The sequence below is a fragment of the Rhodoferax sp. RT4P68 genome, from assembly GCF_056521305.1.
The window spans coordinates 281083-337188 of the sequence record NZ_JBWMBB010000005.1 but is presented as its reverse complement, the minus strand read 5'-3'; the positions used below and the strand labels follow the sequence as shown (position 1 = coordinate 337188).

General features: G+C 69.1%; 53 protein-coding genes (2 of these 53 cut by a window edge). 33 read left to right on the top strand and 20 right to left on the bottom strand.

The annotated features are described in order from the left end of the window. Nucleotides 1–1340, top strand: the 3' portion of a protein-coding gene (locus AC099J_RS13525) for an ATP-binding protein (RefSeq protein ID WP_479615776.1). The gene continues 13 nt to the left of window position 1, outside the view; 1340 of the gene's 1353 nt are visible here — the last part of the coding sequence; its start codon lies off the left edge, out of view; its stop codon occupies nucleotides 1338–1340. 15 nt (nucleotides 1341–1355) lie between these two features. Here AC099J_RS13525 and AC099J_RS13520 read toward each other — a convergent pair whose 3' ends face one another. The 8 genes from AC099J_RS13520 to AC099J_RS13485 form a co-directional block, all read right to left on the bottom strand. After that, the gene (locus tag AC099J_RS13520; protein ID WP_479615775.1) at nucleotides 1356–2036 is read right to left on the bottom strand and encodes a hypothetical protein; all 681 of its coding nucleotides are present in this window, start codon (nucleotides 2034–2036) and stop codon (nucleotides 1356–1358) included. Nucleotides 2037–2059: 23 nt separating this feature from the next. Then, a complete protein-coding gene (locus AC099J_RS13515) occupies nucleotides 2060–3010 on the bottom strand; it encodes an SDR family oxidoreductase (protein WP_479615774.1) in 951 nt (316 codons plus the stop codon). Continuing rightward, nucleotides 3007–3696, bottom strand: coding sequence for a TenA family transcriptional regulator (locus tag AC099J_RS13510; RefSeq protein WP_479615773.1), 690 nt, complete (start codon nucleotides 3694–3696; stop codon nucleotides 3007–3009). The genes AC099J_RS13515 and AC099J_RS13510 overlap by 4 nt, the downstream gene beginning before the upstream one ends. An 18-nt stretch (nucleotides 3697–3714) precedes the next feature. After that, a complete protein-coding gene (locus AC099J_RS13505) occupies nucleotides 3715–5166 on the bottom strand; it encodes an AMP-binding protein (protein WP_479615772.1) in 1452 nt (483 codons plus the stop codon). Beyond that, nucleotides 5163–5801 (bottom strand): thermostable hemolysin, encoded by a 639-nt coding sequence (locus tag AC099J_RS13500; RefSeq protein WP_479615771.1) that lies wholly within the window; start codon nucleotides 5799–5801, stop codon nucleotides 5163–5165. The genes AC099J_RS13505 and AC099J_RS13500 overlap by 4 nt, the downstream gene beginning before the upstream one ends. A gap of 147 nt (nucleotides 5802–5948) precedes the next feature. Continuing rightward, a complete protein-coding gene (locus AC099J_RS13495) occupies nucleotides 5949–6725 on the bottom strand; it encodes a cytochrome b/b6 domain-containing protein (protein WP_479615770.1) in 777 nt (258 codons plus the stop codon). A gap of 18 nt (nucleotides 6726–6743) precedes the next feature. Beyond that, nucleotides 6744–7229: a diheme cytochrome c gene (locus tag AC099J_RS13490; RefSeq protein ID WP_479615920.1), complete on the bottom strand. Its 486-nt coding sequence runs from the start codon at nucleotides 7227–7229 to the stop codon at nucleotides 6744–6746. 77 nt (nucleotides 7230–7306) lie between these two features. Then, nucleotides 7307–7750 (bottom strand): DUF1924 domain-containing protein, encoded by a 444-nt coding sequence (locus AC099J_RS13485; protein ID WP_479615769.1) that lies wholly within the window; start codon nucleotides 7748–7750, stop codon nucleotides 7307–7309. Between the two features lie 34 nt (nucleotides 7751–7784). Here AC099J_RS13485 and AC099J_RS13480 point away from each other — a divergent pair, with 34 nt between their 5' ends. The 4 genes from AC099J_RS13480 to AC099J_RS13465 all read left to right on the top strand — a co-directional run bounded on the left by AC099J_RS13480 (nucleotide 7785) and on the right by AC099J_RS13465 (nucleotide 11423). Continuing rightward, on the top strand, nucleotides 7785–8300 hold the full coding sequence (locus AC099J_RS13480; protein ID WP_479615768.1) for a PepSY domain-containing protein: 516 nt from the start codon (nucleotides 7785–7787) through the stop codon (nucleotides 8298–8300). After that, nucleotides 8297–8959: a response regulator gene (locus tag AC099J_RS13475; protein WP_479615767.1), complete on the top strand. Its 663-nt coding sequence runs from the start codon at nucleotides 8297–8299 to the stop codon at nucleotides 8957–8959. Before AC099J_RS13480 ends, AC099J_RS13475 begins: the two co-directional genes overlap by 4 nt. A gap of 6 nt (nucleotides 8960–8965) precedes the next feature. Further along, a complete protein-coding gene (locus AC099J_RS13470; protein ID WP_479615766.1) occupies nucleotides 8966–10366 on the top strand; it encodes a sensor histidine kinase in 1401 nt (466 codons plus the stop codon). A gap of 499 nt (nucleotides 10367–10865) precedes the next feature. Continuing rightward, complete coding sequence (locus AC099J_RS13465) at nucleotides 10866–11423, top strand: HipA domain-containing protein (protein WP_479615765.1); 558 nt, start codon at nucleotides 10866–10868, stop codon at nucleotides 11421–11423. Between the two features lie 43 nt (nucleotides 11424–11466). Here AC099J_RS13465 and creC read toward each other — a convergent pair whose 3' ends face one another. Further along, nucleotides 11467–12924 (bottom strand): two-component system sensor histidine kinase CreC, encoded by a 1458-nt coding sequence (creC, locus tag AC099J_RS13460; protein WP_479615764.1) that lies wholly within the window; start codon nucleotides 12922–12924, stop codon nucleotides 11467–11469. Continuing rightward, complete coding sequence (gene creB / locus AC099J_RS13455) at nucleotides 12921–13697, bottom strand: two-component system response regulator CreB (protein ID WP_479615763.1); 777 nt, start codon at nucleotides 13695–13697, stop codon at nucleotides 12921–12923. Before creB ends, creC begins: the two co-directional genes overlap by 4 nt. An 86-nt stretch (nucleotides 13698–13783) precedes the next feature. Here creB and AC099J_RS13450 point away from each other — a divergent pair, with 86 nt between their 5' ends. Further along, complete coding sequence (locus AC099J_RS13450) at nucleotides 13784–14680, top strand: transglutaminase family protein (protein WP_479615762.1); 897 nt, start codon at nucleotides 13784–13786, stop codon at nucleotides 14678–14680. Between the two features lie 110 nt (nucleotides 14681–14790). Here AC099J_RS13450 and AC099J_RS13445 read toward each other — a convergent pair whose 3' ends face one another. Further along, nucleotides 14791–16488, bottom strand: a complete 1698-nt coding sequence (locus AC099J_RS13445; protein WP_479615761.1) for an FMN-binding glutamate synthase family protein — start codon at nucleotides 16486–16488, stop codon at nucleotides 14791–14793. 33 nt (nucleotides 16489–16521) lie between these two features. Here AC099J_RS13445 and AC099J_RS13440 point away from each other — a divergent pair, with 33 nt between their 5' ends. Together AC099J_RS13440 and AC099J_RS13435 are read left to right on the top strand one after the other, a co-directional pair. After that, the gene (locus AC099J_RS13440) at nucleotides 16522–16956 is read left to right on the top strand and encodes a RidA family protein (RefSeq protein WP_479615760.1); all 435 of its coding nucleotides are present in this window, start codon (nucleotides 16522–16524) and stop codon (nucleotides 16954–16956) included. A 64-nt stretch (nucleotides 16957–17020) separates the two neighbouring features. Then, nucleotides 17021–17593, top strand: coding sequence for a PDDEXK nuclease domain-containing protein (locus AC099J_RS13435; protein ID WP_479615759.1), 573 nt, complete (start codon nucleotides 17021–17023; stop codon nucleotides 17591–17593). Nucleotides 17594–17690: 97 nt separating this feature from the next. Here AC099J_RS13435 and AC099J_RS13430 read toward each other — a convergent pair whose 3' ends face one another. Then, on the bottom strand, nucleotides 17691–19028 hold the full coding sequence (locus AC099J_RS13430) for an amidase (protein WP_479615758.1): 1338 nt from the start codon (nucleotides 19026–19028) through the stop codon (nucleotides 17691–17693). 95 nt (nucleotides 19029–19123) lie between these two features. On the opposite strand from AC099J_RS13430, the gene atzF reads away from it, so the two are divergent. The 15 genes from atzF to AC099J_RS13355 all read left to right on the top strand — a co-directional run bounded on the left by atzF (nucleotide 19124) and on the right by AC099J_RS13355 (nucleotide 34515). Next, nucleotides 19124–20881: an allophanate hydrolase gene (atzF, locus tag AC099J_RS13425; RefSeq protein WP_479615757.1), complete on the top strand. Its 1758-nt coding sequence runs from the start codon at nucleotides 19124–19126 to the stop codon at nucleotides 20879–20881. A gap of 49 nt (nucleotides 20882–20930) precedes the next feature. Further along, nucleotides 20931–21935: an ABC transporter substrate-binding protein gene (locus tag AC099J_RS13420; RefSeq protein WP_479615756.1), complete on the top strand. Its 1005-nt coding sequence runs from the start codon at nucleotides 20931–20933 to the stop codon at nucleotides 21933–21935. An 83-nt stretch (nucleotides 21936–22018) separates the two neighbouring features. After that, nucleotides 22019–22768 carry an ABC transporter permease gene (locus tag AC099J_RS13415; protein ID WP_479615919.1) on the top strand — a complete coding sequence of 250 codons (750 nt, stop codon included), beginning with the start codon at nucleotides 22019–22021 and terminating at the stop codon, nucleotides 22766–22768. Continuing rightward, nucleotides 22765–23586 carry an ABC transporter ATP-binding protein gene (locus AC099J_RS13410; RefSeq protein ID WP_479615755.1) on the top strand — a complete coding sequence of 274 codons (822 nt, stop codon included), beginning with the start codon at nucleotides 22765–22767 and terminating at the stop codon, nucleotides 23584–23586. Before AC099J_RS13415 ends, AC099J_RS13410 begins: the two co-directional genes overlap by 4 nt. Further along, nucleotides 23583–23777: an AtzG-like protein gene (locus tag AC099J_RS13405; RefSeq protein ID WP_479615754.1), complete on the top strand. Its 195-nt coding sequence runs from the start codon at nucleotides 23583–23585 to the stop codon at nucleotides 23775–23777. The genes AC099J_RS13410 and AC099J_RS13405 overlap by 4 nt, the downstream gene beginning before the upstream one ends. Before the next feature lie 403 nt (nucleotides 23778–24180). Next, nucleotides 24181–25599: an AtzE family amidohydrolase gene (locus tag AC099J_RS13400; RefSeq protein ID WP_479615753.1), complete on the top strand. Its 1419-nt coding sequence runs from the start codon at nucleotides 24181–24183 to the stop codon at nucleotides 25597–25599. Between the two features lie 50 nt (nucleotides 25600–25649). Next, nucleotides 25650–26036 (top strand): oxalurate catabolism protein HpxZ, encoded by a 387-nt coding sequence (hpxZ, locus tag AC099J_RS13395; RefSeq protein ID WP_479615752.1) that lies wholly within the window; start codon nucleotides 25650–25652, stop codon nucleotides 26034–26036. Nucleotides 26037–26138: 102 nt separating this feature from the next. Then, nucleotides 26139–27257: a BMP family ABC transporter substrate-binding protein gene (locus tag AC099J_RS13390; RefSeq protein ID WP_479615751.1), complete on the top strand. Its 1119-nt coding sequence runs from the start codon at nucleotides 26139–26141 to the stop codon at nucleotides 27255–27257. Nucleotides 27258–27419: 162 nt separating this feature from the next. Next, entirely contained in the window at nucleotides 27420–28526 is a 1107-nt protein-coding gene (locus AC099J_RS13385; RefSeq protein ID WP_479615750.1) for an ABC transporter permease, read from the top strand. Beyond that, a complete protein-coding gene (locus AC099J_RS13380) occupies nucleotides 28523–29443 on the top strand; it encodes an ABC transporter permease (RefSeq protein WP_479615749.1) in 921 nt (306 codons plus the stop codon). The genes AC099J_RS13385 and AC099J_RS13380 overlap by 4 nt, the downstream gene beginning before the upstream one ends. Before the next feature lie 13 nt (nucleotides 29444–29456). Continuing rightward, on the top strand, nucleotides 29457–30503 hold the full coding sequence (locus AC099J_RS13375) for a formamidase (protein ID WP_479615748.1): 1047 nt from the start codon (nucleotides 29457–29459) through the stop codon (nucleotides 30501–30503). A gap of 1 nt (nucleotide 30504) precedes the next feature. After that, nucleotides 30505–31218 carry a biuret amidohydrolase gene (gene biuH / locus AC099J_RS13370; RefSeq protein WP_479615747.1) on the top strand — a complete coding sequence of 238 codons (714 nt, stop codon included), beginning with the start codon at nucleotides 30505–30507 and terminating at the stop codon, nucleotides 31216–31218. Between the two features lie 79 nt (nucleotides 31219–31297). Next, nucleotides 31298–32875 carry an ABC transporter ATP-binding protein gene (locus tag AC099J_RS13365; RefSeq protein ID WP_479615746.1) on the top strand — a complete coding sequence of 526 codons (1578 nt, stop codon included), beginning with the start codon at nucleotides 31298–31300 and terminating at the stop codon, nucleotides 32873–32875. 172 nt (nucleotides 32876–33047) lie between these two features. Beyond that, complete coding sequence (locus AC099J_RS13360; protein ID WP_479615745.1) at nucleotides 33048–33746, top strand: cysteine hydrolase family protein; 699 nt, start codon at nucleotides 33048–33050, stop codon at nucleotides 33744–33746. 37 nt (nucleotides 33747–33783) lie between these two features. Beyond that, the gene (locus tag AC099J_RS13355; protein ID WP_479615744.1) at nucleotides 33784–34515 is read left to right on the top strand and encodes a GntR family transcriptional regulator; all 732 of its coding nucleotides are present in this window, start codon (nucleotides 33784–33786) and stop codon (nucleotides 34513–34515) included. Nucleotides 34516–34603: 88 nt separating this feature from the next. Here AC099J_RS13355 and AC099J_RS13350 read toward each other — a convergent pair whose 3' ends face one another. Next, entirely contained in the window at nucleotides 34604–36748 is a 2145-nt protein-coding gene (locus AC099J_RS13350) for a sensor domain-containing diguanylate cyclase (RefSeq protein ID WP_479615743.1), read from the bottom strand. A gap of 59 nt (nucleotides 36749–36807) precedes the next feature. After that, nucleotides 36808–37599: an exodeoxyribonuclease III gene (locus tag AC099J_RS13345; protein WP_479615742.1), complete on the bottom strand. Its 792-nt coding sequence runs from the start codon at nucleotides 37597–37599 to the stop codon at nucleotides 36808–36810. Nucleotides 37600–37609: 10 nt separating this feature from the next. On the opposite strand from AC099J_RS13345, the gene pyrE reads away from it, so the two are divergent. Further along, nucleotides 37610–38326: an orotate phosphoribosyltransferase gene (gene pyrE, locus AC099J_RS13340; protein ID WP_479615741.1), complete on the top strand. Its 717-nt coding sequence runs from the start codon at nucleotides 37610–37612 to the stop codon at nucleotides 38324–38326. Beyond that, nucleotides 38323–38961 carry a DUF4124 domain-containing protein gene (locus AC099J_RS13335; protein WP_479615740.1) on the top strand — a complete coding sequence of 213 codons (639 nt, stop codon included), beginning with the start codon at nucleotides 38323–38325 and terminating at the stop codon, nucleotides 38959–38961. Before pyrE ends, AC099J_RS13335 begins: the two co-directional genes overlap by 4 nt. 69 nt (nucleotides 38962–39030) lie before the next feature. On the opposite strand, the gene gatB is transcribed toward AC099J_RS13335, so the two are convergent. Genes gatB through gatC form a run of 3 tightly spaced genes read right to left on the bottom strand, consistent with a single transcriptional unit; the run spans nucleotide 39031 to nucleotide 42298 of the window. Further along, nucleotides 39031–40527: an Asp-tRNA(Asn)/Glu-tRNA(Gln) amidotransferase subunit GatB gene (gene gatB / locus AC099J_RS13330; protein ID WP_479615739.1), complete on the bottom strand. Its 1497-nt coding sequence runs from the start codon at nucleotides 40525–40527 to the stop codon at nucleotides 39031–39033. Between the two features lies 1 nt (nucleotide 40528). Next, nucleotides 40529–41995, bottom strand: a complete 1467-nt coding sequence (gene gatA / locus AC099J_RS13325; RefSeq protein ID WP_479615738.1) for an Asp-tRNA(Asn)/Glu-tRNA(Gln) amidotransferase subunit GatA — start codon at nucleotides 41993–41995, stop codon at nucleotides 40529–40531. Between the two features lie 3 nt (nucleotides 41996–41998). Then, nucleotides 41999–42298, bottom strand: coding sequence for an Asp-tRNA(Asn)/Glu-tRNA(Gln) amidotransferase subunit GatC (gene gatC, locus AC099J_RS13320; protein ID WP_479615737.1), 300 nt, complete (start codon nucleotides 42296–42298; stop codon nucleotides 41999–42001). A 203-nt stretch (nucleotides 42299–42501) separates the two neighbouring features. Here gatC and AC099J_RS13315 point away from each other — a divergent pair, with 203 nt between their 5' ends. Genes AC099J_RS13315 through mrdA form a run of 4 tightly spaced genes read left to right on the top strand, consistent with a single transcriptional unit; the run spans nucleotide 42502 to nucleotide 47058 of the window. Beyond that, complete coding sequence (locus AC099J_RS13315) at nucleotides 42502–43545, top strand: rod shape-determining protein (RefSeq protein ID WP_479615736.1); 1044 nt, start codon at nucleotides 42502–42504, stop codon at nucleotides 43543–43545. Between the two features lie 15 nt (nucleotides 43546–43560). After that, complete coding sequence (gene mreC / locus AC099J_RS13310; protein ID WP_479615735.1) at nucleotides 43561–44481, top strand: rod shape-determining protein MreC; 921 nt, start codon at nucleotides 43561–43563, stop codon at nucleotides 44479–44481. Then, nucleotides 44478–45008, top strand: a complete 531-nt coding sequence (mreD, locus tag AC099J_RS13305; RefSeq protein WP_479615734.1) for a rod shape-determining protein MreD — start codon at nucleotides 44478–44480, stop codon at nucleotides 45006–45008. Before mreC ends, mreD begins: the two co-directional genes overlap by 4 nt. A 13-nt stretch (nucleotides 45009–45021) precedes the next feature. Beyond that, a complete protein-coding gene (mrdA, locus tag AC099J_RS13300) occupies nucleotides 45022–47058 on the top strand; it encodes a penicillin-binding protein 2 (protein ID WP_479615733.1) in 2037 nt (678 codons plus the stop codon). A 310-nt stretch (nucleotides 47059–47368) separates the two neighbouring features. Here mrdA and AC099J_RS13295 read toward each other — a convergent pair whose 3' ends face one another. Further along, entirely contained in the window at nucleotides 47369–47824 is a 456-nt protein-coding gene (locus AC099J_RS13295; protein WP_479615732.1) for a hypothetical protein, read from the bottom strand. A 211-nt stretch (nucleotides 47825–48035) separates the two neighbouring features. Here AC099J_RS13295 and AC099J_RS13290 point away from each other — a divergent pair, with 211 nt between their 5' ends. Then, complete coding sequence (locus AC099J_RS13290) at nucleotides 48036–48845, top strand: DODA-type extradiol aromatic ring-opening family dioxygenase (RefSeq protein WP_479615731.1); 810 nt, start codon at nucleotides 48036–48038, stop codon at nucleotides 48843–48845. A gap of 34 nt (nucleotides 48846–48879) precedes the next feature. On the opposite strand, the gene AC099J_RS13285 is transcribed toward AC099J_RS13290, so the two are convergent. After that, the gene (locus AC099J_RS13285; protein WP_479615730.1) at nucleotides 48880–49860 is read right to left on the bottom strand and encodes a tripartite tricarboxylate transporter substrate binding protein; all 981 of its coding nucleotides are present in this window, start codon (nucleotides 49858–49860) and stop codon (nucleotides 48880–48882) included. Nucleotides 49861–49924: 64 nt separating this feature from the next. Next, the gene (locus AC099J_RS13280; protein WP_479615729.1) at nucleotides 49925–50404 is read right to left on the bottom strand and encodes an Lrp/AsnC family transcriptional regulator; all 480 of its coding nucleotides are present in this window, start codon (nucleotides 50402–50404) and stop codon (nucleotides 49925–49927) included. Between the two features lie 145 nt (nucleotides 50405–50549). On the opposite strand from AC099J_RS13280, the gene AC099J_RS13275 reads away from it, so the two are divergent. From AC099J_RS13275 to secD, 3 genes are all read left to right on the top strand, one after another. Beyond that, nucleotides 50550–54155, top strand: a complete 3606-nt coding sequence (locus AC099J_RS13275; protein WP_479615728.1) for an indolepyruvate ferredoxin oxidoreductase family protein — start codon at nucleotides 50550–50552, stop codon at nucleotides 54153–54155. Nucleotides 54156–54329: 174 nt separating this feature from the next. Further along, nucleotides 54330–54665 carry a preprotein translocase subunit YajC gene (yajC, locus tag AC099J_RS13270; protein ID WP_479615727.1) on the top strand — a complete coding sequence of 112 codons (336 nt, stop codon included), beginning with the start codon at nucleotides 54330–54332 and terminating at the stop codon, nucleotides 54663–54665. Between the two features lie 38 nt (nucleotides 54666–54703). Continuing rightward, nucleotides 54704–56106 carry the 5' portion of a protein translocase subunit SecD gene (gene secD, locus AC099J_RS13265; protein ID WP_479615726.1) on the top strand. It continues 481 nt past the right edge of the window, so only the first 1403 of its 1884 coding nucleotides appear in the window; the start codon lies at nucleotides 54704–54706; its stop codon lies beyond the right edge, outside the window.

The following is a 56106-nucleotide window of genomic DNA, read 5'->3' as shown; positions in this document are numbered from 1 at the left end:
GCCGCCTCCTGCTGTATCTGCTGGTCTGCGCGCCGCTGGTCTGGGGCGTGGCACTGTACTTTTCCGTCAGCCGTGCCCGGCTGGAGGTCAATGAACTGTTCGACGCCGAGCTCATCCGCCTGGCGCGCCAGGTGCAGGCCACGTTGGGCGCCGGTCTGTCGCTGCAGACGCCGCTGCTGCCAGCCGCGCCGCTGGAAGGCGCCAGCGATGCGGGCGCAGCCGATGTGCACGACCTGGCCGTGGCGGTGTGGGAGCGCGGGGGCCAGCTGGTGCTGTTCGACCGCGAGGGCGTCGAGCTGCCCTACCGGCCCAACCGCAGCGGCTTTGTCAACGAAGACGTGCAGGGCAGCGCCTGGCGCGTGTACTACCTGCAGTCTTTCGATGGCCGCTGGCTGGTGGCGTCCGGTCAGCGTGTCTACGAGCGTGACGAGCTGGTGTATGGGCTGACCATGTCGCAGGTCGTGCCGTGGCTGCTGGTGCTGCCGGTCCTGCTGGTGGCCATGGCGTGGGCGGTGCGACGCGCGCTGGCGCCCATGGCCCAGTTCACGCAGGAGCTGCGCCAACGGCCCGCCGGCGCCCTGCAGCCACTGGACGAAGCGCGGGCGCCGGCCGAGCTCAAGCCGCTGCTGGGCGCGATGAATGGCCTGTTCGCCCGCATCGACCAGCTGCTGGTGCGCGAACGGCAGTTCACCGCCGATGCCGCCCATGAGCTGCGCACGCCGCTGGCGGTGCTGAGCGCGCAATGGGATGTGGTGCGCCGCTCCGGCAACCCGGCTGAACGCGCCCAGGCCGAGGCCAAGCTCAGCGCCGGCCTGGACCGCCTGGGCCGCCTGGTCACGCAGATGCTGGCGCTGTCGCGCGTCGAATCGGGCGCCGCGCCCGCTCTGCGCGAGGTGCAGTGGACGCCCATCGTCGAGCTGGCCATGGGCGATTGCCTGGCGCTGGCCGAGCGCCGCAACATCGAGCTGGCCTGCGAATGGCCGCCCGCCGGCCGGCACCCGCTGCCGTTGCTGGGTGACGCCCACCTGCTCACCGTGCTGCTGCGCAATCTGCTGGACAACGCGGTGCGTTATGCGCCCATGGGCACGCCGGTGTTGCTGCGCATCCTGCCCGAGCGCATCGAGGTGCAGAACCAGGGGCCGGCGCTCACGGCCGAGCAGCTGGGGCGGCTGGGCGAGCGTTTCTACCGGCCCGACGGCCAGCAGGAGATCGGCAGCGGCCTGGGTGTCTCCATCGTGCGGCGCATCGCAGAACTGCACGGCCTGGACCTGCGCTTCGGCACGCTGGCGGATGGCACCGGCGTGCAGGTGGAGCTGCGCTTCGGCACGGCGCCGCGCTGAGCGCCACCCTTTCCGTTACTTGGCCCGGGCCTTCGCCAGCAGCTCGCGCGCTTCCTCGCGCCGGCCGGTGTCGGCCACCTGGCGGCCGGGGCGTGCGGGCGCCTGCAGTGCACGTTCCAGATAGGCCACGGCCTGCTGCGCCTGCTTGGTTTCCACCAGGTATTCGCCGTAGAAGAAGTTGGGGTCGATGCCGTTGGGGTTCAGCGCCAGCGCCTTTTGCAGCAGGTCCTTGGCCTTGGCCTTGTCGCCAAAGCCCACGGGCCAGCCGGGCACCTTGTAGTAGAGAACGCCCAAGCTGTTGTAGGCCGAGCCTTCCAGCGCGTTGCCGTCGATGGCGATCGCCGCCTCGTACAGCGCCCGGGCCTGCTTGACCAGCCCCAGCGCGCCCAGGCCACCTTTCTCGCCGGCCCATGAGCTGACGATGATGCCCTCCCACACCAGTGGTTCGGCGCGCCCGGGAAAGGTTTCGCTGACCTTGTGTGCCTTGGCCGAGAGGGCCTCGAAGCCCTTCTCGCGGTCGGCGGCGGGGCTCTGGTAGCGGATGCGTTCCCAGTCGTGTTGCAGCTCGGTCACGGCATCGCCGGCGGTGGCGCCCTGGGCGTGCAGCCCGGGCATCGCCAGCACGGCGACGGCGGCGGCCAGGCCGTGCAGCAGCCAGCGGCGGTGCAGGGTCAAGAGGGGGGTTTTGGGGGTCATGGAAGGCTAGTCCTTGTCGTGGTTCAAAGCGCGCCGCGCATCAGCGTGTGGTCGGCGGCGGCGGCGGGGTTGGGTGCTGATGCAGATGCAGATGCAGATGCAGATGCAGATGCAGATGCAGGTGCGGATGCGAATGCGAATGCGAATGCGGGTGCAGTCGTGGGCGCTGCGGCCGGCGCAGTGGGCGGCACGGCAGGCAGGCTCTGGCGGTGCTTGGCGAAGGCGCCATCCAGCAGCGCGGGCACCAGCCCATTGACGCGCACCGCCAGGCTTTCCGGGAAGCCGATGAAGCGCTCGGCCGCGCCGCTCTGCAGCAGCTGCAGCAGGGCCTGCGCGGCGATCTCGGGCGGGTCCATCGCGGTGCCGGTGGCCCGGTTGAAGGCGGCCACGGCGTCGGTGTTGAAGGCCGTGCGCGTGCTGCGCGGCCCCAGGTACTGCACGGCGACGCAGCTGTCGCCCAGCTCGCGGCGCAGCGACTCCGCGAAGCCGCGCAGCCCGAACTTGCTGGCGCAGTACACGCTGAAGCCGGGCAGCCCCAGGCGGCCCAGCACCGAGCCGACGAACACCACGCTGGCCTGCGCCTGCGCGCGCAGGTGCGGCAGCAGGGCCTGTGTGAGCAGCATGGGGGCCATCAGGTTGAGTTGCACCAGCTGCGCCATCTCGGCGGCGCTCAGCGCCTCGATGCGGCCGAAGCCCGGCACGCCGGCGTTGTGCACCAGCTCGTTGCAGCCCCAGGCGGCCGCAGCGTCGGCCACGGCCGGCAGGTTGTCGCTGTGCGCCAGGTCGGCCGCGTGCCAGGCGACCGGCACGGCGCTGCCGCCCGCCTGCAGCGAGCGCGCCTGGGCTGACAGCCTGGCCGGCGAGCGGCCCACCAGCATGACGGCGGCGCCGGCCTGCACCAGGGCCTGGGCGGTCGCCTGGCCGATGCCGCCCGTGGCACCCGTCAACAGCACGCGGGCATCACGCGGCTTCATGCTGCCACCGCCTGCGGCTGGCTTGCGCGCTGCACGGCTGGCAACGGCAGGCCACGGAACACGTCGCCGTAGAGCCGGTAGAAGGCGCGGGCGGCATGCACGATGTCGGCCTGGTCGCGGGGCGATTCGATCTGCTGCATCTGCAATTCGAAGTGGGCCGTGTGCTCCAGGTCCAGCGTGCCGTGCGAGCGCAGGTAGCTGAAGGCCGCGTCGGGCAAGGCGAGCGGCTTCTGGATCTGGTCGGCCGCCATCAGCGCCAGTGAGACGCTGGTGCCCTCCAGCACATGGACCATGCCGAAGAAGCCCAGCGGGTTGCGCCGCGCGATGGTGTCGTAGGCATAGGCGACCATGACCTCGGTGGCATGGCCGGGTGCGCCTTCGCGCACTGCGTCCGCATCGCCGCCGCAGGCGCGGATGTCGTCCAGGATCCACAGGTCGTGGCCTTCCTCTTCCTCGACATACTCATCCAGCGGGCCGTTCAGCCACTGCTGCGCCGGTGACAGCGCCGCCTTGCAGGCGCGCAGCAGCGGCACGGTGTGATGCACGTGGTGGTAGGCCTCGGTGAGGAAGGCGAGGTAGCTGGGCAGCGAGACCTCGCCGCGCAGGCAGCCCTGGATGATGGGCGTGCCCAGCAGGCCCATGCGGGCGTCGGCGGTCTCGTGGACCAGTCGTTGGTAGAAGTTCATGGCGGTCAGGCTCCGGAGTCAGGCGATGGCGTGCGGCGCTGTCAGCGCGTCCGCATGCAGTGAATGGATGGCCGCGCGCTGCGGGCGGCCGTTGGCAGTGGCCAGGCCACTGGCCACGCTGAAATCGGCGCGGGCGCGCACCCAGTGCTGCACGCGCGCGTAGTCGGGCAGCGTGGCGTTGGCTGCGTCCACGGCGGCCTGCAGGTCGGCATCCGGCAGGTCGGCACGCTGCGGCCAGAGCACGGCACCCAGCGCCGGCTCGCCATCGCCGAACACCACGGCCTGCGCAATGGCGTTCTCGCTGCGCAGCGCCGTCTCCACCCACTCGGGCGAGACGTTGCGGCCGAAGGCGGTGATCAGCACATGCTTCTTGCGGCCCTGGATGTGCAGGTAGCCGTCGGCGTCCAGCGTGCCCAGGTCGCCGGTGGGCCACCAGGGCGGTGGTGCCTCGGTGCTGCCCAGGTAGCCGTTGAACAGGCTGCCCGCCACCTCCACCTCGCCGTCGGCCGCGATGCGGATGCGTGCGTGCGGCAGGGCGCGGCCGGCGCTGCCGGGCCGGTCGGCGCCGGGCAGGTTCAGCGTCTGCACCGATGCGCCTTCCGACAGGCCATAGCCCTCGCAGGCCGGGATGCCCACGGCCTGCGCCATCTGCAGCAGCTTGCCGCCCACGGCGGCGCCGCCCACGGCCACCATGCGCAGGCAGGCCGGTGCGCGCTGGCCGCTCTGGCGCAGGTGGCCGACCCAGGCCCGCAGCATCTGCGGCAGAAGAATGAGGCTGTGCGGCTGCTGGGCCAGCACCACGGCGTGAAAGCGATCCGCGTCGAAACTGGACGAGCCGGCAAGGCCCAGTTGCGCAAGCGGCAGCACCACGCAGGTGGCGCCGTGCTGCAGCGGTGCCAGCACGCCGGCGATGTTCTCCAGCAGCACCGCGAACGGCAGCGCGCACAGGTGCCGCCGGATGCCCAGCGGCGCCATGGCGGTCACCAGGCCCCCGGCGACGCGCTGCATGGCCGCATCGGACAGGCACACGCCCTTGGGCGCGCCCGTGGTGCCGGAGGTGAAGGTGATCTTGGCCGTACCGGCGGGCTTGGCCACCGCCGTGGCCGGCAGCCGCACCATTGCCAGCGTGCGGCCCGCAATGGCGCACTCTGAGACCGGCGCGCCCGGCCACTGCTGCGCCAGCGCAGCGGGCGCGAGCACCGTGTCCACGCCGGCGGCGCGCAGTGCGTGGCCGATCTGCTCGGGGGTGAAGAACACCGGCAGCGGCACATGCACGACGCCCGCCGCAGCGGCGGCCAGGTCGGCCACGATCCAGGCCGGCGAGTTGTCCATCAGCGTGGCGAGCACGCGGGTGCCCTGCGCGGCAAAGCGGGCGGCCAGCTGGGCGACCTCGGCGTGCAGCGCGTCGAACGACCAGGTGCGTGCGCCGTCGTCCAGCGCCACACCCGTGCCCTTTGCCATCGACGTCATGCCAGGCCCTTCGCGCCACGGGCCCGCCGGGCCATCAGGCGCAGGGCCAGGCCCAGGTGGCCGGCCAGCACCACCGGCGCGTGGTCGTAGTAGGTGCCCCACAGCGCCGCGTCATCGCCCAGGGCACCTGCGTGCGCCGTGCCCAGCGCCAGCGGCGTGACGCCCAGGCGGATGAACAGGTGGCGCAGTTCGGTGGTGATGGTGCCCACCACCCACTGGAAGCCCTGCTCTGCCAGGTGCGGCCCCAAGAGCGCGATCAGCCGGCGACCCTCGCCCGGCCGGTTCGCGGCGAGGTTGCCGACCTCCACCACGCTGTGGCGTGTGGGCGGTGCGGCTTCAGTGGCTGCGAGCAGCGCTTCCACCGGCGCCGGCAGATAGCGTTCCAGGAACAACGGCGCGTCGGCCGCGCTGCGGTAGCCCGCGGCGGCGACGATCTTGCCCTGGTCCTGCAGGCTCACCAGGTGCGGCGCGAAGTGCCGGACATCGGCGCCGTAGCGCCGCGCGAACACCTCACGAATGAAGTTCTCGACCTGCGCGCGGCCCGGGTCGCCGGGCGCGTGCACGGCCAGCCGGGGCCTGAGCGGCACCAGGCCGGGCGACGGCGGCGCATCGCCATGGGGATGGGGCATTGCCATGAACATTCACTCTCCCTGCGGCACCCACGGCAAACGGCGGGCGCATTCAGGAGGCGGATGGTGGGCGGTGCCGATTAAGTTTGGATTAAGTGAGCAGCAGGCGGCAGGCGTGTCGCGGGTGGCGGCTGGCAGGTGGCGGCTGGCCGGTCAGTCGTCGTCGTCATCCCGGTCCCGGTCGGCGCCGATCTGCGCAGACCCCTGCAGCGGGACCAGCCCCTGCGGCGACTGCTGCCACTCCCAGGCGACAAAGGCCATCGCAGCGGCCAGCAGCAAGGCGGCCAGCCACACGGGGTTGCGCTTGACGAGATCCGGCCCGGCGCCGTCGACACGGCCGGTCAGCATGGGCAGCGCCTGGTTCTTGCGCCGCAGCAGGCTCATGCCGGCGATGAGCCCGATGTGGGCCAGCACCACGGCCAGGAAGGCGTTGCCGAAGAACTCGTGCACTTCTTCGAGCCAGTCGCCACTCCATTCGTGGTAGGTGCCGTAGCCGCTGAGCGTGAGCGGCACGGTCATCACCAGCAGCGCCAGCACGGCGAACGCCATCAGCAGGTTCTGGCCTTGCCGCCAGTTGATCGGTCCTGCACTGCGCAGCTTGACGCCCTGCGCGAGCGAACGCAGCCACGCCGGCGCGCCGCCCAGCTTGCGCCACAGCAGGCCCAGGCCGGCCTGGCGAGGCCCGAACACGCCATACAGCACGCGGAACGCGAGCAGGCCGGCAAGCAGATAGCCCAGCGTGACATGCAGCGCGCGCCAGCGCTCGCCGTCGGCTGTGAGGTAGGCGCCGAGAAAGCTCAGCGCAAACAGCCAGTGGAAGACGCGCGTGGGCGCGTCGATGACGAGCCGCTGCGGCTTGGCGCCCTTGACGGGGGGCTGTGCGGCGCCGGGCTGTGCGGCGCCGGGTGGGAAGGTGGGTGAGGTGTGCATGTCGTTGCTCCTGCGCGGTCAATCGTTCCAGGCGCGGCGCTGGTGCGCGGCCAGGCCCTCGGGAAACTTCAGGTTGTCGTCGTCGAAGGCGCCGCGGTCGGCGCCGGTGTGGCAGGCCGCGCAGTTGGCGGCGCTCTTGACGCTGGCCAGCTTCCACGTCGCGGGCTCGACCTTGCGGTGCTTGCGCTCGAACCAGGCTGCGCGGGTGATGCGGTCCTGCGGCGGCTCTTCGTTCACGCGCTTGTACGTGCCGGCGTGGGTCTGCAGCCAGCCGCTGAGCTGCTGCACCGTGGCGGCGTCGAGCGAGGCGTCCGTGCCGTAGTGCTGCGCCAGGTTGCCCATGACCCGTTGCCACGAGCGCGCCGGCAGCAGGCCCGGCGGGTAGGCCGTGTGGCAGGCCGCGCACTCCTGTGTGTAGGCGGGGGGCACGTTGAGCGGCATCTGCCGGCCACCGTCGGCATGGGCGGGCGCGGTGGCGACCAGGCCCAGCCAGGCGGCCAGCATCCACGAGTGGTGCCTGGTGCGGTGTCCGGTGCGGGGTGTCATGGTGGGGGTGTGTGTGGACGGCATGGCGTGGTGGCTCAGGGCTTGAGTTGGATGAGGTAGGCCAGCACGTCCGCCTTTTCGCCGGCGCTGCAGGCGCGCTGCAGCACGTCGTTGCAGTTGCGACGAAACCATTTGTCGGTCTTGGCGGCGTCGGTGAAGGCCTTGGGGTTGGCCGCCGGGGCCATCGGCGCGATGGTCTTGCCGGTGCTGGCGTGCTTGCCCTGCGTGGTGGGCGGGCTGCCGTGGCACGATGCACAGGACCACTCGCCACCGTGGCGGCTGGTGCAGAAGACGCGGCCGCGTTCGGCCTGCCCCGGCGTGCCGGCCTGCGCGCTCCACTGGGCCAGTTGCTGCGCGGCCGACGTGTCGGCGGCGTGCGCTGCGGCGTGCAGCAGCGCCGCCAGGCCGATGGCGGCTGCGATCCGCACCGCGCGGCGTGGTCGCACGCGGCGGGTGGGGTGCGGGTGGGCGAGGTTCATCGTGGCTCCTTGGCATGACCGGCAGCAGCGGTCGATGCAGGCATTCTTCGATTGCGCACTTGAACCGTTGCTGAAGGCGCCGTTCATCTGCGGTTCAGGATCGGGCGCCGACAATTCACGGGTGAAAACGCTCCATCCCCCCTGCCACCATGGCACGGCCCGCGCCAGGCCGGCGCTGCGCGCGTGGCTGGCGGCGGCGCTGCTGGCGCTCGTGCTGGTACCGCCGGCCTGGAGCAGCGACCAGCGCGACCACGAGCGCGCGCGCGCGGCCGTGCAGGCCGGTGAAGTGCTGCCGTTGCCGGCGCTGCTGGAGCGGCTTCAACGCACCCATCCCGGCCAGGTGCTGGAGCTGGAACTGGAGCGCGAGGACGGCCGCTGGATCTACGAGGTCAAGCTGTTGCAGACCGGCGGGGCATTGCTCAAGCTGGAGCTCGACGCCGCGACCGGGCAGATCCTGAAGGTCAAGCGCAGGGATGAACGCCGGGACGAGCGCAGGGATCACCGCGGGGATCAGCGCAGCGTCACAGCCCCGAAGGAGCCGCCGCCGTGAGAGTGCTCGTGGTCGAAGATGACCCGACCTTGCGCGCCCAGCTGCGCGCAGGCCTCGAAGGCGCCGGCTATGTGGTCGACGAGGCCGACAACGGCGGCGACGGCCACTTCCTGGGCGCCAGCGAAGCGTTCGACGTGGCGGTGCTCGACCTGGGCCTGCCGGTGCTCGACGGCCTCACCATCCTCAAGCGCTGGCGCGCGGCCGGCCAGACGCTGCCGGTGCTGATCCTGACCGCCCGCGACAGCTGGCACGACAAGGTGGCCGGCATCGACGCCGGCGCCGACGACTACCTGGCCAAGCCCTTCCACATGGAGGAGCTGCTGGCCCGCCTGCGCGCGCTGATCCGCCGCGCCCAGGGGCTGGCGTCCGCGCTGCTGCAGTGCGGCGCGCTGGCGCTGGACACGCGCAGCGGCCGGGCCACGCTGGCCGGGCAGCCGGTTGCGCTCACCAGCCACGAGTTCCGGCTGCTGTCCTACCTGATGCACCGCCCGGGCAGCGTGGTGTCGCGCACCGAACTGACGGAGCACCTATACGCGCAGGACTTCGACCGCGACTCCAACACCATCGAGGTCTTCATCGGCCGGCTGCGCCGCAAGCTGCCACCCGGCACCATCGAGACCGTGCGTGGCATGGGCTATCGCCTGGCACCAGGAGCTTGACCGGACATGGCCGGCCGCCGCTGGACGCACTCGCTGCGCTTTCGCTTGTTGGCCGCCACGCTGGTGGCCCTGGTGGTGGCGCTCGTGCTGGCCGGCCTGCTGCTGGCGGGGCTGTTCCGCGACCATGTGATGCGGCAATTCAGCCAGGCGCTGACGGCCCAGCTCGACCAGGTGACGGCGCGCCTGGCGTTCGATGCGGCCGGGCAGCCGCAGATCGACCCGCAGACCCTGAGCGACCCGCGCTGGTCGCGCCCCTATTCCGGCCTGTACTGGCAGGTGGACGGGGCGGGCGCCGCACCGCAGCCGGGGGTGTTGCGGTCCCGGTCGCTGTGGGATGCCACCTTGTCACCGCCACGCGACACGCTGGCCAACGGCGAGGTGCATGTGCACGAAGTGGCAGGCCCCGATGGCGCGCGACTGCTGCTGGTCGAACGCACGGTGTTGCGTGACGACGCGCAGGCCACGCCGTGGCGGCTGATCGTCGCGGCCGATCTGCAGGCCACGGCCAGCGCGGTCGGCCGCTTCAACGGCGTGCTTGCCGCGTCGCTGGTGGCGCTGCTGGTGCTGCTGTGCGCAGCGGCGCTGGCGCAGGTGGCCATCGGCCTGGCGCCGCTGCGCGCGCTGCAGGGCGCCCTGGCGGCGGTGCATGCGGGCACGGCGCAGCGCCTGGACGGGCGCTTTCCGTCCGAGGTGCAACCCCTGATCCATGACTTCAACGCGGTGCTGGACCGCAACGCCGAAGTGGTCGCCCGTGCGCGCACGCAGGCGGGCAACCTCGCGCATGCGATCAAGACGCCGCTGGCCGCGATGTCGCAGGCGGCCGCTGTCGCGCTGCAGCGCCAGGGTGCGGCCACCGAGCTGGCCACGCTGGTCGATGAGCAGGTGGGCGTCGCGCGCCGGCATGTCGACTGGCATTTGGCACGCGCCCGGGCCGCTGCGGCGCAGGGCCTGCCGGGCGCGCGGGTCGCGTTGCAGCCGGTGGTCGATGGTCTGCTGCGTGTGCTGGAGCGCGTGCATGCCGGCCGCAGCCTGGCGCTGCGGTGCGCGCCGCTGGCGCCGGACCTGGCCTTCGCCGGCGAGCTGCAGGACCTGCAGGAGATCCTGGGCAACGTGCTCGACAACGCCTGCAAGTGGGCGCGCCACGACGTGCGCATCAGCGCAGCGGCGGCCGCGTCTGCCGCCGGCAGCAGGCTGCACATCGTGGTGGACGACGACGGCCCCGGCATCGAGCCCGCACGGCGCGATGCCGTGATGGCACGCGGCGCGCGGCTGGACGAGTCCGTCCCCGGCAGCGGACTGGGGCTGGCCATCGTGCACGAGCTGGTGGGCCTGTACGGCGGCAGCGTGCGGCTGCTGGCAGCGCCTGGTGGCGGCCTGCGCGTGGAGCTTGAGCTGCCGGGCGCGTGAGGCGAGGGCCTGCAGGCGCGTGGGCCGGTGCGTGATGCGTTGGCGGGGCTGGCCAGACCGAGGTGAATGCCCCATACGTCGGGCCCAGCGCCTGTACGGCCGCACAATCTCTAGGTTGTAATGCTTGGCAGCCTGGGCGTGGAACTGGTGCTGCGCAAAGCCGATGCCGTGTCGGTGACCGAGGGCGCGGTCGGCGCGGGCGAGGCCTGGTAGCGCCAGCGCTGCTGCACTTTGGCGGAACGTGGTGCCGGCCGCATGGCGCGACACCCACGACGCACATCTTCAAGCTGCCGATGGGCCTGGTCGGCAATCTGCAGTACGACCTGAGCGAGGCGGTGGAAAACGAGTGACTGTGCGCACAGGTATTGCAGGCGTACGGCCAGCCCGTTGCGCATTGCGCGCCGCAGCGGTTCGATGACATGCAGGTGCTCGTGGTGGAGCGTTTCGACCGCCGTTGGACAGACGACCACAGCCGCCCGTCCGCTTGCCGCAAGAGGACATGTGCCAGGCCACGGGCGTGCCGCCGCACCTCAAGTACGAGGCAGACGGCGGGCCGGGCATCGAGCGCATCATGGGCTTGCTGGCCGGGTCGGCCAACCGAGACGCGGACCGGCACACGTTCATCCAGGCGCAGATCGTGTTCTGGATGCTGTGCGCGACGGACGGCCACGCGAAGAACTTCAGCCTGTTCCTGCGCGGGGGCGGCCGCTACGACCTCACGCCGTTGGATGACGTGCTATCGGCCTACCCCATCGTGGGCGAGGGGCCGGGCAAGATGTCGGCGTTCAACGCCCGGATGGCCATGGCCATCCGCAGCAAGAACCCGCATTGGAAGATGCGCGGCATCCAGCGCCGGCACTGGCTGGAACTCTGCGCACGCCATGGTGTGCGCACCGCAGATGGCCGGCCATCGCACGCAGTGATCGACGACCTGGTGGAGCGCACGCCGCAGGTGGTGGAAACCGTGCGTGCACAGCTGCCGGGTGACTTCCCGGCGCACGTGGCCGACAGCATCCTGGCCGGCCTGCAAGTCGCTGCGCACACGCTGGCGGGGTAGTGGGGTCGTGCAAGGGGCCGCGTCACGCGCACCGGCCCGTGGCTCAGGCCGAAGTCCGCACCAGTGGCACCACCAGCGTCGCCAACGCCCCGCCGCCCGGCGCATTGACCAGCGTCGCCTTGCCGCCATGCTGCTGCGCGATCTCCTGCACGAACGCCAGCCCCAGCCCCGTGCTGCGCTTGCCGCTGCCTGGCCGCGCGAGCGAATAGAACTTTTGGAACACCTGGCCCAGCGCATAGGCCGGAATGCCAGGCCCGTGGTCGCGCACGGTGATGCGAGCGCGGCGGCCGTCGGCGTGCAGCGCCAGTTCGACCACGCTGCCCCCGGGCGCGAAATCCAGCGCGTTGGCCAGCAGGTTGCTCACCGCTCGGCGCAACAGGAACGGGTCGCCCGAGACGGTGGGCCGGGCCTGCAGCGTGAGGTCGATGCGCAGTCCGCGCGCCGCCGCAGCCGCCTGGTGGCTGGCGGCCAGCTCCTCGAGCAGCGGCGCCAGCGGTAGGGCCTGCGCATGCTCCAGCACGCGGCGGCTTTCCAGCGCGGTCAGCTCCATCATGCGGTCCACGATCTCCTGGATGCGCTGGGTCTCGTGCGTGATGTGGGCCAGGAAGCGCTCGCGTTCGGGTGCGGGCATGACCGCGTCTTCCAGCAGCTCGGCCGCGCCGCGGATGGCCGAGAGCGGGCTCTTGATCTCGTGCGTGAGCGTCTGCACGTAGTCGGCGACCGTGTTGCGCCCCTTCAGCGCGTCGCGCATCTCGTGCACGCCAGCGCGCAGCAGGGCCACGGCATGGCGCGCCATGGGGCCCGGGCGCAGCCGCGGCTGCGTGCGCGTCCAGGCGGCGTAGTCGCGCACCAGGCCGAACGGCCGCACCAGCCAGATCGACACGATGACGGCCAGCACCAGCAGGGCGAGCGCCGAGCCCACGCCGACCCAGATCGTGCGCCAGCGCGCGTCCTGCACGAACTTGCCGAAGCTCTGCACCGGCTTGCCCACGCTGACGACGCCGATGGTCACGCGCTCGCGGCTGCGGATGGGCGCGGCCACGTACATCACCGAGCTCAGCGGGTCGTGCGCCACCTCGCGCGTGGTGCGCGCGCCGTACAGCCCGTCCAGCGTGTAGCGCACGTCGCGCCAGGCGATGAAGTCTTCACCCAGGTGCTGGCCCACGCGCTCGCGGTTCGCATCGAAGATGACGCGGCCGTTGGCATCGGTGACGTAGACGCGCAGCTCCACGCGCGTCTTGCGCAGGCCGTAGATCTGGGCATCGAAGTCGCGCGCGTACAGCGTGCGCAGCAGCGGGTCCAGCCGCGCCGGGTCGATGGTGTCGCCCTGTACGTCCTGCTCGATCACGCTGGCCATCAGCTGGGCCGTGTCCACCAGCGATTCCTCGGCCGATTCGCGGTAGCGCGGGTCGATGTCCCCCACCACCCGGTACAGCAGGAACGCAATGCCCGCCGTGTAGATCAGCAAGATGCCGACGAAGATGCGCGTGCGTCGGCTCACGGGGCTGCAGGCCGGGTGGCGGGCAGGTTCTCGTGCAGCGCATAGCCTGTGCCGCGCAGCGTGCGGATGGGCTCGACATCCGGCGCAATGGCCTTGAGCTTGGCGCGCAGGGTCTTGATGTGGGCGTCCACCGTGCGGTCCAGGCTGTGCGCGGCGTCGTCCCAGACCATCTCCAGCAGCTCGTCGCGCGTGTAGACGCGGCCGGGGCGTTGCACCAGCAGGGCCAGCAGGCCATATTCGTAGCGCGACAGGTCCAGCGCGCGGCCGTAGTAGCGGATCTGCCGGCGCTCGCCGTCGATCTGGAACACGGGCGGTGCCGTGGACGCCGGCGCCGCCACCGCTGCGGGCGCAGGTGCGGGCGCAGGTGCACCGCCACCGCGCGCACTGCGCCGCAAGATGGTGCGCACGCGTGCCACCAGTTCGCGCGGCGAGAAGGGTTTGGCGATGTAGTCGTCGGCGCCCAGTTCCAGGCCCACCACGCGGTCGATCTCGTCGCTGCGCGCGGTCAGGAACAGCATGGGCACGGCGTCGGCGCCGGGCAGTTCGTGCAGCCGGCGAAACAGCGCGAAGCCATTCATGTCCGGGAGGCCCACGTCCAGGATCACCAGGGCCGGCACCTCGGCGCGAAACTGCACCAGCGCCTCACCGGCCGTGGCGCACCAGATCGGCGCATAGCCGTCGGCCCGCAGCACATAGCACAGCGTGTCGGCGATGCCGGATTCGTCCTCGGCGATCAGGATGCGGGGGCGGCTGTCGACGGCGGGCAGTGACATGGCGGCATGGTACCCAGCGCACCGTCCCACGCGGCGACCCGGCCCCGGCCTGTGCGGACTGCCGCGTCCTGCCGCACACTCTGGCCATGGCGACGCTTTTCGACATCCACCACACCACCACTTACCGCTACCGCAAGCCGGTGCGTTTCGGCTTGCACCGCGTGATGTTCCGCCCGCGCGACAGCCACGACCTGCGGGTGCTGGCCACCGACCTGCAGGTCAGCCCGCTGGCCACGGTGCGCTTGATCCAGGACCCGCATTCCAACTCGGTCGCGCTGGTGCAGCCGCTGGAGCAGGCCACCCTGCTCACCATCGTCTGCGCCTTCACGGTCGAGCATGTGCCGGCGGCGATGACGCATCTGCCGCTGGACGCCGCGGCCGAGCACCTGCCGTTCGCCTATGGGCTGCAGGACCGTTTCGACCTGGAGCACTACCTGCGCCCGCACCATGAAGACCCCGAGGGCGTGCTGATCCGCTGGGCTCAGCAGTTTTTGCGCAAGGACGAGCCCAACGGCACGCGCGAGACACTGACCCGCATGAACGCCTGGATCCACAAGGAGCTGAAGTACCAGGCGCGCGACGAGCAGGGCACCCAACCGCCGGTGCAGACGCTGGCGCTGGGGGCCGGCAGCTGCCGCGACTACGCGCTTCTGATGATGGAGGCGCTGCGCCGCCTGGGCGTGGCCACGCGCTTTGTGTCGGGTTACTTGTACGACCCGGCGCTGGACGCCGACACACAGAAGCCGGGCGAGAGCGTGGTGGGCGCCGGTGCCACGCACGCCTGGCTGCAGGCCTACCTGCCGGGCGCCGGTTGGCTGGCGTTCGACCCCACCAACAACCATGTGGGCAGCGGCCACCTGCTGCGCGTGGGCGTGGCGCGCGACCCGGCGTTCGCCGCACCGATCGCTGGCAGCTGGTTTGGCGAGGCCGATGCCTACGAGGGGCTGGAGGTGGTGGTCAAAGTGACGCGGCGGCGGCGGTAGACGCGCCGACTGCGGACGGGCGGGCCGCGGCGCCCTCGGGCGCTCGACGCCAGCCAACCGACCCTCGGCTGTCCTGCGGCGCAAGCCTCTTCGGGGCCGCCGGGCGAGGCTCAGGCCACCGCGACCTGTGCCGTCGGCGCCGTCGCATGCAGCCCCTGCACCAGCGGCTGGAAGCTGTCGGCCGTCGCCAGCGGCCAGTAGAGCTTGAACACGTTGTGCTGCGCGTCCAGCGGCCCCAGCAGGGCGCCCGGCTCCACGCGCGTGATCAGGTTGGACAGCAGCCGCACCTCGGTGTCGGAGATGCGCCGCACGATGTGGTGCGCCGTGATCTGCTGCGGGTGCGCCAGGCCCGCAGCCTGTATCAGTTCCTGCAGCGCATGCAACGTGCTGTGGTGGAAGTTGGTCACACGCTCGGCCTTGTTCGGCACCACCAGAGCCTGCTGGCGCCGCGGGTCCTGCGTGGTCACGCCGGTGGGGCAGTGGCCGGTGTGGCAGGTCTGGGCCTGGATGCAGCCCAGCGCCATCATGAAGCCGCGCGCCGCGTTGCACCAGTCCGCGCCCAGCGCCATCATGCGCGCGACGTCGAACGCAGTGACCACCTTGCCGGCGCAGCCTAGCTTGATGCGCTCGCGCAGGTTCACGCCGACCAGCGTGTTGTGCACCATCAGCAGGCCCTCTTGCAGCGGCGCGCCCACGTGGTCGATGAATTCGACCGGCGCCGCGCCGGTGCCGCCCTCGGCGCCGTCCACCACGATGAAGTCCGGCGTGATGCCGGTCGCCAGCATCGCCTTCACCAGCGCGAACCACTCCCAGGGGTGGCCGACGCAGAACTTGAAGCCCACCGGTTTGCCGCCGGACAGCCGGCGCAGCCGCGCGATGAACATCATCATCTCCACTGGCGTGCGAAAGGCGCTGTGCGCCGCTGGCGAGATGCAGTCCACGCCCACCGGCACACCGCGCGCCGCCGCGATCTCGGGCGTGACCTTGGCCCCGGGCAGCACGCCGCCGTGGCCGGGCTTGGCCCCCTGGCTGAGCTTGATCTCCACCATCTTCACCTGCGGGTCGCGGGCGTTGGCCGCGAAGCGCTCCTCGCTGAAGCTGCCGTCATCGGCGCGGCAGCCGAAGTAGCCAGAACCGATCTCCCAGATCAGGTCGCCACCGTGCACGCGGTGGTGCTGGCTGATCGAGCCCTCGCCCGTGTCGTGCGCGAAGCCGCCTTGCCGGGCCCCCTGGTTCAGCGCCAGGATGGCGTTGGCCGACAGCGAGCCGAAGCTCATCGCCGAGATGTTGAACACGCTGGCGCGGTAGGGCTGGGTGCAAGGGTCGGTGTGCGCGGGGGCCGTGATATCGCCGATGTCGATGCGAAAGTCGTGGCCCGCCAGGCGGGTCGGCTGCATGGAATGGTTGATCCACTCGTAGCCGCTCTGCGTCACATTCAGGTGCGTGCCGAACGGCCGGTTGTCCGGCTCGCCCTTGGCGCGCTGGTAGACCAGCGAGCGTTGCGCGCGAGAGAACGGCGCGGCCTCGGCGTCGCTCTCGATGAAGTACTGGCGGATCTCAGGCCGGATGAACTCGGCCAGGAAGCGCAGGTGGCCGATCACCGGGTAGTTGCGCAGGATCGCGTGGCGCTGCTGGCGCAGGTCGTGCACGCCGATGCCCACCAGCACCACGCCTGCGGCCAGCAGCGTCCAGCCGCGCCACAGGTCAGGCGCCAGCGCCACGGTGGCCAGGCCGGCCAGCAGCAACAGCACGCACCCGGCGAAGGCGGCGTAGCGCGTCGGGAACGGGGGGGTGGTCGAGGTCGCCATGGGATATACGGTGTCGTGAGCGGGGTGCCTATCATGACGCCCCCGCATGTCGCGCCGATCACCCACCACCTGCACGCCGCCATGAGCCCACGCATCCGCATCAGTTCCGGTTCCACCTTTGAAGAGCAAATGGCCTACAGCCGCGCTGTGGTCGACGGCGAGTGGGTGTTTGTGTCTGGCACCACCGGCTTCGACTACGCGGCGATGACCATCGATGACGACATCGTCGCGCAGACGGACCAGTGCTTTCGCAACATCGCCGACGCGTTGGCGCAGGCCGGCAGCAGCCTGGCCGACGTGGTGCGCGTGACCTATGTGCTGCCGGATGCCAGCTTGTTCCCGCAGTGCTGGCCGGTGATGCGCCAGTATCTGGGTGAGGTGAAGCCGGCCGCGATGATGATCAGCGCGGGGCTGGCCGATCCGCGCATGAAGATCGAGATCGAGGCGACGGCGCGCAGGCGGGGGTGAAGGTAGCGGCGACAGCGGCCTGTTCGAGCAGGCCATACTGAACCCACCAAAACTCTCAACCGCGTTGAGAGCATCGCAACCGCTGGCCGCGCAGCATTTCAAGGATGCCTACCAGCTCGAGTTTCTGGCTTTGCCGGAGCTGTACTCCGAGTCCGACCTGCACCGTGGCCTGCTGATGAATCTGGGCCGCTTTCTGACCGAGCTGGGGCGTGACTTCTGCTACATCGGCAGCGAGTACCCGGTGCAGGTGGGTGGGCAGGACTTTGCGCTGGACCTGCTGTTCTTCCACCGTGGGCTCAACTGCCTGGTAGCGATCGAACTGAAGGTCACGGCCTTCGAGCCCGAGCACCTGGGCAAGCTGAATTTCTATCTGGAAGCGCTGGACCGCGACGTGAAGAAGCCGCACGAGAACCCGACCATCGGCCTGCTGCTGTGCGCCAGCAAGGACAGCGAGGTGGTGGAATACGCGCTGAGCCGCACCTTGTCACCCGCGCTGGTGGCCCAGTACCAGACCCAGTTGCCGGACAAGCAGATGCTGGCGGCGAAGCTGCATGAGTTCTATGCGCTGAGTGCGTCGGAGGCATCGGCGCCAGAGGACGAACCCCGTGTCCGCAAGAAGAAAGATCGCGCATCTTGATCACCAGGCTCGTGCCGCATGCCGCCCCGCCACACTTCGTCGGGGACATGGTGCGCGATGCAGTAGCACCGCCGGGATCCGCTTCGGCACCTGGCAATCAGGGCTGCAGCGCCGCCTCCACCGCCAGCGCCACCGCCGCCAGCCGCGCGTCGTCGCCGTGCACCGATGACAACATCAGCCCCGCCGGCAGATCGCCCGGTGCGTGGCAGGGCAGGCTGAAGGAGCAGCCATCGAGGAAATTGATGGCGAAGGTGTTGCGCAGCAGCAGGCCGTTGGCTTTGAAGAAGGCCTCGTCCGTCGCCAGTGCCTCGATGGCCGGCGCCACGATGGGCACCGTCGGGCACAGCAGCGCGTCGAAGCCGTCCAGCGCGCGTGCCGTGCGGGCGATCCAGTCGCGGCGGCGGTCCTGCAGCGTCAGGTACTCGGCGGCGCTCACCGTCAGCCCCAGCTCGATGCGCGCGGCCACGCGCGGGTCGAAGTCGGCGCGGCGTGTGGCGATGCGCGCGCGGTGCACGCCGGCCGCCTCGATCGGTGACAGCCCGCCCGGCGCGTTGATCTGCGCGACCTCGGCCAGCTCGGCCAGCGTGATGTCGACCAGAGTCGCGCCGGCGGCCGACAGCCGGCTCGCCGCCCGCTCGAAGGCCTGGGCGACGGGCGCCTCGATGCCGTCGAACATCATCGTGCGCGGCACCGCCAGACGCAGGCCCTGCAGGGGGCGGCGCCGCACGTGCAGCGGCGTGTCGGCCAGCGCGGCATCGGCCACCAGGCAATCATCGACCGAGCGCGCCATGGCGCAGACCGTGTCCAGCGTGCGCGAGAGTTCGAACGCGCCGGTGCGCGGCGTGCGCGACTGCGTGCTTTTGAAGCCCACGATGCCGCACAGCGCGGCAGGGATGCGGATGGAGCCGCCTGTGTCCGAGCCCAGGCCCAGCACCGCCAGGCCCAGCGCCACCGAGACCGCCGCGCCAGACGACGAGCCGCCGGGGATGCGCGCCACATCGGGGTCGGCCGGGTTGCGCGGCGTGCCGTGGTGCGGGTTGATGCCCACGCCGGAGAAAGCGAACTCGGTCATGTTGGTCTTGCCGATGATGGCGGCGCCCTGCGCGCGCAGGCGCTGCACGGCCAGGCAGTCGTGCGTGGCGGGCGCCTCGCCGCGGCGCGCGATGGAGCCGGCGAGCGTCGTCTCGCCGGCCACGTCGTACAGGTCCTTCACGGTGACCGGCAGGCCGGCCAGGGGCGGCAGCTGCACGCCGGCCTGGCGTGCGGCATCGGCATGGCGGGCGGCGGCGAGTGCGGCGTCCGCGTAGAGCTTGGTGAAGACATGCCGGGCGGCGGGCGCGGTGGCGCCTTCGAGGGCATGGGTGACGAGGGCTTCGTGCGAGGCGTTGCCAGCGGCGAGGCGGGCGCGCAGGGCGGCGATGGTGGGTGCGGTCATGGGTTTGCTCCGTGTGAGGCCGCATCGTAGGGGCTCAGTGGTAGTCGTCGAGGCCCCGCATCACTGGCACGCCGCTTGCATCTCGTCATGTACACATGATTGGATGCGTCAAAGTGGTGCAAACCGAACTCGATCTGCTGGTGACCCCCGCCGCCTTGCCCACCGACGTGGCGAGCCTGCCTGCCAAGCCTGAGAACGCCTGGATCGCCAAGGCCCGCACGCCGCTGACGGGCGCGGCCACGGGCCCGCTGGCCGGCCTGTCGTTCGCGGCCAAGGACAACATCGACGCCGTGGGCTTTGCCACCACCGCCGCCTGCCCGGCCTTCGCCTACCAGCCTGCCGCACACGCCGGCGTGGTGCAGCGCCTGCTCGATGCCGGTGCCGCGCTGCACGGCAAGACCAACCTGGACCAGTTCGCCTGCGGCCTCAACGGCACGCGCTCGCCGTATGGTCCGGTGCCCAACGCCATCGACCCGGCGTATGTGTCCGGCGGCTCCAGTTCGGGCTCGGCCTACGTGGTCGCCACGGGCCAGGTCGACTTTGCGCTGGGCACGGACACAGCCGGCTCGGGCCGCGTGCCGGCGGGGCTCAACAACATCGTGGGCATCAAGCCGACCAAGGGGCTCATCAGCACACGCGGCGTGGTGCCGGCCGCGCAGAGCGTCGACTGCGTGTCGATCTTCGCGCGCACGGTGGACGTCGCCGCCCGCGTGCTGGCTGTGGCGGCCGGCTATGACGCGGCAGACCCTTACAGCCGCCGCATCGCGCCCAACAGCACGCCCCTGCCGGCCGCCTTCCGCTTCGGCGTGCCGGCGCCGCTGCAGTTCCATGGCGACGACGCTGCCGCCGCTGCGTTCGCCAATGCCGTTGCCCGCCTGCAGGCGCTGGGCGGCACGCCGGTGGCCATCGACTACACGCCGCTGGCCAGCGCCGCCGCGCTGCTGTATGAGAGCGCGCTGGTCGCCGAACGCTACGCCGCTGTGCGCGTTTTCGTCGACACGCACGAGGCGCAGATCGCTGAGCCCGTGCGCGGCATCCTCACCGCCGGCAAGGCCTACAGCGCCGCCGATCTGGTGGATGCCCAGACGCAGCTGCGCGCCTTCGGCCAGCAGGCTGCTGCCATGTGGGCCGGCATCGACGTGCTGCTGGTGCCCACTGCGCCCACGCACTACACGGTTGAGCAAATGCAGGCGGACCCCGTGGCGCTGAACCGCAACCTGGGCACCTACACCAACTTCGTCAACCTGCTGGACTACGCCGCCATCTCGGTGCCCAGCAGCCTGCGGCCCGATGGCCTGCCGTTCGGCATCACGCTGATCGGCCCGGGCGGCAGCGACTGGCAGCTGGCCGACCTGGGCCAGCGCTACCACCATGCCACGGGCCTGCTGCAGGGCGCAACCGGTGAAGCTTTGCCAGCGCCCACGCCGATTGCCGCGCTGTCGGCCCCAGGCCGCACGGTGGACGTGGTTGTCGTCGGCGCGCACCTGGCCGGCCTGCCGCTGAACAGCCAGCTGACCGAACGCAGCGCCTGGCTGCTGCGCAGCACCACCACCGCCCCGGACTACCGGCTCTACGCCTTGCCCGGCACCGTGCCGCCCAAACCCGGCCTGTTGCGCGTGGCGCCGGGCGAGGGCGCGGCGATCGCGGTCGAGGTCTGGCGCATGCCGCTGGCGGCCTACGGCAGCTTCGTCGCGCTGATCCCGCCGCCGCTGGGCATCGGCACGCTCAAGCTGGCCGACGGCAGCCAGGCCCAGGGTTTCGTCTGCGAACCGCAGGCGCTCGCGGGTGCGCAGGACATCAGCCGCTTCGGCGGCTGGCGCGCCTTTTTGCAGCATGGCCAGGCGCAGCAGTAGCGCCCAGCGGCCACCGCAACCACCACCGATTGTTGTCAGGGAGAGTTCGATGTCTTCAGCTTCCAGGTTCCCCATGTCATCGCGCCGCCGCGTGCTGCAGCAGGCCGGCGCCGGCGCCGCACTGGCACTGCTCGGCGCACCCGCCGTGCGTGCCCAGGCCGGCCCCAAGCTGCGCATCGGCTACTGGCCCATCGCGGCCGGCCTGCCGTTCTATGCGGCGGTCGAGCTGGGCTACTTCAAAGAGGCCGGCCTGAGCGTGGAGGCGCTCAAGTTCGCCGGCGCCCAGCAGATCATGGAAGGCATGCTGTCCGACCGCTGCGACGGCAGCGCCAACGGCACCGGCTCGGCCAACATCGCCATCGGCGAGATCGCCGCGCCGGGCAGCTTCAAGATCTTCTGCTCCAACCCCAGCAACGCCAAGAACGTGCTGGACGAAGTCATCGTGCCGGCCGCCAGCCCGGCCAAGGTGATGGCCGACCTCAAGGGCAAGCGCGTGGGCTCGGGCCCCGGCATCCAGAACGTGACGCTGGCCAAGACCGTGCTCGAACGTGGCGGTGCGACCGGCGCAACCGTGGTGGAGCTGCCCATCGGCCAGCACGTCGCGGCGCTGGCGGCGGGGCAGCTGGACGGTTGCTACACGCTGGAGCCCACCGGCACCATCGGCCGTTTGAACGGCACGACCAAGGTGCTGGAGGCCGGCGTCGTCGCCAAGTACGTGCTCGGCGACCCGATGGCGCCCTGGTTCGGCGGTTCGGCTTCGCTCACCTCGGCCTTCATCAAGAAGAACCCGGCCGAGGCCAAGACATTCATCACCGCCTATGCCAAAGGCGTGGCCTACGTGCGCAGCAAGCCGGCCGAGGCACGCCAGTACCTCAAGGGCTACACCGCCATCGAAGGCGCGCTCACGGCCGAGGTGCCGCTGGCCGCGTACATGATGTACGACGAATTCAAACCGGCAGATGTCGCGCACTTCCAGAAGTTCTTCGACCTGTTCAGCGAGAAGGGCATCTTCAGCTCGCGGCTGATGGTTGATTCCATGCTCTACAAGGGTTGAGCGTCGTGGCCGCCACCCCCGCCGCCGCCAAGCCCTGGACGCCGCCTGCGGCCCAGGCCGCCACCGCGCCGCCGCGTGAACCCATGTGGAACAAGGCGCTGCCCTTCATCGGGCCGATGGTGCTGTTCATCCTGTGGGACCTGGCGGTGCGCACCGGCATGATCAAGGCGCTGCTGTTGCCGCCGCCGCTGGACGCACTCGGCGCGCTGGTCAACGGCCTGTTCGGCGGGCCGCTGCTGAAGGATTTCGTGGTCACCGTGTGGCGCACGCTGCAGGCCTTCCTGATCGCCGCTGCCGTTGGCATGCCGCTGGGCGTACTGCTCGGCAGCAACGAGAAGGCGTATCGCAGCGTTGAATTTCTGATCGACTTCTTCCGCTCAACGCCTTCGTCGGCGCTGATCCCGTTGTTCCTGATGATCTTCGGCGTGTCCGACGTGAACAAGGTCGCCATCGCTGCCTTCGGCGCCTTCCTCATCGTCGTGTTCAACAGCGCCTACGGCGTCATCAATGCGCGCAAGCAGCGGGTCATGGCGGCCAAGGTGATGGGCGCCACGCGCTGGCAGGTGTTCAAGGACGTGTTGATCTGGGAGAGCCTGCAGCCCAGCTTCGTCGGCCTGCGCTCTGCCGTGTCGATGGCGCTGGTGATCGTCATCGTGGCCGAGATGTTCATCGGCGCCGACAGCGGGCTGGGCAACCGCATCATCAACTCGCAACAGGTCATGAACGTGAAGGACATGTATGCGTCCATCCTCGCGGCCGGCGCGCTCGGCTATGCGCTGAACATCCTGTTCCTGATGCTGGAGCGCAAGATCGTGCATTGGAGTGGCCGATGAGTGCCGTCCTCAACGCCTCCGTCATTGCCGACGTTCCGAAGCCGGCCTTCCAGCCCGGCCCGGCCGGCACACACATCACCATCCGCGGCCTCACAAAATACTTCGCGGGTTGGCCGCTGTACGAGAACTTCGACCTCGACATCCCCAAGCACAAGATCGTGTCGGTGTTCGGCCCCAACGGCTGCGGCAAGAGCACGCTGATCAACATGATCGCCGGGCTGATCCCCATCGACGCGGGCGAGATCCTGTTCGACGGCAAGAGCCTCAAAGACACCAAGATCGGCTACGTGTTCCAGAACTACCGCGAGGCCATGTTCCCGTGGATGCGCACCATCGACAACATCGCCTACCCGCTCAAGCTGGAAGGCAAGAGCAAGGCCGAGGTGGACCGGCGCATGGCCGAGCTGGTGGCCAGCTTCGACGTGAAGTTCGACCTGAACCGCTTCCCCTACGAACTGTCGGGCGGGCAGCAGCAGACGGCCTCCATCATGCGGGCGCTGGCGCCGAACCCCGAGGTGCTGTTCCTCGATGAGCCGTTCTCGGCGCTGGACTTCGAGATGACGCTGTTCATCCGCGAGAAGCTGCAAGAGGTCTTCATGCAGACCGGCACCACCATGCTGCTGGTCTCGCACGATCTCGAAGAAGCCGTGTACCTGGCCGACCAGGTGCTGCTGCTGACCAAACGGCCGACCAAGGTGGCCGAGATCCTGCCCTACGACGACCCGCGTCCGCGCACGGTGGAGACGCTGTCGGAGTCGAGCTTCATCAGCGCGAAGAAGCGCAGCCTGGAGATTTTTCAGCGGGAGGTGCGGCGATGACGCCCACGCAGATCGAAGCCTATGTGGACGCGGCGGCAGCAGCGCTCGACTTGCCGTTGGCGGCCGAGCACCGGCCCGGCGTGCTGCAGTTCTTCGCGTTGGCTGCCGGCATGGCGGCTGCGGTGGATAGCGTCGCGCTGGTGCCGCATGACGAGAGCGCTGTGCACTTTTGGCCGGAGACGTTGGAATGAGACGATCCCAAAGGAACGTGCCAGGGACGTGTGGCAAGCCTTGTGCGCGGCCGGACCTAAGAGAGAGGCTCGACCACGCTTCGGGGTGGGACCACGCCGACGGTGTAGTCCACTCCGCGAATGTCCCCCGGCCTTGCCCGCCTTGCCGGCCTGCGGCCGGAAAGGCGGGCAAGGCCTCCTCCTTGATTTCGCTGCGTAGACCACACCATCGTCGTGTTCCGCCAGCGCTGTGCTTTGTCGGGCAGCACGACACGCCGTGGTCAGGGCCGAGGGTATCGGGTGGCTTTCGCAGCGAAATAAAGGCGGAGGTACGCGCCCTGCGCGGACCGGGGGACATTCGCGGAGAAAGCTACCCGGTGGCCTCGGCCCGCGCGACCGCTTTCACCTCGGCCGGAGCCCTGACATGACCGACGCCTCCACCCTGCTCCAGGCAGACGCCGTGACCATGGCCCAGGCAGTGCGCACCCGTACCGTCACGGCCACGGCCTTGGCCGAAGCCAGCCTGGCCCGCATCGCCGCAACCGATGGCCGCGTCAACGCCTTCACCGACGTCGTGCGTGAGCGTGCGTTGCAGCGCGCCGCCATGCTGGACCAGTTGGGCGACACGTTGGGGTTGCCCCTTTTGGGTGTGCCGTTCGCCGTCAAGAACCTCTTTGACATCGCCGGCCTGCGCACATTGGCCGGCTCCATGATCGAGCGCGACGCGGCCCCCGCCAGCGGCGACGCCGTGCTCGTGCAGCGTCTGGAGGCGGCCGGCGCGGTGCTCGTCGGCGCGCTGAACATGGACGAGTACGCCTACGGCTTCACCACCGAGAACAGCCACGAAGGCCCGTGCCGCAACCCCCACGACCTGACGCGCGTGTCGGGTGGATCGTCCGGCGGCTCGGGCGCGGCAGTGGCCGCCGGGCAGGTGCCGATCACGCTGGGCTCGGACACGAACGGCTCGATTCGCGTGCCGGCCTCGCTGTGCGGCGTGTTCGGCTTGAAGCCTACCTTCGGCCGGCTGCCGCGCACTGCCACCTATCCGTTCATCTCCAGCCTGGACCACCTGGGCCCGTTTGCCCGCTCGGTGCGCGATCTGGCGCTGAGCTATGACGCCATGCAGGGGCCGGAGACCGGCGCGCTGCGCGACCCCGGCTGCGCACAGCGTGCGGCGGAACCGGTGACGCCGCTGCTGGGCCATGGCATCGCCGGCCTGCAGGACCTTCGCGTGGGCGTGTTGGGCGGCTGGTTCCACGACAACGCATTGCCCGAGGCTCAAGCCGCCGTGCGCACCGTGGCCCAGGCGCTGGGCGCGACGCAAACCGTGGAGCTGCCGATGGTCGAGGCCGGCCGCGCGGCCGCTTTCCTGATCACGAATGCCGAAGCCGGCTCGTTGCACCTGGAAGATCTGCGCCGCCGCGCGCAGGACTTCGAGCCCCACTCGCGCGACCGCTTTCTGGCCGGTGCGCTGCTGCCTGCGGCCTGGGTCGCCCGTGCGCAGCGGGTGCGTCGCTTGTACGCGCAGGCGGCAGCCCGTGTGTTCGCCGATTACGACCTGCTGCTGGCGCCGTCTACACCCTGCGCCGCCACCCCGATCGGCACCGAGACGCTGCGGATCGGTGAGCGCGTGTTGCCACTGCGGCCCAGCATGGGGCTGTTGACCCAGCCGATCTCGTGCATCGGCCTGCCGGTCTGCGCTGTGCCGGTGTGGGGTGCGCATGCGTCCATGCCCATCGGCGTGCAGCTGATCGCCGCGCCCTGGCGCGAAGACATCGCGCTGCGTGCTGCGGCTGCCTTGGAAAGCCTCGGCGTGGTGCGCGCGCCTGTGGCGGCGCTCTGAAATGACGCAGCCACGTTCAGCGCCCACAAGACATGCCCACTGAGAACCACATGACCCACGACATCAACCTACCCGACGTGCTGGCCGAAGTGACAGCCGTCTTCGCTGAATACGAAGACGCCCTCGTCCACAACAAGGTCGAGGTGCTGGACGCACTCTTCTGGGACAGCCCGCACACGCTGCGCTACGGCGCAGCCGAAAACTTGTATGGCTTTGCCGCCATCCAGGCGTTCCGCGCGGGGCGCTCGGCGCAAGGGCTGGCGCGCAGCGTGACGCACACCGTCATCACCACCTACGGCCGCGACTTCGCCACCACCAACATCGAATTCCGCCGTGTCGGTAGCGAAAAGCTGGGCCGCCAGAGCCAGACCTGGCTGCGCCTGCCAGAAGGCTGGCGTGTGGTGGCTGCCCACGTCAGTTTGATTGACGCCGCATGAATCCCGGCACGCAACTTGCGCACGCCAGCGCCAGCCACCAGACGCCCGCCAGCGTCCCTCTTTCTCACCTTGCCTGACCCCACCCATCGACCGGAGAACGCCATGGCCCTGCACCACCTGAACCGCCGCGAATCCCTCAAATCCCTGGCCGCACTCGGCGCTGCCGGCACGCTCGGCGGCCTGCACGGCCTGGCCGCGGCGCAGGCGCCGATGACCATCGGCGTGATCTACGTCGGCCCGCGCGACGACTACGGCTACAACCAGGCCCATGCGCAGGCCGCGGCCGAGGTCAAGAAGATGCCTGGCATCAAGGTCGTCGAAGAAGAAAACGTGCCCGAGACCGCCGCCGTGCAAAAGAGCATGACCGGCATGGTTGCGCAGGACGGCGCCAAGCTGTTGTTCCCCACCTCGTTCGGCTACTTCGACCCGCACCTGCTGGCACTGGCCACCAAGTACCCCGACGTGCGCTTCTCGCATTGCGGCGGCATGTGGACCGAGGGCAAGCACCCCAAGAACGCCGGCAGCTTCTTCGGCTACATCGATGAGGCGCAGTTTCTGAACGGCGTGGTCGCCGGCCATTTGAGCAAGAGCGGCAAGATCGCCTTCGTCGCGGCCAAGCCGATTCCGCAGGTGCTGCGCAACATCAATGCCTTCACGCTGGGCGCGCGCTCGGTCAAGCCGGGCATCGCCTGCAGCGTGATCTTCACCGGCGACTGGTCCATGGCCGTCAAGGAGGCCGAGGCCACCAACAGCCTGGCCGACCAGGGCTGCGACGTGTTCACCATGCATGTGGATGGCCCCAAGGTGATCGTCGAGACCGCAGCCAAGCGCGGCAAGATGGTGTGCGGCTACCACGCCAGCCAGGCCAAGCTGGCGCCCCAGGCCTACCTGACGGGTGCCGAGTGGAACTGGATCACCGCCTACAAGACCACCATCGACGCCGCCCGCAGCGGCAAGCCGCACCCCAACTTCCTGCGCGGCGGCCTGAAGGAAGGCTTCGTGAAGATGTCCGCCTACGGCCCGGCCGTGACCGATGCCGCCAAGAAGCAGGCCGAGGACACGAAGGCCAAGATGCTCGCGGGCAGCTTCGACATCTTCAAGGGCCCGCTGAAGGACAACAAGGGCAAGGAGGTCATCGCCGCCGGCAAGGTCTTCAAGCAGACCGACCTGGAGCTGGAGAAGATGAACTACCTGGTCGAAGGCGTGCAGGGCAGTTTTTGATGACATCCCCCAGGCTCCGCGCACTGCGTGTCGCTCCGCCAACCCCCTTTGCAAGGGGGCAACACCAGCGGCCCGGCGAAGCCGGTTCCGCGGTGTTTCTGGAACTGAATGCGCAAGCCGCGCCGGGTCCGGCGGCGCACCTACGCTGAAAGTTGAAATGCCATGAACTCGCTCGCCAAAGACATTGGCCTGCCGGTCTTCGCCATCGCGGCGGCGCTGCTGCTGTTCGGCATCTTCGTCGCGTTCGCCGGCGTCGACCCGATCGAGGTCTGGACGCTGCTGTTCAAGGGCGCGTTCGGCGACTGGTTCTCCTGGCAGAACACGCTGCAGCGTGCCGCGCCGCTGATGCTGACGGCCCTGTGCGTGGCCATTCCCGCGCGGGCCGGGCTGGTCATCATCGGCGGCGAGGGCGCGCTGGTGCTGGGCGGGCTTGGCTGCGCCGCGCTGCCGTATCTGATGCCGCTGCCGGCCAACGTGGTGGGCACGGTGCTGGTCTGCGCGGCCGGTGCCCTGTGCGGTGCGCTGTGGATCGCGCTGGCCGGCTGGCTGCGGCAATACCGGGGCATCAACGAGACCATCAGCAGCCTGCTGCTGGCCTATGTGGCGATCGGCCTGTTCAAGCACCTGGTCGAGGGCGCGCTGCGCGACCCGGCCAGCCTGAACAAGCCGTCCACGCTGGCGCTGGACGAAGGCGTGCGCATCGGCGGCATGTTCGGCTCTGATGTGCACTGGGGCCTGGCCATCGGCATCGTCGCCTGCCTGGCGTTCTGGGTGTGGCTGCGCAGCACGGCGTCGGGTTTCTCGGTGCGCGTGGTCGGCGGCAACCCGCGCACGGCGCAGCTCATGGGGCTGCCGGCCTCGCGGCTGATTCTGGTGGCGTGTGCGCTGGGCGGTGCCTGCGCCGGGCTGGCCGGCGCGGTCGAGGTCGCGGCCGTGCACACCAATGCCAACGCCTCGCTGATCGCCAGCTACGGCTACGCCGGCATCCTGGTGGCGTTCATGGCACGGCACAACCCCATCGCCATCATCCCGGTGGCGATTCTGTTCGGTGGCTTCGGCGCGGCCGGCAGCCTGCTGCAGCGGCGTGTGGGGCTGCCCGATGCATCGGTGCTGGTGCTGCAGGGCATGGCGTTCGTGCTGATCCTGGCCAGCGAAGCCTTGCGCGGTGTGGCCGGCAAGGCTGTGCTGGCCAAGCTGTTCGCACGGCCCTATGAGGAGTTGGAGCTGCGGCCGGCGCAGGCGGCCACGCTGAAGGAGGCGGCGGTATGACCGAAGACCAATGGATCGCCCTCGTAGCCGCCATCGTCGGCGGTGCGCTGCGCGTCGGCGTGCCGTTCCTGTTCGTGAGCCTGGGCGAATGCCTGACGGAGAAAGCCGGCCGCATCAACCTGGGGCTGGAGGGCGTGCTGGTGCTCTCTGCCATGGCGGCCTTCGGCGGGGCCTACTGGAGCGGCTCGCCCTGGATCGGCGTGCTCATCGGCGCGCTGACGGGCGCCGCGCTGGCGACGTTGCACGGCGTGCTGTGCTCGCTGCCGGGCGTCAACGACGTGGCCACCGGCATCGCGCTCATGCTGTTGGGCACGGGGCTGGCGTTCTACCTGGGTAAGCCGCTGATCCAGCCGCAGGCGCCGCAGCTGCCGGCGATTGCGCTGGGCGGCTGGAGCGATTCGCCCGTGGTGCAGGCGGCGCTGCAGATCAACGCGCTGCTGCCCGTCGGCATCGTGCTGGCGCTGCTGATGGGCTGGGCCTTCGGGCGCACACGCGCCGGCCTGCTGGTGCGGCTGGCGGGCGACTCGGCCAACGCCACGCGCGCGCTCGGCTATTCGGTCAACGGCATCCGCATCGCGTCCACGGCAGCTGGTGGTGCCATCGCGGGGCTGGGCGGCGCCTCGCTGACGCTGTTCTACCCGGGCAGCTGGAACGAAGGCATCTCCAGCGGCCAGGGCTTGATCGCCGTGGCGCTGGTCATCTTCGCGCGCTGGAGCCCCATCCGCTGCGTCGGCGCGGCGCTGCTGTTCGGCGGCGCCGGCGCCATCGGCCCGGCCATGCAGTCCATCGGTGTCAGCTATGGCTACCACCTGTTCAACACCGTGCCCTATGTGCTGACGCTGTTGATTCTGGTGATCACCTGCAAGCCCGGTGCCGTGGCGACGGGCAGCCCCGGCGAGCTGTCTTCGGCACGATGAAAAGGATCACGCCATGAGTGGACTCGGTGGATTGAACAAGTCGAAGGCCGGCGTGGTGCTGGGCCTGGTGCAACTGCAGTTGCCGGTGGTGGTGACGCCGCAGGATCTGGCGGCGCAGACACTGCGCATCTGCGAGCTGGTCGGCAAGGCGCGCCGCAACCTGTCGACGATGGACCTGGTGGTGTTCCCCGAGTACGCGCTGCACGGCCTGTCGATGGACACCAACCCCGCCATCATGTGCACGCTGGACGGGCCGGAGGTGGCGGCCTTCAAGGCGGCCTGCGTGGAGCACCGCATCTGGGGCTGTTTTTCCATCATGGAAGCCAACCCCGGCGGCAACCCCTACAACAGCGGCCTCGTCATCGACGACCTGGGGGCCATCCAGCTCTACTACCGCAAGCTGCACCCCTGGGTGCCGGTCGAGCCCTGGGAGCCGGGCAACCTGGGCGTGCCGGTGTGCGTGGGGCCGAACGGCGTCAAGCTGTCGCTCATCATCTGCCATGACGGCATGTTCCCCGAGATGGCGCGCGAGGCCGCGTACAAGGGCGCAGAGGTCATCTTGCGCACGGCCGGGTACACCGCGCCCATCCGCCACGCGTGGCGGATCACGAACCAGAGCAACGCGTTTCAGAACCTCGCCTACACCGCCAGCGTGTGCATGTGCGGCAGCGACGGCAGCTTCGATTCCATGGGCCAGGGCATGTTCTGCAGCTTCGACGGCACCGTCATGGTGGAGGGCGGCGGCCGGCCCGATGAGATCGTCACCGCCGAGCTGCGGCCCGACCTGGTGCGCGAGGCGCGCGCCGGCTGGGGCGTGGAGAACAACCCCTACCAGCTCTGGCACCGTGGCTACGTGGCGGTGCAGGGCGGCGCGCAGGACTGCCCGTACACGTTCATGCAGGACATGGTGGCGGGGCGCTACCGGTTGCCGTGGGCGGACACGGTGCAGGTGACGGACGGCACATCTTGCGGCTTCGCGCCGCCGACGCGGCCGTACGGCGGCGACGGCATCAACCCGGTGATGGACCCAGCACCACCGGCTTTGCGAAAGGTGGCATGACATGAACGTCGGCCTCGACACCGCTGCCAGCCGCCACGTCCGCGCGAACCCCTACGCCTGGCCGTACGACGGCAGCCTGCGCGCCGACAACACCGCGCTGATCGTCATCGACATGCAGACCGACTTCTGCGGCAAGGGTGGCTATGTGGACGTGATGGGCTACGACCTGTCGCTGACGCAGGCGCCCATCGCGCCGATCCGCCGGCTGTTGGAAGTGATGCGGCCACTGGGCTACACCATCATCCACACCCGCGAAGGCCACCGGCCCGACCTGTCGGACCTGCCGGCCAACAAGCGCTGGCGTTCGCGACAGATCGGCAAAGATGGCCTGGGCATCGGCGACGCCGGCCCCTGCGGCCGCATCCTCGTGCGCGGCGAGCCTGGCTGGCAGATCATTCCCGAGCTGGCGCCACTGCCCGGCGAGATCGTCATCGACAAGCCCGGCAAGGGCTCGTTCTACGCGACCGATCTGGAGATGGTGCTGCGCACGCGCGGCATCACCAACCTCATCCTCGCCGGCATCACCACCGACGTCTGCGTGCACACCACCATGCGCGACGCCAACGACCGCGGTTTCGAATGCCTGCTGCTGTCGGACTGCACGGCCGCCACCGACCCGGCCAACCACCAGGCCGCATTGAACATGGTCACGATGCAGGGCGGCGTGTTTGGCGCGCACGCCGCGTCGGCCGCATTGCTGGAGGCTTTGGCATGACCGCCACGCACATCGCTTCGCGGATCGTTGCGCCCCAAGGGGTTGCTGATGTGCCTTCGGGCCGCCGGAAGGCAGCGACATGATCGCCCCCGTCACGCCAACGCCCTCTGGCGCGGGCGCTCTTGCGCTGGAAACCTACGACCTGACCAAGCGCTTCGGCAGCTTCACGGCCATGGACCGCGTGAACATGCGCGTGGAGGCCGGCACCGTGCATGCGCTGCTGGGCGAGAACGGCGCGGGCAAGAGCACGCTGGTCAAGTGCGTGGCCGGCTTCCAGCAGGCCGAGGAAGGCGCCATCCTGATCGACGGCCGCGAGCGCGACATCGCCAACCCGATCGTCGCGCGGGCGCTGGGCATCGGCATGGTCTACCAGCACTTCACGCTGGCGCCCGGCATGACGGTGGCCGAAAACCTGCTGCTGGCCGGCGGCGACACACCGGCCGTCATCGACTGGAAGGCCAAGCGCGCCGAACTGCAGGCCTTCCTCGCGACCACGCCGTTCACGCTGGATCTGGACGCGCGGCCGGCCGAGCTGGCCGCTGGCGAGAAGCAGAAGCTCGAACTGCTCAAGCAGCTCTACCTGAAGCCGCGCCTGTTGATCCTGGACGAGCCCACCTCCGTGCTGACGCCGCAGGAGGCCGACGAGGTGCTGGGCCATGTGCGCGCGTTCGCGCAGAGCGGGCGCTGCACCGTGCTCATCATCACGCACAAGTTCCGCGAGGTCATGGCCTATACCGACGCCGTGACCGTGCTGCGCCGGGGCAAGGCCGTGCACCACTGCCGCGTGGCCGAGACCGACCCGGCCCGCCTTGCTGCCGCGATGATGGGCGAGGCGGCGACGCCGGCCGAGGTCTTGCATGCCGAGTCGGACCACGGCGCCGCCGCCGGGCGCGCACCGGTGCCGGCCGGGGCGCGCGAGGCGCTGCAGGTGCAGGGCCTCTCGGCCATGGGCGACCGTGGCACGTTGGCCGTGCACGAAGTGGCCTTGACGGTCAAGAGCGGCGAAATCCTGGGCGTGGCCGGCGTTTCCGGCAACGGCCAGCGTGAGTTGGTCGAGGCGCTCGTGGGCCAGCGCCCGCGCCATGCCGGCAGCGTGCGTGTGATGGGCGAGGCCTACGGTGCGCGCCGCAGCGAAAACGGCCGGCTGAAGGTGCGCAGCCTGCCCGAGGAGCCATTGCGCAATGCCTGCGTGGGGGACCTGTCGGTCGCCGAAAACATGGCGCTGCGCGACTACGACCAGCCGCCCCTGTCATCCGGCGGCTGGCTACGCTTCGGCCAATGGAAGCGCCGCGCGCGCGAGTGGATCGCCGAGTACGGCGTGAAGACGCAGGGCGAGGGCGCGCCCATCAAGAGCCTGTCGGGCGGCAACGTGCAGCGCGCCGTGCTGGCGCGCGAGCTGGCCGGCGACATCAACGTGCTGATCGCCGCCAACCCGGTGTTCGGCCTGGACTTCGCCGCCGTGCGCGAGATCCACAGCCGCATCGTGCAGGTGCGGGACAAGGGCGGCGCGGTGCTGCTGGTCAGCGAAGACCTGGACGAGCTGCTGGAGCTGTCGGACCGCATCGTGGTCATGAGCGAAGGCCGCATCGTGTACGAGACCCCGGCGGCTAGTGCAGAGCGCCATGTTCTCGGCGCCCACATGGGCGGCGGACATTAGCAATGGCACCCCCCAGTCTGCGCGCTGCGCCCTCCGCCAACCCCCTCTGGCTGCGCGATGGGGGCGCCGCCAACGGCCTGGCAGAGCCAGTTCCGCGGCGGCCCTGGCTTCTGCCCCGCTTGCGTGTCGAGCGTTCTGTGCCTGTGCAGCCCTGTTGTGAAGGATTCAGAAAATGAGCTCAGGCGAAGTGCACGACGCACCCACCCTCGTGGTCGAGGCCCAACCTTTCGACTTCGCGTTCGAGATGGCCAGCACGGCGCTGGTCATCATCGACATGCAGCGCGACTTCATCGAGCCGGGCGGCTTCGGCGCCAGCCTGGGCAACGACGTGAGCCTGCTGGCCGCCATCGTGCCGGCCTGCCGCGCCGTCCTCCAGGCCTGGCGCGCCAAGGGTGGCCTGGTGCTGCACACGCGCGAGGCGCACCGGCCCGATCTGCGCGACTGCCCGCCAGCCAAGCGGCTGCGCGGCAACCCCAGTCTGCGCATCGGCGACCCAGGGCCCATGGGCCGCGTGCTGGTGTCCGGTGAGCCCGGCGTGCAGATCATCCGCGCGCTGGCGCCGCTGCCCGGCGAGATCGTGGTCGACAAGCCGGGCAAGGGTATGTTCTACGCCACGCCGGTGCAGAACCTGCTGCAGCAGGCCGGCATCCGTTCCCTGGTGTTCATGGGCGTGACGACCGAGGTCTGCGTGCAGACCAGCATGCGCGAGGCCAACGACCGGGGCTACGAATGCCTGGTGCTGGAGGATTGCACCGAGAGCTACTTCCCCGCGTTCAAGGCGGCGGCGCTGGACATGATCCGCGCCCAGGGCGCCATCGTCGGCTGGACGGCCACCAGCGCCGCGCTGCAGGCGGCACTGCATTCGGAGTAAGGTCGCGGCTTCGTCCATTTCCGACTCGACGCGCCTCGTGCCCTCCACCGTCACCAAGAAGCCGCAGTCTGCCCCGGCCCCTGCATTTCGCTCGCGCGCGGACGAGGTCTACGAACAGCTCAAGCGCGACGTGGCCGACTTCCAGCTGGTGCCGGGCGACCGCTTCACCGAGAACGAAATCAGCGAGCGGCTGGGCGTGTCACGCACGCCGGTGCGCCAGGCCCTGTTCAGGCTGCAGCAGGAGGGCTTCGTCGAGGTGCTCTTCCGTGCTGGCTGGCGCGTGCTGCCATTCGACTTCGACCAGTTCGAGCAGCTTTACGACTTGCGCATGGTGCTGGAGACCACCGCCGTGCACCGATTGTGCGAGGACGCCCTGCGCGTCGACCATGCGCTGCTCGACGCACTGGCCGCGATCTGGATGGTGCCGCTGGCCGAGCGCAGCAGCGACATGGGCCAGGTCTCGCAGTGGGACGAAGAGTTCCACTGCCAACTGGTCGCAGCCGCCGGCAACGGCGAGATGGCCCGCGTGCACCGCGAGGTGACGGAGCGCATCCGCATCATCCGCCGGCTCGACTTCACGCAGCAGCCGCGCATCGACGCGACCTACGAAGAGCACATCAAGATCCTGCAGGCCGTGCAGCGCAAGCGCGGCGACCAGGCCGCCATGCTGCTGCGCGCCCACATCGAAACCAGCCAGGCCGAGGTGCGCAAGATCACGCTGCACCAGGTGCATCTGGCGCGGCAAGCGGGCTATAGCGGCGCACGGTAGACATTTTGTCGGCCTTGGCCCTGGCAAGCCGCGCCGCCATCGGCCGCAGAGCAGGCCCTGCCAGGCGAAGCCGCCTGGGGGTTGTGCGTCATACCCCAGCCTGCCCCCCGCGGCCCTGCGCCTTGGCCTTGTAGAGCATGGCGTCGGCACGGACCAGCAGCTCGGGCCAGCCCTGTTGCCGGTCCACGATCAGGGCCGTGCCCACGCTGGCACCGATCGACAGTTGCAGCGCACCGTACGAGAAGGGCAGGTGCGCGGCGGCCAGGATCTTGTCGGCCAGCGCCTGCACCGGCCCGGCTTTGCGCACGCCGGCCAGCACCACGGCGAATTCGTCACCGCCCAGCCGTGCCACGGCATCGATCGGGCGCACCAGGCCGCGCAGCCGCTCGGCGAAGTCGCGCAGCACCGCGTCGCCGGCTGGGTGGCCGTGCTGGTCGTTCACGGCCTTGAAATGGTCCAGGTCGATGCACAGCAAGGCCAGCGCCTCGCCGCCGGGCGCGGTCGCCTGATGCTGCATCCAGGCTTCGAAGCCGGCGCGGTTCAACAGACCGGTCAGCGGGTCGCGCTGGCTCAGATCGAGCAGGCGCAGGGCCTCGCGCCGGTGCTGGGTGATGTCCTGCGCCACGAACACGAAGCCATCCAGTGCGCCGCTGTCCAGCCGCAACGGAATGCAGCTGGCGGCCAGGTGCTGGATGGCGCGGTCGGGGAAGTGCAGCTCGTGCTCCTGCGTCTCGCCGGCCATGGCGAGCGCCATGCGTGGCTGCAGCAGCTCGAACTCGGCAGGGCGCAGCACATCCTGCACCTGGCGGCCGGTCACGTCCTCACGCGACAGGCCGTGCCAGCCCGCGAACGCGCTGTTGACGAAGCGGTAGCACCAATCGGTCCCCACCACCGCGACCATGGCCGGCACGACCTCGGCCACCGAATGCAGCGTGGCGGTCTGGCGCAACAGAGCGCGCTCGGTCTCGCTGCGCGCGGTGATGTCGATGCCGATCGTGAACATGCCGCGCACCGTTCCATCGTCGGCCAGGTCCGGGATCAACTGGCTGTCGATGCGTCGCAGCTGGCCGTCCACCTGGTCATCGAATTCGAAATGCTGCGGTTGGCCGGCCAGCGCCAGTTCGGCACGCGCGCGCACCTGCGGGTCGGGCTCGCGGTGCAGCAGCGCGCTGCGGGTCTGGCCCATCACCTCGTTGCGTTGGCGGCCGAAGCGTTCGGCCTGCGCGCGGTTGGCAAAACGGTACCTTCTGTCCTGGTCCACATAGGCGATGCGCGCGGGCAGGCTGTCGGTGATCTGGCGCAAAAAGCGCTCGCTGGCGGCCAGCCGCATCTCGGCCAGCTTGCGGGCGGTCACGTCGCGGCCGACCGAGTGCAGCATCACCCGGCCGTGCGCGTCCGGCCGGCAGGCGTTGGTCCAGGAGATCCAGCGCTCTGCACCATCCGGCTCGACCATGCGGTTCTCGCCGGCACCGGCCTCGCCGCTGGCCAGCACGTGGTGCAACATCGCGCGCACCTGCCCGCGGTCGGCCGCGTGCACGTAGTCGAACAGGTTGGCGCCCAGCATCTGCTGCGGCGTGCGGCCCAGGTGGGTGGCATAGGCTTGGTTGACATAGACCAGGGTGCCGTCGGGGCGCGACAGCGCCACCAGTTCGGACTGCCCGTCCAGCACCGCGCGATGCTGCGCCTCGCTTTCGGCCAGGATCATCTCGTGTGCGCTGCGCACCGCCAACGAACGCTCGATCAGGTCGCGCCGCATCTCCAGGGCCTGGCTCACCAGCTGCGCCAGATCCTGCAGGGTGCGGGTCTGCTCCGGGCTCAGATGCCGCGCGTGGTGGTCGATCACGCACAGCGTGCCGATGCGCTCGCCACCGCGCAGCGTCAGCGGGGCGCCGGCGTAGAAGCCGACGCAGGCTGGCCCCGTGACGAACGGGTTGGCCGCGAAACGGTCGTCTTCGCGCGGGTCTGGCACCTCGAAGACCTCGCCCTGCAAGATCGCATGGGCGCAGAACGACACGTCGCGCGGTGTCTCGCCGACGCCGGGCAGCCCGACTTCGGCCTTGAACCACTGGCGCTCGGCGTCGACCAGGCTCACCAGGCTGATGGGCGTGCCGCAGACCTGCGAGGCCATGTGTGTCAGCGAATCGAACAGTGGCTCCGGCGCGCTGTCCAGCACCATCAGTTCGCGCAGGCGCGCGAGACGTTCGGCCTCGTTGTCGGGGAGTGGTGCGGGCACGGTCATGAAGATGGTTCCTGCAACAGTATGGCCTCGCACAGGCCCGGCGATCCCGTTGATCAGAGGGTCATGTCGTAGTCGATCGTCAGCGGCGCGTGGTCGGAGAAGCGCTGGTCCTTGAACACAGCAGCGCTGCGGGCATGGGCAGCGGTTGCTGCCGTGGCCAGTTGGTAGTCCAGCCGCCAGCCCACGTTGTTCGCCCAGGCCTGGCCGCGGTTGCTCCACCACGTATAACACTCACTGGTGGTCTCGGGATGTAGGCGGCGGTAGACATCGATCAGCCCGGTTTCCGACAGCAGCTTGCCCATCCACGCGCGTTCCTCGGGCAGGAAGCCACTGTTCTTCTGGTTGCTGCGCCAGTTCTTCAGGTCGATTTGCTGGTGCGCGATGTTGACGTCGCCGCACAGGATGAATTCGCGTTCGCGCTTCAGCGCGACGAGGTAGGGGTCGAACAGGTCGAGGAAGCGGAACTTGGCAGCCTGGCGGATCTCGCCCGAGGAGCCGCTGGGGAAATAGCAGCTGATCAGCGAGAACTTGCGCGCCGGCGTGTCGAAGCGCAATTCGATGGTGCGGCCTTCGGCGTCGAACTCCGGTGCGCCAAAGCCGATCCGTACGTCGCTCGGAACATGCCGGCTGTAGATCGCCACACCCGAATAGCCCTTCTTCTCGGCAAAATGGAAATACCCCTGCAGTCCCGCAAGTTGCTCAAAGCGGCCCTGCACGTCGGCGTGCTGGGCTTTGACCTCCTGTACGCAAATAGAATCCGGCGCCGTTGCCGCGAGCCAGGCTTCAACCCCCTTGCTGGTGGCGGAACGGATGCCGTTGAGATTCAGGCTGGTCAATTTGAACAAGGATGCCCCCATGGTGGATCAACAGGCCGATGCGTCGCGCGATGGCGAACCGGCTGGTCTGGCCCAGGATTTCGTGCGTTTTGCTGTCGACGCAGGCGTGCTGCGGTTCGGCGAATTCAAGACCAAGGCGGGCCGCATGAGCCCGTATTTTTTCAATGCCGGCTTGTTCGACGATGGGGCCAAGCTGGGCCGGCTGGCGGAATTTTATGCGTCGGCCCTGCAGGCCAGCCCGCTGCAGTTCGACATGATCTTCGGGCCGGCCTACAAGGGCATTCCGCTCGCAGCGGCCCTGGCGGTGGAGTTCGCGCGTCGCGGCCGCAACCTGCCGTTTGCCTACAACCGCAAGGAAGCCAAAGACCATGGCGAGGGCGGCAGCCTGGTCGGCGCGCCGCTCAAGGGTCGGGTGCTGGTGGTCGACGACGTGATGTCGGCCGGCACGGCGGTGCGTGAATCGATCGCGCTGATCCGCGCGGCCGGTGCCACGCCGCACGCCGTGGTCATCGCGCTGGACCGCCAGGAGATGGCGACCGAGAACGGGCGCGACGTGCCGCACAGCGCCGTGCAGTACGTGCGCGAGCAGTTGGGCCTGCAGGTCTGCGCGATTGCCGAGTTGCAGGATCTGCTGCGCTATCTGGAAGCCGGCCGCGCCGATGGCCTGGCCGAACACCACGCACGTGTCCTGGCCTACCGCCAGCGCTACGGGGTACTGCGGGACATGCCATCGTGAGCCTCAGGTGCGCGCGGCAGGGCTTGATGGTGGTGATGGCAGCCTGGGCGGGCCACGCGCTGGCGCAACCCGGCATCTACACCTGCGTGGACGGGCGCGGCAACCGCATCACGTCGGACCGGCCGATCGTCGAGTGCATCGACCGTTCGCAGAAAGAATTGAACCCCAGCGGCACGGTGCGGCGCAACGTCGGTCCCTCGCTCACGGCGCAGGAGCGCGCGGCCCAGGAGGAGCGTGATCGCCGTGCGGCCGAGGACCAGGCGCGTGTCGCCGAGGAGCGTCGCCGCAACCGCGCGATCTTGATGCGCTATCGCAACCAGGAGACGCACGACCGCGAGCGCCTGTCCGCGCTGAGCCTGGTCGACGAGGTGATCGCCACGGCACAAAAGCGGGTGGGTGAGCTGGACAAAGAGCGCGTGGGCATCAACAACGAGCTGGAGTTCTACCAAGGCGAGCCCGACAAGGTGCCGCCCAAGCTGCGCCGTCTGGTGGACGAGAACAACGCCAGCATGGCCGCGCAGAAGCGCTTCATCGCCGACCAGGAGGCCGAGAAGCAGCGCATCAATGCCCGCTTCGACGATGAGCTGTCCCGCCTGCGCCAGCTGTGGTCGCAGGCCCAGCCGGGCCGGCCGTAGGCGCCAGGGCCGCCCGGCTGCCCGACGGCGCTCGCCGGAAGGCGAGGCCCAAGGTGCCCCGCTTTGCGCCTAGGCGCTTTCCAGCTTCTTGCGCAGCAGCGCGTTGACCTGGGCCGGGTTGGCCTTGCCTTTGCTGGCCTTCATGGCCTGGCCGACCAGCGCGTTGAAGGCCTTGTCTTTGCCGGCCTTGAACTGCGCCACGTTGTCGGCGTTGGCGGCGATGACGGTGTCCAGGATGGCCTCCAGCGCACCGTCGTCGTTCATCTGCTTGAGGCCCTTGGCCTCGATGACGGCGTCCACCTGCGTGCCCTCGCCGCTCCACAGCGCATCGAACACCTGGCGCGCGGCACTGTTGGAGATGGTGTTGTCGGCGATGCGGGCGATCAGCGCGCCCAGCTGGGCGGCCGACACCGGGGCTTGGTCGATGCCGGTCTCGCCTGCGTTGAGCCGTCGCGGCAGCTCGCCCATGGTCCAGTTGCTGGCCAGCTTGGCCTGGCCGCTGGCGCGGGCCGCTTCCTCGAAGTAGGCGGCCATGGCCTTGCTCTGCGTCAGCTGCGCCGCGTCGTAGGCGGGCAGGCCGTAGTCGGCGACGAAGCGCTGCGCCATGGCGCGCGGCAACTCGGGCATCTCGGCGCGCACCTGCTCCACCCACTCGGGCGCAATCACCAGCGGCGGCAGGTCCGGGTCGGGGAAGTAGCGGTAGTCGGCCGCGTCTTCCTTGGTGCGCATGGCGCGCGTCTCGCCCGTGTCGGGGTCGTACAGCACGGTGGCCTGCTGGATCGCGTGGCCGTCTTCGATCTGCTCGATCTGCCAGCGCACCTCGTAGTCGATGGCCTGCTGCATGAACTTGAAGCTGTTCAGGTTCTTGATCTCGCGCCGCGTGCCCAGCTTCTCGCCGGGCCTGCGCACCGAGACATTGGCGTCGCAGCGGAAGCTGCCTTCCTGCATGTTGCCGTCGCAGATGCCGATCCAGGTGACGATCTTGTGCAGCTCGCGGGCGTAGGCCACGGCTTCGGCGGACGAGCGGATGTCCGGCTCGGTCACGATCTCCAGCAGCGGCGTGCCGGCGCGGTTCAGGTCGATGCCGGATTGGCCAACGAAGTCCTCGTGCAGCGACTTGCCGGCGTCTTCTTCCAGGTGGGCGCGCACCAGGCGCACGGTCTTGTGCTCGTCGCCCAGGTAGAAGCTGACTGTGCCGCCCTGCACGACGGGGATCTCGTACTGGCTGATCTGGTAGCCCTTGGGCAGATCAGGGTAGAAGTAGTTCTTGCGCGCGAAGATGCTGCGCGGCGCAATCGTGGAGCCCAGCGCCAGCCCGAGGCGGATCGCGCGCTCGACCGCGCCCTTGTTCATGACCGGCAGCGTGCCCGGCAGCGCGAGGTCGACCGCGCAGGCCTGCGTGTTCGGCTCGGCGCCGAAGGCCGTGGACGCGCGGCTGAAAATCTTGCTGGCCGTGGACAGTTGTGCGTGGGTCTCGAAGCCGATGACGACTTCATAGCCACGCACCAGCGGGCCGGTGGGGCGGCCGATCTGCGCCGCCTCGAAGGTGTTGATGGCTTCAGTCATCTCAAAAACCCCCCGGTGCGCGGAGGTGGAAATCGGTCACCTGCTGGAAGCGGTGCGCCGCGTTCAGCAGCTTGGCCTCGCCGAAATAGTTGCCGATCAGCTGTAGCCCGACCGGCATGCCGCCTTCACCGAAGCCGCAGGGCAGGCTCATGCCCGGCAGGCCGGCCAGCGAGCCGGGCAGCGTGAAGATATCGGCCAGGTAGTTGGCGACCGGGTCGTCGGCCTTGTCGCCAAGCTTCCAGGCCACCGTGGGCGCGACCGGGCCGGCGATGGCATCGCAGGTCTGGAAGGCCTGCTGGAAGTCATCCGCAATGAGGCGGCGGATCTGCTGCGCCTTCAGGTAGTAGGCGTCGTAGTAGCCGTGGCTCAGCACATAGGTGCCGATCATGATGCGGCGCTTGACCTCGTCGCCGAAGCCTTCGGCGCGTGACTTCTTGTACATGTCCAGCAGGTCGCCGTGCTGCGCTGCGCGGTGGCCAAACTTCACGCCGTCGAAGCGGCTGAGGTTGGAGCTGGCCTCGGCCGGCGCGATGATGTAGTAGACCGGGATCGACAGCTCGGTGCGCGGCAGCGAGATCTCGACCAGCCGCGCGCCCAGGGCCTCGTACTGCTTCAGCGCCGCGTCGATGGCGGTGCGGACATCGGCCGACAGGCCGTCGCCGAAGAATTCCTTGGGCACGCCGATGCGCAGGCCGTCCAGGCGGTCGTTCAGTTGGCGGCTGTAGTCCTCGGCGGGCAGGTCCAGCGAGGTGGAGTCGCGGTCCAGATCCGGGCCGCAGAGCGTGGACAGCAGCAGCGCGCAGTCTTCGGCGCTGCGCGCCATCGGCCCGGCCTGGTCCAGACTGGAAGCAAAGGCCACCATGCCGTAGCGTGAGGCACGGCCGTAGGTCGGCTTGATGCCGGTCACACCGCAGAACGAGGCCGGCTGGCGGATCGAGCCACCAGTGTCCGTGCCAGTGGCGGCCGGCGTGAGGCGCGCTGCCACCGCCGCTGCGCTGCCGCCCGACGAGCCGCCCGGGATGCGGCTGGTGTCCCAGGGGTTGTGCACCACGCCGTAGGCCGAGTTCTCGTTGGACGAGCCCATCGCGAACTCATCGCAGTTGAGCTTGCCCAGCGTCACCGCGCCGGCAGCTGCCAGGCGTGCGACCGTGGTCGCGTCGAACGGCGAGCGGTAGCCCTGCAGCATCTTCGAGCCGGCCGTGGTGGGAAAGTCGCGCGTGACGAAGATGTCTTTGTGCGCGATCGGCACGCCGGCCAGCGGGCCGGCCGTGCCGGCGGCGATGGCCGCGTCGGCCGCGCGCGCCTGGGCCAGCGTGGCGTCTGCATCGAGCGCGACGAAGGCGCCAAGCGCCCGGTGCGCGTCGATGCGGGCGAGAAAATGTTGGGCCGCCTCGACGGCCGAGAGTTCACGCGCCTTCAGGCGGGCGGCCAGGTCGACGACCGAGGTGTTGTGCAGATCCAGGGCCATGGCTTACTCGATCACCTTGGGCACGAGGAACAGCCCGCGCTCGACCGCCGGCGCGCTGCGCTGGTTCGCGTCGCGCTGGTCCGGCTCGCTCGCCACGTCATCGCGCAGGCGCAACACCACATCGGCCAGCACGCTGCTGGGGTGGGCCAGCGGCTCCACGCCGGTGGTGTCCACCGCGCGCATGCGCTCCACGATGTCGAAGAAGCCGTTGATCTGGGTCAGCATGCGCGCGCTCTCGGCGCTCGCCAGTTCCAGGCGTGCCAGGTCGGCGATGCGGGTGATGTCGGTGGAGGTCAGGGACATGGCAAACAAGCAAGCAACAATGCCGTACAAACACATCGCCAGAGGCTTTGCAGGGGGTTTCTACGGGGGGATCGGGTATTATCCCGCCTTTGCGCAACGGCCCGCAAAGGGCCGGCAAATGCGCTCAACACCCCCAGTTTCGACCTGATGCAGAGGGCGACCGCATGCCGAAGCGCGTGCCGTGCCCCGAGAGGAATTTTTCAATGTTTGGTGCTTTTCGTCGGTATTTCTCCACCGACCTGGCGATCGATCTTGGCACGGCCAATACCCTGATCTACGTACGTGACAAGGGCATCGTGCTGGACGAGCCCTCCGTGGTGGCGATCCGCCACGAAGGTGGGCCGCAGGGCAAGAAAACGATCCAGGCCGTCGGCAAGGAAGCCAAGGCCATGCTGGGCAAGGTGCCCGGCAACATCGAGGCCATCCGGCCGATGAAGGATGGCGTCATCGCCGACTTCACCGTCACCGAGCAGATGCTCAAGCAGTTCATCAAGATGGTGCATCCGCGCGGGGTCTTCCGGCCCAGCCCACGCATCATCATCTGCGTGCCCTGTGGCTCGACCCAGGTCGAACGCCGCGCCATCCGCGAATCCGCCCTGGGCGCCGGCGCCTCGCAGGTCTACTTGATCGAAGAGCCGATGGCCGCCGCGCTGGGCGCCGGCCTGCCGGTGTCCGAGGCCAGCGGCTCCATGGTGGTGGACATCGGCGGCGGCACGACCGAAGTCGGCGTCATCAGCCTGGGCGGCATGGTCTACAAGGGCAGCGTGCGCGTGGGGGGCGACCGTTTCGACGACGCCATCATCAACTACATCCGCCGCAACTACGGCATGCTGATCGGCGAGCCGACGGCCGAGTCCATCAAGAAGCACATCGGTTCGGCCTTTCCGGGCTCCGAGGTCAAGGAGATGGAAGTCAAGGGCCGCAACCTGTCCGAAGGCGTGCCGCGCAGCTTCACGATCTCGTCCAATGAGATCCTGGAGGCGCTGACCGACCCGCTGAACAACATCGTCGCCTCCGTCAAGAACGCGCTGGAGCAGACGCCGCCCGAACTGGGAGCCGACATCGCCGAGCGCGGCATGATGCTGACCGGCGGCGGCGCGCTGCTGCGCGACCTGGACCGCCTGCTGGCCGAGGAAACCGGCCTGCCGGTGCTGGTGGCCGAAGACCCGTTGACCTGCGTGGTGCGCGGGTGCGGCATTGCGCTGGAGCGGATGGACAGGCTCGGGTCCATCTTCACCAGCGAATAGGCGCCAGGGGCGGCGATGCCACTCGGTACGCTGGACAGGACCCCGCCGCCGTTCTTCAAGCAAGGCCCGTCGGCGCTCACCAAGCTGATGTTTTTCAGCGCGTTTGCGCTGTTCCTGATGGTCGCGGACGCGCGCTTTGCCATCATGCGGCCACTGCGCGCCGGTATTTCCACGGTGCTCTACCCCGTCCAATGGCTGGCCATGGGGCCGGTGCGTCTGCTGCAGGGCGGCGCCGGCTACATGGATGGCCTGACCGAAGTGCAGGCCCGCGCCGATGCCGCCACGCGCAAGCTGGCCCTGCAATCGCAGCGTGCTGGCCAGGCCGACCTGCTGGCGCTGGAGAACGAACGCCTGCGCCGCCTGCTGGGCCTGCGCGAGCAGCTCGCCACGCCAGGCCAGGCGGCCGAGGTGCTCTACGACGCCGCCGATCCGTACACCCGCAAGGTCATCATCGACCGAGGCATGACGCATGGCGTCGTCGCCGGCGCGCCGGTGCTGGACGAGGCGGGCGTGCTGGGCCAGGTGACGCGCGTGCTGCCGCTGGTCAGCGAGGTGACCCTGCTGATCGACCGCGACCAGGCCATTCCCGTGCTGAACACGCGCACCGGCGCGCGCAGCGTGGCCTACGGCAACCCGGGGTATTTGGGCGGCGTGTTGGAACTGCGCTTCATGGCCGGCAATTCCGATGTGCAGGTGGGTGACCTGCTGTCGACCAGCGGTGTCGATGGTGTCTACCCGGCCGGCCTGCGGGTGGCCATGGTCGAGTCGGTGGAGCGCCAAGCCGATTCGGCCTTCGCGCGGATCTACTGTCGCCCGCTGTCGCTGCTCTCTGGCGTGCGCCATGTGATCGTGTTGCAGCCGCTGACGACGCCGCGTGACGGCGCGGCCGTGAAGGACGAGGCAGCGCCCGCCCCGGCGAAGGGAGCATCGCGATGATCATGCGCCGTGGCCAGCAGTTGCTGCTGCCAGCCAGCCCCGTGTTCATCTGGGCCAGCCTGCTCGCAGCGCTGGTGCTGAACATGATGCAGAACATGGGCCTGTGGGGCCGTGCGCCGTGGATACCCGACTTCGTCGCCGTGGTGCTGGTGTTCTGGACGGTGCACCAGCCGCAGCGCGTGGGGGTCGGCACGGCTTTCGTGCTGGGGCTGTGCATGGACGTGCACCAGGCCGCGTGGCTGGGACAGCACGCGATGGCCTACACCGTGCTGGGTTACCTGGCCATCACGATCCACCGGCGGCTGCTATGGTTCCCCGTCCCGGTGCAGGCGCTGCAGGTGCTGCCGCTGTTCCTGGTGGCCCATGCCATCGAGCTGGTGCTGCGCATGGTGGGGGGCGGCAGCTTTCCCGGGATCTGGCTGATGCTGGGGCCGGTGCTGGAGGCGCTGCTGTGGCCGGTGGTCAGCGTGGCGCTGCTGCTGCCGCAGCGCCGAGCGCCCGACCCGGACGCCAACAGGCCGTTGTGAACCAGGGCATGCCATGACCGAATTCAAGGACGTCGAACGCGAGATCGCGCAGTTCCGCTGGCGCCTGCTGATCGTGGGCGTGGTCGTGGTGCTGGCCTTCATGGGCCTGTTCGCGCGGCTGGTGCACCTGCAGGTCGTGCGCCATGACGATCTGCGCGCCCAGGCCGAGAACAACCGCACGGCCGTGGTGCCGGTGGCGCCCACGCGCGGCCACATCCTGGACCGCAACGGCGTGGTGCTGGCGAGCAATTACTCGGCCTACACGCTGGAGATCACGCCGTCCAAGGCCGGGCCGCTGGAGCCGGCCATCGACGCGCTGTCCGAGGTCATCGAGATTTCGCCACGCGACCGGCGCCGTTTCCGCAAGCTGATGGACGAGTCGCGCAATTTCGAATCGCTGCCGATCCGCACGCGGCTGACCGACGAGGAGGTGGCGCGTTTCGCGGCCCAGCGTTACCGCTTCCCCGGCATGGACATCAAGGCCCGGCTGTTTCGCAGCTATCCGCAGGGTGAGCTGGGCGCCCATGTGGTCGGCTACATCGGCCGCATCAACGCCGCCGAGAAAGAGCGGCTGGAAGAGTCCGACGAGGAGGACAACTACCGCGGCACCGAATACATCGGCAAGCTGGGGGTGGAGCAGAGCTTCGAGGCCGAACTGCATGGCAAGACCGGCGTCGAGCAGATCGAGACCTCGGCCGGTGGCCGGGCCGTGCGACGCCTGGCCAGCAGCAAGGCCACGCCGGGCAACACCGTGGTGCTGTCGCTGGACATCCGCTTGCAGAAGCTCGTGGAAGACCTGTATGGCGATCGCCGGGGGGCGTTGGTGGCGATCGATCCCAAGACCGGTGAGGTGCTGGCCTTTGTCAGCAAGCCGACGTTCGATCCCAACCTGTTCGTCGAAGGCATCGACCAGGAGAGCTGGAGCGCGCTCAGCGAATCGCTGGACCGCCCGCTGCTGAACCGCGCGCTGCGCGGCACCTACCCGCCGGGCTCGACCTACAAACCCTTCATGGCGCTGGCGGCGCTGGAAACCGGCAAGCGCCGGCCGGGCGACATCACCTACGACGGCGGCTCCTGGACCTTCGGCGGCCACACCTACCGCAGCCACGGCGAGGGCGGGCTGGGCGCGGTCGACCTGCACCGCAGCGTCGTGAAGTCCAGCAACGTCTATTACTACTCGCTCGCCAACGACATGGGGGTGGACCTGATCCACAACTTCATGAAGCCACTGGGCTTCGGCCAGATCACGGGCATCGACATCCACGGCGAAGTGCGCGGCGTGCTGCCCAGCCAGGCCTGGAAGCGCAAGGCCTACCGCCGACCGGAGCAGCAGAAATGGTTCGCCGGCGAGACCATCTCGCTGGGCATCGGCCAGGGCTACAACACCTTCACCATGTTGCAGCTGGCACAGGCCACCGCCATCGTGGCGAACAACGGCATCAAGCATCGGCCGCACCTGGTGCTGGCAGTGGAGAACAGCATGACGCGCGAGCGCAGCCTGGTCTACCGCGAGCCGCCCGAAGACCTGGGCTACAAACCGGCCCACGTGGCAGCGGTGCGGCGGGCGTTGGTCGGCGTCACGCAGGAGGGCACGGCGACGCGCGTGTTCGCCGGCGCGGCCTACCTGTCAGGCGGCAAGACCGGCACGGCGCAGGCGGTGACCATCGGCCAGAAGAGCCGCTATAACGCGTCCAAACTGGAGGAGCACCAGCGCGACCACGCGGTGTACATGGCGTTCGCCCCGGCGGCCGACCCCACCATCGCGTTGGCACTGATCGTCGAAAACGCCGGCTGGGGCGCTGAAGCGGCGGCACCGATCGCCCGGCGGGTGTTCGATTTCTGGGTCAATGGCCAGTACCCGAGCGAAATCGACATGGCCCACGTGCGGCGCGGCCAGGGCGGCCCGCCTGTGGGCAAGCCGCGTGCGATCTCCGAGGTGCCCGACCTGCCGGGCCCGCCGATGCTCGGGGCGTCGGCCGCACGGGCTGCCCCGGCCGACCCTGCGGCACCTGAGGCTGGCGCTGCCGTCCGCGTCGCGCTGCAGCGCTGAACCAGCGTCGACAACGCCCGGGCGCGCGCAGCGCAGGCGGACCAACTGCACGCCGATGCCACGCAAACGACGGGCAAAAAAAAGCGCCGCATCAGCGGCGCTACAGGGAAAACATCTCGTTCGGATGCCTGAGTCGTATTGTTCAAATTCGAGTTGTCTCCTCGGTCCTCACGCGCTCACTTGGGCTTGCCAGTGAGCAACCGACGGACTCTATTAGCTCGCGAACAATTCTGAATCGGGACAAACCCGGTGTCAGGCTATTGTCAGGATGTACGCACGACGCGTGCGACCACGGTTGCCATGCATGTACTCAACTGGAAAGTGATCCGCGGGACGACGCCGCCTGCGCCTGCTTGCCCAACAAATCCTCTTCGGCCAGATAGTCACTCATGGTGAAGTCGTCCTGGCGTTCGTGGCGCGCAGACAGCGCCTCCTGCTTGAGCGTTGCGGCGAGGACTTTCTTCAAGGTCAACAACGTGCCGGGATCGAGTGCACGACCGGTCTCTCTCAGCGCCTGCTGCAGATCTGCACTGTCGAAATGCGCCTTGGCGGCATCCTTGTATTCGACCGCCCGCGTCAACCGCATGACGATGCGCCGGGTGCCCAGAAAGTGGGACTGCGTGAACTCCGGGTGCACGCGACTGAGCACCAGTGACAGGCCCCCCAGCAGGATCTGAATTTCCAACAGGCCGGAGTTGTCCTCCACCAGTGGCAGCAGCAGGTCGGTGTTCCAAGGGCTTTCGGCTTGCAGGTAGCGGGAGTGCATGGCGCGTGATTGTAAGAAGACGCTTCACGCACCGAGCGGCGGTGGTGAGCGGGGAATGCCGGCCTGTTCGCCGCATCCTGTGCGCGCGCGTCCTGCGGGCGCCATGCAAAGCGTTTGAACCGCGTCGTCAAACGCGACCGGCGCCTGCAGCGGGCAGTGCGGCCTACAGTGGTGGTGCGGGTTGCGCGCTGCAGCCTGCGAGGAATTCACCATGTCATTGCCCACCCTTCCCGCCCTGTTCGTCTCCCACGGTTCGCCCATGTTCGCGCTGGAGCCTGGCGCCAGCGGCCCGGCGCTGCGGCGCTGGGGCGCGGCGCTGGTGGCATCCCTGCCAGATGGTTTGCGCGGTGTGGTCGTGATGTCGCCGCACTGGATGGCGCCGGTGGCCGCCGTCATGACCGGCGCAGCGCCCGCCACCTGGCATGACTTCGGCGGCTTTCCCAAGCCGCTCTACGCGTTGCAGTACCCGGCGCCCGGCGCACCCGCGCTGGCGGACGAGGTGTTGCAGTGCCTGCAGGGCGCCGGCCTGCATGCGTGGGCCGATGCGGAGCGTCCGTTCGACCACGGCGCGTGGGTGCCGCTGATGCATCTGTTCCCAAAGGCCGACGTGCCGCTGGTGCAGGTGGCTCTCCCCGCCGAGGCCGGCCCGGCCGAGGTCTACGCCATGGGCGCCGCGCTGGCTGGGCTGCGGGCTCAGGGCGTTCTGGTGGTCGGCTCGGGCAGCATGACGCACAACCTGTCGGAGTTCTTCGGCGGTGCGCGCGATGCGGCGCCTTACGTCGTGGATTTCAGCCGCTGGGTCGAGGATGCCGTGCAGCGCGGCGACAAGGCGGCCTTGCTGGACTACCGGCGCCAGGCGCCCCACGCGGCGCGCGCCCATCCATCGGAAGACCACTTCCTGCCGATCTTCTTCGCCCTGGGTGCGGCAGGCTGGGGTGGCGGCGCACCGGCCAGCGTCGACTACCTGACGCGCGAGGTCATGCACGGCATGCTGGCCATGGACAGTTTCGCCCTGGCGTGAGGTGACGCACCCCAAGGCGTGACGTCTGCTTGACTCAATCGATCCGCGCGCCGGAATCTTTCACCACCTTGGCCCAGCGCGTGATCTCGGCTTCGATGTGCTGGCCGAGCTCGGCCGGGGTCGAGCCGACCAGCTGGTAGCCACCGCCCTCCAGCTGTGCCTTGATGTCCGGCTGCGCGACCACCGTGGCGATCTCGCGGGCCATGCGCTCCGTCACCGCAGTTGGCGTGCCGGCCGGGGCCAGCACCGCATACCAGCCATTGACGACAAAGCCCGTCACGCCGGCCTGCTCCATCGTCGGCACGTCCGCCAGCATCGGCAGGCGCGTGTTGCCGGTCACGGCCAGCCCGCGCAGGCGGCCGGACTGCACATGCGGCAGCGAGGTCGAGGCGCTGTCGAAGCTCAGCTGCACCTCGCCGGCCAGCATGGCGTTGACCATCGGCGCGCTGCCCTTGTAGGGCACGTGGCTCAGCTTGATGCCGGCGACGCTGGCGAAGTACTCGACCGCCAGGTGGCTGGTGTTGCCGTTGCCGGCCGAGCCATAGGTGATCCGGCCCGGGTTGGCCTTGGCCTCGGCGATCAGCTCGGCGATGTTGCGCGCCTTCAGCGACGGGCTGGCGCAGACCAGCAGCGGCAGATTGGCCACCAGCGAGACAGGCGTGAAATCCTTGCGCGTGTCGTAGGGCAGCTTGGGGTAGAGGCTGGCATTGATGGCGTGCGCCGCCAGCACCATGATGAAGGTGTGGCCGTCGGGCTTGGCCCGCGCGGCGGCCTGCGAGGCCACGGTGCCGCCGGCGCCGGGTTTGTAGTCCAGCACCACGGGCTGGCCCAGGCGCTCCTGCAGCTTGATCGACAGCGGCCGGGCGATCAGATCGGTGCTGCCGCCGGGCGGATAGGGGATGAGCAGCTGGATCGGCCGCTCGGGCCAGGGGGTGGATTGGGCCAGCACGGGGCCGGTGGCACTGGCGGCACCAGCGGCGAGAGCGGCGAGGATCTGTCGGCGGGAAAGCTGCATCGTGTGGTCTCCTAGACGGTCGTGGTGGGCCGGCCAGTGTGGCGCAGATCAATCACTACACGCGTCACGCAGGTTTCAGGTGCTTGAGCGGCAGGGCGCTGCTGTCCTTGACCTCGCCCAGCGAGAAGCGGGTGTGCAGGTCCTTCACGTCGGGCAGGTTGATGAGCACTTCGCGTGCGAACTGCGCAAAGCTGTCCAGGTCGCGTGAGACGACTTGCAGCTCGAAGGTGCCGGCGCCGCTGATGTAGTGGCAGGCCACCACCTCGGGGATCTTGCGGATCGCGTCCTCCAACTCGCGCGTGACGTTGCCGCTGTTGCGGTCGGCATCCAGCCGCACGAAGGCCAGCACGCCCAGGCCGATCTTGCGGCGGTCGATCTCGGCGTGGTAGCCCTTGATGAAGCCGGCTTCCTCCAGCGCCTTCACACGCCGCCAGCAAGGCGCGGCCGACAAACCCACCCGCTGCGCCAGCTCGGCATTGCTAAGGCGGCCGTCGGCTTGCAGTTCTTGCAGGATGATCAGATCAAACTTGTCGAGTGTTTCCATAAGTCGGCATTTTGAGCAAGAACCTTTCTAAATGCCACCCAAACAGGGAATCAAAAGAAAGCACATATCGCCCGCGCCTGCCTACACTGGCCGGCAGAATGTCACGCGCTGCTGACGAGGCGGCGGCCCACCTGGAGACCCCACGATGAACGCCCCCCTGCCCGAACACATCCGCAAAGCGCTGGAAACCGTCACGCTGGACGACAAGTACAGCCTGGACCACGGCCGCGCCTTCATGAGCGGCGTCCAGGCGCTGGTCAAGCTGCCCATGCTGCAGCGCCTGCGCGACGCCCAGGTCGGAAAGAACACCGCCGGCTTCATCAGCGGCTACCGGGGTTCGCCGCTGGGTGGCTATGACCAGGCCTTGTGGAAGGCCAGCAAGTTCCTGAAGGCGCAGAACATCGTGTTCCAGCCCGGCGTCAACGAAGAGCTGGCGGCCACGGCCCTGTGGGGCACGCAGCAACTGGGCTTCTCGCCACCGGGCACCAACAAGTTCGACGGCGTGTTCGGCATCTGGTATGGCAAGGGCCCGGGCGTGGACCGTTGCTCGGACGTGTTCAAGCACGCCAACATGGCCGGCACCACGCCCTGGGGTGGCGTGATCGCGGTGGCCGGTGACGACCACATCTCCAAAAGCTCGACCGCCGCGCACCAGAGCGACCACATCTTCAAGGCCTGCGGGCTGCCGGTGTTCTTCCCGACCAATGTGCAGGAGATCCTGGACCTGGGCATCCACGCGTTTGCGATGAGCCGCTTTTCGGGCGTCTGGGCCGGCATGAAGACGATCCAGGAGATCGTCGAATCCAGCGCCACGGCCATGATCGACCCGGAGCGGGTGCAGATCCAGATCCCCACCGACTTCCAGATGCCCGAGGGCGGCCTGCACATCCGCTGGCCCGACCACGCGCTGGAGCAGGAAGCCCGCCTGTTCCACTACAAGTGGTACGCCGCGCTGGCCTACATCCGCGCCAACAAGCTGAACTACAACGCCATCGAAGGGCCGAACGACCGCTATGGCCTGATCGCCAGCGGCAAGGCCTACAACGACACGCGCCAGGCCCTGCTGGACCTGGGCCTGGATGACGCCAGCTGTCGCCAGCTCGGCATCCGCCTGCACAAGGTCGGCGTGGTGTGGCCGCTGGAGGCGCAGCTGACGCGCGACTTCGCCACCGGCCTGCAGGAGATTCTGGTGGTCGAGGAAAAGCGCCAGGTCATCGAATACCAGCTCAAGGAAGAGCTGTACAACTGGCGGTCGGACGTGCGGCCCAATGTGCTGGGCAAGTTCAACGAGGTCGAGGGCGATTTCTCCGGCGGCGAATGGTCGATGGCCAACCCCACGGCCAACACGCTGCTGCGCGCCAACGCCGACCTGTCGCCGGCGCTTATCGCCAAGGCGCTGGCCCAGCGCCTGAAGAAGACCGGCGTGCTGGCCGCCGGCGGTGCCGACATGGTGGCCCGGGTGGACGCGCAGCTGGCGATTCTGGAGGCCAAGGAACGCTCCATGCAGGTGCTCGAGCTCGGCGGCGTGCAAGGCGCGGACCGGCTGCCGTGGTTCTGCTCGGGCTGCCCGCACAACACCTCGACCAAGGTGCCGGAAGGCTCGCGCGCCATGGGCGGCATCGGCTGCCACTTCATGGCGACCTGGATGGACCGCTCCACCATCGGCTTCACGCAGATGGGCGGCGAGGGCGTGCCCTGGGTCGGCCAGCAGCCGTTCACCACCGACCAGCACATCTTTGCCAACCTGGGCGACGGCACCTACTTCCACAGCGGGCTGCTGGCGATCCGCCAGAGCATCGCGGCCGGCGTGAACATCACCTACAAGATCCTCTACAACGACGCGGTCGCGATGACGGGTGGCCAGCAGGTCGGCGAGCGGCCCGAAGGCCATTCGGTGCTGCAGATCGCCGAAAGCCTGCACGCCGAGGGCGCCAAGAGGGTCGTGGTCGTGACCGACGAGCCCGAGAAGTACCAGGGCGTCACGGTGCCCGGTGACAACGTCAAGATCCACCACCGCGACGAGCTGGACGAGATCCAGCGCCAGTTCCGCGAGATGCCGGGCACCACGGCCATCATCTACGACCAGACCTGCGCCACCGAGAAGCGCCGCCGCCGCAAGCGCGGCACGGCCGTGGACCCGGCCCAGCGCGTCGTCATCAACGAGCTGGTATGCGAGGGCTGTGGGGATTGCAGCGTGCAGTCCAACTGCCTGTCGGTCGAGCCGCTGGAGACCGAGTTCGGCCGCAAGCGCACGATCAACCAGAGCACCTGCAACAAGGACATGAGCTGCCTGAAGGGCTTTTGCCCCAGCTTCGTCACGGTGGAAGGTGGCAAGCTCAAGGGCAAATCCAAGTCGCAGTCGCCCTCGCCGTTCTCGCTGGGCGAACTGCCTGAGCCCACGTTGCCGGTGTTGAACGGCACCTGGGGCATCGTGGTCGCCGGCGTGGGCGGCACCGGCGTCATCACCATCGGCCAGCTGCTGGGCGTGGCCGCGCACCTGGAAGGCAAGGGCATCGTCACGCAGGACGCGGCGGGCCTGGCGCAAAAGGGCGGCGCCACATGGAGCCACGTGCTGATCGGCCCGCGCCAGGATGACATCCGCACCACCCGCGTCTCGATGGCGGCGGCAGATCTGGTGCTGGGTTGTGACCCGCTGGTCGCCGCGCACAAGGAATCGACCATGCGCATGCGGGGCGGCCGCACCCATGTGGCGCTGAACCTGCATGGCGCGCCCACGGCCGCCTTCGTGCGCAACACCGAGTGGCAGAACCCGGCCGAGGCCTGTGCTGCCGAGCTGGCTCAGATCGTCGGCGAGGCCGGCCTGGGCCGCTTCGACGCCGATGCTGCGGCCAAGGAACTGATGGGCGACACCATCTATGTGAATCCGATGATGCTGGGCTACGCCTGGCAGAAGGGCTGGATTCCGCTCGCGCTGGCCTCGATCACGCGCGCCATCGAGCTGAACGCCGTGGCCGTGGACCAGAACAAGGCGGCCTTCGCCTGGGGGCGCCGCGCGGCGGCAGATCCGGTGTCGGTCGACCAGCTGCTGGGCGCATCGACCAGCCAGCAAGTCATCGAGTTCAAGAAGCGCGAGACGCTGGACCAGATGGTCGCGCGCCGCGTCGAATTCCTGACCGGCTACCAGAACGCCGCCTACGCGGCCGACTACCAGGCCTTCGTGGAGAAGGTGCGCGTGCGCGAGCAGGCCATGGGCACGCCCAAGCATCTGCCGCTGGCCGAGGCCGTGGCGCGCTATCTGTTCAAGCTGATGGCCTACAAGGACGAGTACGAGGTCGCCCGGCTGCACACCGACCCGGCCTTCCTGGCCCGTGTGCACGGCATGTTCGAGGGCGACTACACGCTGAACTACCACCTGGCACCGCCCATGACGGCGAAGAAGAACGCCAAGGGTGAGCTGCAAAAGCGCAAGTTCGGCCCGTCCATGCTGACCGGGTTCAGGCTTCTGGCCAAGCTCAAGGGGCTGCGCGGCACTGCGCTGGACGTGTTCGGACGCACCGAGGAGCGCAAGACCGAGCGCGCGTTGATTGCCGAGTACCGCGCCAGCATCGACGACGTGTTGGCCGGCCTGAACGCCGCCAACCATGCCCTGGCGCTGGACATCGCGCGCATTCCCGAGCAGATCAAAGGCTACGGCCACGTCAAGGAGCGCAACCTCCTGGCGGCACGGCAGCAGTGGGCGCAGCTGCAGGTTGCGTTCCGCGATCCGGCGGTGCGCCAGCGCGCCGCCTGAAGACCGGGCGCAAAGCCTGATTCCCCACGCCCGGCGCCGGCCTTATGCCGGCTGGGGCCTCGCCGGTGGCCCCTGGGGGCGCCGCATACAATCCTGTGTTTTTCGCCCGATCCGCGTGCATGCCGGCGCGGATTGGTGCATTTGTCGTTCGCGTCTTTCTCTGGAGTTCTTCCCGTGCTGATTTCTACTGCTTATGCACAAACCGCACCTGCCGCACCGTCCGGCGGCGGTGACCTGATGTCTTCGCTGGGCAGCATGCTGCCGCTGGTGTTGATGTTCGTGGTGCTGTACTTCATCATGATCCGGCCCCAGATGAAAAAGCAAAAGGAGCACCGCGCCATGATCGACGCCCTGGCCAAGGGCGATGAAGTGGCCACGTCTGGCGGGTTGATCGGCAAGGTGACCAAGATCGGCGAAGGCACGCTGGGCGTGGAAATCGCCAACGGCGTCGAGGTGCAGTTGCAGCGTCATGCCGTGGTCCAGGTTCTGCCCAAGGGCACGGTCAAGTAAGTCTCTGTGAAAGTCGTCCCTCGCGGGCGAAAGCGATCATGAACCGTTATCCGGCATGGAAGTACGTCACCATCGTGGTCGTGCTGCTCCTGGGCTTGGTCTATGCCCTGCCCAATTTCTTCGGGGAAGCGCCTGCCGTGCAGGTGTCTTCGGGCAAGGCCAGTGTCAAGGTCGACGGGGCAACGCAAGAGCGCGTCGCCCAGCTGCTCAAGGACAACGGGCTCACCCCCGATCTGGTCAGCCTGGACGGCACGTCGGTGCGGGCCCGCTTCGCCACGCCGGATGAGCAACTCAAGGCGCGCGATGTCCTGCAGCGCGCCTTCGTGCCGGACCCGTCCGACCCGGCGTACGTGGTGGCCCTGAATTTGGTGTCACGCTCGCCGTCCTGGCTGCGCGCGCTGAATGCCTATCCCATGTATCTTGGGCTGGACCTGCGCGGTGGCGTGGACTTCCTGCTGCAGGTGGACATGAAGGGCGCCATCGACAAGCGCGCCGAATCCTTTGCCGGCGATCTGCGCACGGCTTTTCGTGACAAGAGCATCCGCGGAGCCTCGGTCAACCGCAGTGGGCAGACGGTGGAGATCGCCTTCCGCGACGCCGAGGCCATGGCCGCGGCCCGGCGCGTGATCCAGGACCAGTTCCCCGACCTCGACGCTGCCGCGCCGAGCGACCCGGGCAGCCTGCGGCTGGTCGCCACCATCAAGCCCGAGGCCGCGCGTCGCCTGCAGGACGCTGCGCTCAAGCAGAACATCACCACGCTGCACAACCGCATCAACGAGCTGGGCGTGGCCGAGCCGGTGATCCAGCAGCAGGGCCTGGAACGCATCGTCGTGCAGCTGCCCGGCGTGCAGGACGTGGCCAAGGCCAAGGACATCCTGGGCCGCACCGCAACGCTGGAAGTGCGCCTGGTCGACGAGAGCACCGAGGCCCGCACGGCAGAGACCAGCGGCGGCGCCGTGCCGTTCGGCGCCGAGCGCTACCTGGACCGCAGCGGCCAGCCGGTCATCGTCAAGCGCCAGGTCGTGCTGACCGGCGAGAACCTGACGGACGCCCAGCCCGGCTTCGATGGCCAGACGCAGGAGCCCACCGTCAACCTGACGCTGGACGCCAAGGGCTCGCGCATCTTCAAGGACGTGACGCGCGAGAACGTCGGCAAGCGCATGGCCATCATCCTGTTCGAAAAGGGCCGGGGCGAGGTCGTCACGGCGCCGGTGATCCGCACCGAAATCGGCGGGGGGCGCGTGCAGATTTCCGGCCGCATGACGACCGTCGAGGCCAACGACACCTCGCTGCTGCTGCGCGCGGGCTCACTGGCCGCGCCGATGGAGATCATCCAGGAGCGCACGATCGGCCCCAGCCTGGGAGCGGACAACATCAGCAAGGGCTTCAACAGCGTGCTGTATGGCTTCCTGGCCATCATGGTGTTCATGTGCGCCTACTA

Coding starts and splice junctions, on each gene's coding strand:
- creB (WP_479615763.1), bottom strand. CDS start 13,697: ATGTCACTGCCCGCCGTCGACAGCCGCCCCCGCATCCTGATCGCCGAG.
- biuH (WP_479615747.1), top strand. CDS start 30,505: ATGAACGTCGGCCTCGACACCGCTGCCAGCCGCCACGTCCGCGCGAAC.
- AC099J_RS13490 (WP_479615920.1), bottom strand. CDS start 7,229: ATGCTGGCCGCCTGGCTGGGCCTGGTCGCCACCGCGCCCGCCCATGCC.
- gatC (WP_479615737.1), bottom strand. CDS start 42,298: ATGTCCCTGACCTCCACCGACATCACCCGCATCGCCGACCTGGCACGC.
- AC099J_RS13465 (WP_479615765.1), top strand. CDS start 10,866: ATGTGCCAGGCCACGGGCGTGCCGCCGCACCTCAAGTACGAGGCAGAC.
- AC099J_RS13285 (WP_479615730.1), bottom strand. CDS start 49,860: ATGCAGCTTTCCCGCCGACAGATCCTCGCCGCTCTCGCCGCTGGTGCC.
- AC099J_RS13400 (WP_479615753.1), top strand. CDS start 24,181: ATGACCGACGCCTCCACCCTGCTCCAGGCAGACGCCGTGACCATGGCC.
- AC099J_RS13440 (WP_479615760.1), top strand. CDS start 16,522: ATGACGCCCCCGCATGTCGCGCCGATCACCCACCACCTGCACGCCGCC.
- atzF (WP_479615757.1), top strand. CDS start 19,124: ATGATTGGATGCGTCAAAGTGGTGCAAACCGAACTCGATCTGCTGGTG.
- AC099J_RS13500 (WP_479615771.1), bottom strand. CDS start 5,801: ATGGCAATGCCCCATCCCCATGGCGATGCGCCGCCGTCGCCCGGCCTG.
- AC099J_RS13360 (WP_479615745.1), top strand. CDS start 33,048: ATGAGCTCAGGCGAAGTGCACGACGCACCCACCCTCGTGGTCGAGGCC.
- mreC (WP_479615735.1), top strand. CDS start 43,561: ATGCCACTCGGTACGCTGGACAGGACCCCGCCGCCGTTCTTCAAGCAA.
- AC099J_RS13380 (WP_479615749.1), top strand. CDS start 28,523: ATGACCGAAGACCAATGGATCGCCCTCGTAGCCGCCATCGTCGGCGGT.
- AC099J_RS13415 (WP_479615919.1), top strand. CDS start 22,019: ATGTGGAACAAGGCGCTGCCCTTCATCGGGCCGATGGTGCTGTTCATC.
- pyrE (WP_479615741.1), top strand. CDS start 37,610: ATGGTGGATCAACAGGCCGATGCGTCGCGCGATGGCGAACCGGCTGGT.
- AC099J_RS13375 (WP_479615748.1), top strand. CDS start 29,457: ATGAGTGGACTCGGTGGATTGAACAAGTCGAAGGCCGGCGTGGTGCTG.
- AC099J_RS13450 (WP_479615762.1), top strand. CDS start 13,784: ATGGCGACGCTTTTCGACATCCACCACACCACCACTTACCGCTACCGC.
- AC099J_RS13390 (WP_479615751.1), top strand. CDS start 26,139: ATGGCCCTGCACCACCTGAACCGCCGCGAATCCCTCAAATCCCTGGCC.
- AC099J_RS13365 (WP_479615746.1), top strand. CDS start 31,298: ATGATCGCCCCCGTCACGCCAACGCCCTCTGGCGCGGGCGCTCTTGCG.
- AC099J_RS13290 (WP_479615731.1), top strand. CDS start 48,036: ATGTCATTGCCCACCCTTCCCGCCCTGTTCGTCTCCCACGGTTCGCCC.
- AC099J_RS13485 (WP_479615769.1), bottom strand. CDS start 7,750: ATGAACCTCGCCCACCCGCACCCCACCCGCCGCGTGCGACCACGCCGC.
- AC099J_RS13410 (WP_479615755.1), top strand. CDS start 22,765: ATGAGTGCCGTCCTCAACGCCTCCGTCATTGCCGACGTTCCGAAGCCG.
- gatB (WP_479615739.1), bottom strand. CDS start 40,527: ATGACTGAAGCCATCAACACCTTCGAGGCGGCGCAGATCGGCCGCCCC.
- AC099J_RS13275 (WP_479615728.1), top strand. CDS start 50,550: ATGAACGCCCCCCTGCCCGAACACATCCGCAAAGCGCTGGAAACCGTC.
- AC099J_RS13515 (WP_479615774.1), bottom strand. CDS start 3,010: ATGAAGCCGCGTGATGCCCGCGTGCTGTTGACGGGTGCCACGGGCGGC.
- AC099J_RS13280 (WP_479615729.1), bottom strand. CDS start 50,404: ATGGAAACACTCGACAAGTTTGATCTGATCATCCTGCAAGAACTGCAA.
- AC099J_RS13405 (WP_479615754.1), top strand. CDS start 23,583: ATGACGCCCACGCAGATCGAAGCCTATGTGGACGCGGCGGCAGCAGCG.
- AC099J_RS13445 (WP_479615761.1), bottom strand. CDS start 16,488: ATGGCGACCTCGACCACCCCCCCGTTCCCGACGCGCTACGCCGCCTTC.
- AC099J_RS13510 (WP_479615773.1), bottom strand. CDS start 3,696: ATGAACTTCTACCAACGACTGGTCCACGAGACCGCCGACGCCCGCATG.
- mrdA (WP_479615733.1), top strand. CDS start 45,022: ATGACCGAATTCAAGGACGTCGAACGCGAGATCGCGCAGTTCCGCTGG.
- AC099J_RS13505 (WP_479615772.1), bottom strand. CDS start 5,166: ATGACGTCGATGGCAAAGGGCACGGGTGTGGCGCTGGACGACGGCGCA.
- AC099J_RS13520 (WP_479615775.1), bottom strand. CDS start 2,036: ATGACCCCCAAAACCCCCCTCTTGACCCTGCACCGCCGCTGGCTGCTG.
- AC099J_RS13480 (WP_479615768.1), top strand. CDS start 7,785: ATGCAGGCATTCTTCGATTGCGCACTTGAACCGTTGCTGAAGGCGCCG.
- gatA (WP_479615738.1), bottom strand. CDS start 41,995: ATGGCCCTGGATCTGCACAACACCTCGGTCGTCGACCTGGCCGCCCGC.
- AC099J_RS13295 (WP_479615732.1), bottom strand. CDS start 47,824: ATGCACTCCCGCTACCTGCAAGCCGAAAGCCCTTGGAACACCGACCTG.
- AC099J_RS13420 (WP_479615756.1), top strand. CDS start 20,931: ATGTCTTCAGCTTCCAGGTTCCCCATGTCATCGCGCCGCCGCGTGCTG.
- AC099J_RS13495 (WP_479615770.1), bottom strand. CDS start 6,725: ATGCACACCTCACCCACCTTCCCACCCGGCGCCGCACAGCCCGGCGCC.
- hpxZ (WP_479615752.1), top strand. CDS start 25,650: ATGACCCACGACATCAACCTACCCGACGTGCTGGCCGAAGTGACAGCC.
- AC099J_RS13385 (WP_479615750.1), top strand. CDS start 27,420: ATGAACTCGCTCGCCAAAGACATTGGCCTGCCGGTCTTCGCCATCGCG.
- AC099J_RS13470 (WP_479615766.1), top strand. CDS start 8,966: ATGGCCGGCCGCCGCTGGACGCACTCGCTGCGCTTTCGCTTGTTGGCC.
- AC099J_RS13430 (WP_479615758.1), bottom strand. CDS start 19,028: ATGACCGCACCCACCATCGCCGCCCTGCGCGCCCGCCTCGCCGCTGGC.
- AC099J_RS13315 (WP_479615736.1), top strand. CDS start 42,502: ATGTTTGGTGCTTTTCGTCGGTATTTCTCCACCGACCTGGCGATCGAT.
- mreD (WP_479615734.1), top strand. CDS start 44,478: ATGATCATGCGCCGTGGCCAGCAGTTGCTGCTGCCAGCCAGCCCCGTG.